Raw genomic sequence first — 48,414 nt, forward strand, 5'->3', positions numbered from 1 at the left:
CGTCGTGGTGACCGCCGTGGTGGCGGCCCCGGTCGTCGTGCCCCCGGCCGTGGCCCCGGTCGTCGTGGCCCCGGTCGTCGTGGCCCCGGTCGTCTCGGCCTCGGCCTCTGTCGTCGTCGGTCCTGTGCCTGAGCACCGTCCCGGTCCGGACGTCGATGTGGATGTCGTGTTCGACCCCGTTCACGATCACGTCGACGTCCCAGACGGTGCGGCCGTGCTCGGTCTCGAGTTCGACCGACTCGATCCAGCCGCCGGGGACCACCCGCAGGGCGATCCGCGCGGCCTCCCCGGAGTCGATGGCCCCCGGCGCCCTCGGCGTCACCGGCGCCTTCGGCGCGGCCGGCGTCGACGGGCTCGCCGACGGCGCCACCGCAGCCGCGCGGCCGGTCCCGCCCGGCGGTGTGCTCCCGCCCCCGTTGGCCAGGGCGACTCCGCCGCCGAGCACGATCGCGGCGCCCGCGACCCCGGCGATCAGTGTGGTCCTCCGCATCTTGCGACCTCCTTCTCCGGGCCCCCGCTTCAGGAGTCCGTGCCACCGAGAGGTTCGCCCGAACGCGGATAGGGCCGCGCTACCGCGTCCCTAAGGTCGCGCTAAGGATTGCCGAGGTCGAGTTCCACCACCGCGCCGCCCTCCGGGGAGCGGCCGACCGACATCGTCCCGCCCGAGTCCTCGGCGGCGCGGCGGACGATGTCGAGGCCGAGGCCGCTCGACCCGGACCCGCTGGCCCCGCGCTCCAGCGACCGGGGCGAGTCGAAACCGGGTCCCTCGTCGGCGACGGTGAGCCGCGCACCGCCCGCGGGCACGGCGTCCAGGCGGATCGTGAAGGCCGTCCCCTCGGGGGTGTGGGCGAAGACGTTCTCGATCAGCGCGTCGACGGCCGCCGCCAGGTCGTCGCGGCTCAGCGCCACATGCAGGGGCGCCGGCGGAAGCCGGGCGGTGAGGCGCCGGTCCTGGTCGTCGGCCAGGACCGTCCAGAACCGCACCCGCTCGGCGACGACCTCGGTCGCGTCGCAGCCGGCCGCCGCGGCCGCCGCGGGCGCCGGGCGGCGGGCGTCCTCGATGATCTGGGTCACGGCCCGCTCCAGCGCGTCGACCGAGGCGCCGACCCGCGCGGCCTCGCCGGGGTCCCGCAGCGTCTCGACGTCCAGGCGCAGCGCGGTGAGCGGGGTGCGCAGCCGGTGCGACAGGTCGGCGGCCGCCTCCCGCTCCTGCGCGAGCAGCTCCCGGATCCGTCCGGCCAGGTGGTTGAGCGCGGCCGACACCTCGCGCAACTCGGCGGGGCCCGCCGGCCGTGCCCGCGCGTCGAGGTCCCCGGCGGCGAGCCGGTGCGACACGACGGCGAGGTCGTGCGTCGGCTGGACGAGCGATCTCGCCATCCGCCAGGCGACCGCCAGGCTCAGCCCCAGCAGGACGACCCCCAGCGCCGCGAGGATCAGCCAGGCCCGCATCACCCCCCGGGTCAGCGCGGCGTCCGGCACGAACGTGCGGACGACCGCGGTGCCGTCCGGCAGGCCCTGGACGGCCACGAGGATCTCCCGCCCGCCCGGCGCCTGCGCCGTGAGGCTGCCGCCGCGGGCGGCCAGGTCGACGGCGGGCGACCGGGGCGCCGGGCGGCCGAGGACGGTCCCGCCGGGGAGGAACACGGTGACCGGCCACTCCCCGGTGCCCGCGCCGGCCTGGTCGAGGGCGTTCGCGAGCGCGGGCCGGTCGAGCGTGGTCACCAGCGCGGCCACCGACTCGGCCGCGATCGTCGCGGAGCTCGTCGCCCGGTCGGCCGCCACGGTGCGGACGAGCAGCGCGAGCGGCACGAGGAACGCGAGCAGGACCAGCGACGTCGTGGCCGCCACCAGCAGCGTCAGCCTGCGGCTCATGGGGCCGGATCGACGAGCTTGACGCCGACGCCGCGCACCGTGCGCACGTACCGCGGGTCCTGCGCGGTCTCGCCCAGCTTGCGGCGCAGCCAGGACAGATGCACGTCGACGGTCTTGTCCGCGCTGCCGTACACCGTCCGCCACACCTCGGTGAGCAGCTCCCGCTTGCTGATCACCTCGCCGGGCCGCTGCGCGAGATAGTGCAGCAGGTCGAACTCCTTCGGGCTCAGATCGAGCGGGACGCCGTCGAGCGACGCCACGCGGGTGCGCGGCTCCACCCGGAGCCCGCCGACCACGAGAGCGGGGTCGCCGGCCTCCTCCTGCCGGGCGCGCCGGAACACCGCGCGGATGCGGGCGTCCAGCTGCGCCGCGCCGAACGGTTTGACCACGTAGTCGTCGGCGCCCGCGTCGAGCACCCGCACGATCTCCCGCTCGTCGTCGCGCGCGGTCGCCACGATCACCGGCACCCGGCTGACCGCGCGGAGCATGCGCAGCACCTCGCCGCCGTCGAGATCGGGAAGGCCGAGGTCGAGCACCACCACGTCGGGCCGCTCCTCGACGGCCTGCTTGAGCCCGCTCATCGCGGTGTTCGCCGAAGCCACGGCGTGGCCCAGCTCTCCGAGCGCCCGGACGAGCGTGGTCCGGATCTTGGCGTCGTCCTCGACCAGCAGCACCTGTGCCACGTATGCACGGTAACCCGCGGAATGTGCCGTGAACTGCCCCGAACGGACGTTACCGCCGTCTTAACCTGGCCTTAGGAATGGGCGGGCGATGATGGGACCATGAGGCGACGGGTCCTGCTCGGCATCGCCGGCTGGCTGGTGGCGCTGGTGGCGGCGACCACCGTCGGCATCGCCGCGATCGGTGTGCTCGAGGACGGCATCACCGGTTCGCGGGCCCAGACGCTCGACCGGGACAGCGTCAGGCAGGGGCTGAGCAGCCCGGCCGTCCCCGCGACCGCCTCTTCCAAGCCGCCCACCGGAACCGCTGCGCCCGCGTCTCCGGGCGACGAGGTCACGAAGGTCCTCCGCACCGAAGGCGGCAGCGTCACCGCGAGGTGCGCCGCGGGCCGGGCCCGGCTCGTCGCGTGGAGCCCGCGGCAGGGCTTCGAGGCGGAGGACGCCAGGCGGGGCCCGGCGCGGGAGGCGTCCCTGAAGTTCGAGTCCGACGACGCCGAGTACGAGGTCACGGTGACCTGCGGACCCGACGGCCCGACCGCGAGCTCCCGCAAGGACGACGGCCACCGCCGCGGTCACGGCGGCCGCGGCCGCGGCTGACCGGCCGCCCGCGCCTCCGCTGGTGGCGGCACCGGCCCGGCCGCCGGGCCTTCCACGGGTCACCGGCATCACCGCACGGCCGCACTGATCGCCTGGACGTCTCGGGCCGCGATTGTCAAGGGCTACAGGGCCCTCGGGTTCGGGACCTTCGCCCATGTCTTCGCGAATCGCGGTGCTCCACCCTTCGAGGTGCTCCGGCAGGCCATCCGGGACGGGTGCTCCGGGGGCGGGTCCGCCGTCCCGGGAACGCGCGCGTCCCCCATGGAGCAGGGATGGAGCGGGGAGAGCCGGATCAGGCCGGTGCTCCCGACCCCGGAGACGGCGCAGAGACCAGGAAAAGCGGAGATGGCCATTGACTCTGGAGAATGAACACGCCGCGCCCGTCACCGCCGGCCGCGGCGAGGTCGTCCCGACCCGCAGCGCGCGGCAGGGGTCGGCGATCGTCTCGTGGATCACCTCGACCGACCACAAGGTGATCGGCTACATGTACATGGTCACCGCGTTCGGGTTCTTCCTGATCGGCGGGCTGATGGCGCTGGTCATCAGGGGCGAGCTGGCCAAGCCGGGGCTGCAGCTGACGTCCAACGAGCAGTTCAACCAGCTGTTCACCATGCACGGGCTGATCATGCTGCTGCTGTTCGCGACGCCGATGCTGGTCGGGTTCGCGAACGTGCTGGTGCCGCTGCAGATCGGCGCGCCCGATGTGGCGTTCCCCCGGCTGAACATGCTCGGCTACTGGCTGTTCCTCTTCGGCGGGCTCATCGCCGCCGGCTCGTTCCTGACGCCCGGCGGCGCGGCGAGCTTCGGCTGGTACATGTACCCGCCGCTGTCGGACTCGACGTACAGCCCCGGGATCGGCGCCGACATGGGCATCATCGGGCTGACGCTGGGCGGCGTCGGGACGATCCTCGCCGGGGTCAACTTCATCACCACGATCCTGTGCATGCGGGCCCCGGGCATGACGATGTTCCGGATGCCGATCTTCACGTGGAACATCCTGTTCACCAGCTTCATGATCCTCGCGATCTTCCCGCCGCTGGCGGCCGTGCTGATCGCGCTGGAGGCCGACCGGAAGCTGGGCGCGCACATCTTCGACCCCGCGCACGGCGGCGACCTGCTCTTCCAGCACCTGTTCTGGTTCTTCGGCCATCCCGAGGTGTACGTGATCGCGATTCCGTTCTTCGGGATCGTCTCCGAGGTGATCCCGGTGTTCTCGCGCAAGCCGGTGTTCGGGTACATCGGCATGGTCGGGGCCACGATGGTGATCGCGGGACTGTCGATGTCGGTGTGGGCGCACCACATGTTCACCACCGGCCAGGTGCTCCTGCCGTTCTTCTCGTTCCTGACGTTCCTGATCGCCGTCCCGACCGGGATCAAGTTCTTCAACTGGGTCGGAACCATGTGGCGCGGCCAGCTGACCTTCGAGGCGCCGATGCTGTTCTGCGTCGGGTTCCTGGTGACGTTCCTGTTCGGCGGGCTGACCGGAGTCATGCTCGCCTCCCCGCCGATCGACTTCTCGGTGAGCGACACCTACTTCCTCGTCGCCCACTTCCACTACACGCTGTTCGGCACGGTGGTGTTCGCGATGTTCGCGGGCTTCTACTTCTGGTGGCCGAAGATGACCGGGAAGAAGCTGCACGAAGGCTGGGGCAAGGTGCACTTCTGGACCCTTTTCATCGGCTTCCACACCACCTTCCTGGTGCAGCATCTGCTGGGCGTGCAGGGAATGCCGCGGCGGTACTCCGACTACCCGGAGGAGTTCACGTTCCTCAACCAGGTCTCCTCATTCGGCGCGCTCCTGCTCGGGATCTCGACCCTGCCGTTCCTCTGGAACATCTGGCGCACGGCGAAGCAGGCGCCTCTCGTGGGCGTCGACGACCCGTGGGGATGCGGCGGCTCACTGGAATGGGCGACCTCGTGCCCGCCGCCGCGGCACAACTTCCACCGCATCCCGCGCATCCGGTCGACGCGTCCCGCGTTCGACCTGCATCACCCCGAGTACGCCGCGAAGATCGAGGGTTCTTAGCGGCGGGCGCCGTGAGCGGGCACAGGCTGGGGAACCCGGGCATGGGACGCTTCGAGGCGCTGCTGGGACGGCTCAACCGGAGGCGTCGCGTCCTCGGCTTCTGCCGCAGCGGGCTGTGGCGGGCCGAGGACCGCGTCCAGCTGGCCGCCGGGGTCGTGCTCTTCATGCTGTTCGTCATCGCCGGACCCGTGGGGGCCGGTTTCGCCGCGCACGCCGTCTACGACGCGGGCGTGCGCGCCGAACAGCACCAGAAGGCGACCCGCCGGCAGGTGACGGCGACCGTGGTGCGGCCCATGGGCGACCCGGACGGCCCGGGCCCGGCGCCGCCCCGGACCGCCGTGGTCTCCTGGACCGACCCCGGCGGCGGCCGGCGCAGCGCCGGCGCCCTCCTCGGGCTCAGGCACCGGACCGGGGAGACCGTGCGCGTCTGGGTGGACCGGTCCGGCCGGACGACCCATCCGCCGCAGAGCCGCTCGACCACCGGCCTCAGAGCGACGATCGTCCTCGTCACCGTCCCGATCCTCGCGGGGGCGCTCGCGCTGACCCTCCACCGGCTTCTGCGCGCGGGCCTCGACCGCTTCCGCTACCGCCGATGGGACCGCGAGATCAGCCACCTGACCCCGCACCTGTGAAGGACCGCCGCCCGGCCGGCCGCGATCTCACCTGCGCGCGCTCATGCGCGGACGCGAACTATCGTCTTGCCCTTGCGGCGTCCGGTCGAGTCGAGGGTGGCGACGGCGTCGTCGAGGGGCGCGACTTCGCCGATGTTCGTGCGCAGCCGTCCGTCGCGTACTCGCTGGACGATCTCAGCCAGCTGGGCACGGTCGGACTCCACGACGAAGTCGATCGCCAGGCCGTCGGCGGGCCGCGCCTCGGGCGGGCCGACGACGGTCACCAGGGTTCCTCCGGCTCGGATCAGGCGCGCGGATCGCTTCTGGACGTCGCCGCCGATGACGTCGAACACCAGGTCGACGCCGCCGGCGTCTTCCAGCGCATCGGTTCCGAGGTCGACGAACTCTGCCGCGCCGAAGTCGAGCGCCTTCTGGCGGTCGGCGGTGCGTCCGGTGCCGATGACGTAGGCGCCGGACTCGCGCGCGAGCTGCGTCGCCATCGACCCGACCGCGCCGGCGGCGCCGTGCACGAGGACGCTCTGCCCCGCCTGGAGGCGGCCGTGCCGGAACAGTCCCTGCCACGCGGTCAGCCCTGAGATCGGCAGGCTCGCGCCCACCGTGAAGTCGACGTCACCCGGCAGGGGCGCGAGGTTGCGCGCCTCGACGGCCGTGTACTCGGCCAGGGTGCCGTCGCGGTGCCAGTCGGTGAGGCCGAACACCCGCTGTCCCACGGACAGGCCCGTCGTGCCGTAGCCGAGGGCGGTGACCACTCCGGCCAGTTCGTGGCCGGGGATCGACGGCGTCCGGTCGCGGTCGCTGCGATCGGCCCAGGTCGAGGGCCACGCCAGCTCGGTCGGGACGAATCCCGCCGCGTGGACCTGGACGATGACGTCGTTGATCGCCGCCGGCGGCTCGGGCCGCTCCGTCAGCGTCATCCCGGCTGTTCCCGCGGCCTCGTCCGTCACCACGATCGCCTTCATCCGGCACCTCCATGTGCGCTGTGTTCAGGTGGTTGGGCCGGTGGTGCCTGCCGGGTATTCCTGGAGGGGAACCAGGTCCTTGGACCAGGCGGACATTACCGGGGTCAGGACCCGCCATGCCTCTTCCGCCTCGTCGCCTCGGATCGACAGGGCCGCGTTGCCGTGCAGGACGTCCAGGAGCAGCCGGCCGTAGGCGGGCAGGTCGGGGGTCTCCATCTGCGCGGTCATGGTGAGAGGGGTGAGGGTTCGCGCGCCGGAGCCGATGGCGTTGAGCCCGAGCGTCATGTCCTCCGGGTCGAGCCCGAAACGGAGCACGTTGGGAACGGCCTCGCCTGTGTGGCCGAAAGGCAGGTGCGGCACGGGACGGAAGTGCACCGCGACCTCCTTGCGGTCGTCCTTGAGGGCCTTGCCGCTGCGGAGCCGGAAGGTCGTGTCCGACCAGCGCCAGCTTTCCAGGTGCAGTTCCACCTCGGCGAAGGTCTCGGTGCGGTTGTGAGGGTCAACGCCGTCCTCGTCAATGTAGGCGGGGACGTCCCGGCCGTTGATGCTGCCTGCGAGGTAGCGTGCCCGGCGGGTGTGGCGTACGGCGTCCTGGACCGTGCGGGAATCCGAGGTGCAGATCAGCGCGGCGTTCGTCCGCACGATGGCGTCCAATGGACCGGGCTTCGGCACGGGCTTGTCGACCAGGCCGACCTGCCCGATCTCCTTCATCACGAAAGCCTTCATTACGCCCCCTTTTCGACTAGCGCTACAAAAACCGGTCGAGATCAAGACCTCGCAGGGGGCAATGTGTCCACCATGAACAGCATCCTTCCCGGCGGAAGCTGCTCAACCTCAATAAATCTCCACCCCGTCGCCAAGGAATTCCCCGCGACGCATTCCCCGCTTGCGCGGGGCTCCGGTCAGACGATCTCCCGGATGAGCGAGACGGCCCGGGCCAGGTGCGGCTCGGTGCGGTCGGTGCGGTGCGCGATGGCCAGCTCGACGTCCACGGCCGGACTCGCCAGCGGCCGGTAGGCGACGCCTTCGAGGGCCAGGGCCGTCACCGGTTCCGGGACGACGGCGACGCCGAGCCCGCCCGCGACCAGGGTGATCAGCGTGGAGGTCTCGCCGACCTCGTGGCGGATCCGGGGTTCCGCGCCGGCGTCGCGGAAGAGCCCGACCACGACGTCGTACATCACCGACCGCCGGTCGGCGGAGTGCACGATGAGGCCCGCGCCCGCCAGGTCGGTGACCGCCAGCTGCGGGAGGGCGGCCAGGCGGTGGTCGGCGGGGACGGCGACGACGAGCCGGTCCCGGCGCAGCGGCAGCACGGTCAGCGAGGGGTCGGCGCTCGGCGGCCGCAGCAGGGCCAGGTCGATCTCGCCGGTCCGCAGGGCCGTGGCCTGGTCGGGGGCCAGCATCTCGCCGCGGAAGGAGAAGTCGACGCCGGGCAGTTCCATGGACAGGCCGCGGGAGATCGCGGGCAGCAGGCTGTAGGTCGCCGACCCCACGCAGCCGATGGCGAGATGGCCGACGGCGCCGGCGGCCACCCGGCGGGCCTCGTGCGCCGCCTCGTCCACCTCGCCGAGGATCTTCCGGGCGCGGACCAGGTAGGCGCGGCCCGCGTCGGTGAGGTCGACCCGGCGCGTGGACCGGTGCAGCAGGGTCACGCCGAGCTCGGCCTCCAGCCGCCGGATCGCCTGCGACAGCGGCGGCTGCGCCATGTTGAGCCGCTCGGCGGCCCGGCCGAAGTGCAGTTCCTCTGCGACGGCGATGAAGTACCGCAGGCGACGGAGATCCATCGATAGTTCGTCTCAATCAGTGCAAATATTGATACTTCACTGTATCAAGGGAGGCCGCCTAGCCTCGGAGCCATGAGCTCCTATCTGTACTCCGCCGTCCGGACGCCGTTCGGCCGGTTCAACGGCGCGCTGTCCGGCGTCCGCCCGGACGACCTCGCGGCCGGCGTGATCACCGCGCTGCTGGACCGGGCACCGCGGCTGGACCCGGCGGCGATCGGCGACGTCGTCTGGGGCAACGCGAACGGCGCGGGCGAGGAGAACCGCAACGTCGGCCGGATGGCCGCGCTGCTCGCCGGGCTGCCGACGAGCGTGCCGGGCACGACCGTCAACCGGCTGTGCGGCTCCAGCCTCGACGCGGCGATGATCGGCTCCCGGGCGATCGAGACGGGCGACGCCGACGTGGTCCTGGCGGGCGGGGTCGAGTCGATGACGCGGGCGCCGTGGGTGCTGCCGAAGCCCGCCAAGGGCTTCCCGGCCGGCGACCTCGCCGCGGTCTCGACGACGCTCGGCTGGCGCCTGGTGAACCCGCGCATGCCGAAGGAGTGGACGGTCTCGCTCGGCGGGGCCAACGAGATGCTCCAGGAGAAGTACGGCGTCAGCCGCGAACGCCAGGACGCCTTCGCGCTGCGTTCGCACCGGCTCGCGGCGGCCGCGTGGGACGAGGGCTTCTACGACGACCTGACCGTCCCCGCCGGGGAGCTGAAGCGCGACGAGGGGATCCGCGCCGACACCTCGCTGGAGAAGCTGGCGAAGCTCAAGCCCAGCTTCCGCCCGGACGGCACCATCACCGCGGGCAACGCCTCGCCGCTGAGCGACGGCGCGTCCGCGCTGCTGCTCGGCTCGGCGGCCGCCGCCGACCTGATCGGCCTCGACCCGCTCGCCCGCATCGCCGGGCGCGGCGCGTTCGCGCTCGACCCGCAGGAGTTCGGCTACGCCCCCGTCGAGGCGGCGAACCGCGCCCTCGCGCGGGCCGGGATCGGCTGGGACCGGGTCGGCGCGGTGGAGCTGAACGAGGCCTTCGCCGTCCAGTCGCTGGTCTGCGTCGACGCCTGGGGGGTCGACCCGGAGATCGTCAACACCCGGGGCGGTGCGATCGCGATCGGCCATCCGCTCGGGGCCAGCGGCGCGCGCGTGCTGGGCACGCTCGCGAAGGTGCTCCGCGAGCGCGGCGAGCGCTGGGGCGTCGCCGCGATCTGCATCGGGGTCGGGCAGGGCCTGGCCGTCGTCCTGGAGAACACGGACGCGGCGAGCGCGGGAGCCGGGGCGTGAGCCGCACCGAGATCGTGGAGAGCGTCGACGAGGCGGTGCGCGGCATCGAGGACGGGAGCACCGTCCTGGTCGGCGGCTTCGGCTTCGCCGGGATGCCGTTCGACCTCATCGACGGGCTGATCCGGCAGGGCGCGAAGGACCTCACCATCGTGTCCAACAACGCCGGGAACGGGGACGTCGGGCTGGCCGCGCTGCTCAAGGCCGGGCGCGTCCGGAAGGTGGTCTGCTCGTTCCCCCGGCAGAGCGACTCCTACGTCTTCGACGAGCTCTACCGGGCGGGGAAGATCGAGCTGGAGATCGTGCCGCAGGGCAACCTCGCCGAGCGGATGCGCGCCGCCGGCGCGGGCATCGGCGCCTTCTACTGCCCGACCGCGGTGGGCACCCCGCTGGCCGAGGGCAAGGAGACCCGGACCATCGACGGGCGCGAGTACGTCCTGGAGTACCCCATCAAGGGCGACGTGGCGCTGATCAGCGCCCACCGGGCCGACGCGATGGGCAACCTCGTCTACCGCAAGACGGCCCGCAACTTCGGGCCCGTCATGGCGACGGCCGCGACCACCACGATCGTGCAGGTGGGCGGGATCGTCCCCGTCGGCGGCATCGACCCGGAGACGGTCGTCACGCCCGGCATCTACGTCGACCGCGTGGTGCGGGTCGAGGCCCGGCACTACACGGTCCAAGGAGCGCGCTGACATGTCCCTGACCCCGGACGAGCTGGCCGCGATCGTCGCCCGCGACATCCCGGCCGGCTCCTATGTCAACCTCGGCATCGGCCGCCCCACCAAGGTCGCCGACCACCTCCCGGACGGCTCGGGCATCGTGCTGCACACCGAGAACGGCATGCTCAACATGGGGCCCGCCGCGGCCGGCGACCAGATCGACCCCGACCTCACCAACGCCGGGAAGGTCCCGGTGACCGAGCTGCCCGGCGCGTCCTACTTCCACCACGCTGACTCCTTCGCCATGATGCGCGGCGGCCACCTGGACGTGTGCGTGCTGGGCGCGTTCCAGGTCTCCGCCTCCGGGGACCTCGCCAACTGGAGCACCGGCGCGCCCGACGCCATCCCGGCCGTCGGCGGCGCGATGGACCTCGCCATCGGCGCCAAGCAGGTCTTCGTGATGATGACGCTGTTCGACAAGAAGGGGCGGTCGAAGCTGGTGCCCGAATGCACCTATCCGCTGACGGGCGTCGGCTGCGTCAGCCGGGTCTACACCGACGTCGCCGTCATCGACGTCGGCCCGGACGGGGCGTCGGTCAGGGAGACCTTCGGCGTCACGGTCGACGAGCTGCGCGACCGGGTGCCCGTCCCCCTCAAGGCGGCCTGACGGCCGCACCCCCGTCGCATCGGCCCGACGACCGCGCGTCCCGGTTCCGCCGATTCCGCGGAACCGGGCGGCGCGCCGGACGCCGCGCCCCCGCGCGTCAGCGCATGTCAGATCGTGTCCGGCTGTACGGGAGTGGCAGGCGTACAGGCTGACAACAACGATCTTCTTGTGAACGGCTGAGCCATGGGTGACCGTGGTCTCCGCCGCGGGCTCCGCTCCCTTCGCCCGCACTAGGAGATCACGATGAAGCTGCCGTCATACGCGGCCGCCCTCCTGGCGGCCGCGCTGCTCACTCCCCTGGCCGGGGCGTCGGGGGCGCCGGCCAGGGCCGCCGACGCCAAGGCCCTCCCCAGCGTGGACATGGAGGCCACCGTCAAGGCGGCCCAGATCGACCCGCGGCGGGCCGACGACACGCTGACGCCCGGCGCCAAGGCGAGCGTCCTGCTCGTCGAGCGGGCGCTGCGCGACAGGAACCTCCTCGACGACCGGTGGGTGGACGGCTACTTCGGCACCACCACGATCGCGGCCTACGCCGAGTACCAGAGGTCGCTCGGCTACTCCGGGCTCGACGCCAACGGGCTGCCCGGCAGGACGTCCCTCACCAAGCTGGGAGCTGGCCGCTTCACCGTCACCCGCGCCATCGGCCCGGGCGCCCGCGTGACCGCCGGCGACGGCGCCGTCATCAACACCCGGACGCGGGACATGCTCGCCGAGGCGGAGCGGCTGCTCGGCCGCCGCCTCGTGCTGGAGCAGGGGTCGTACAACCCGGGCGGCGACCCCACGTCCGCGGGCACCCATGACGGCGGAGGCGTCGTCGACATCTCGGTCGAGGGGATGAGCTCCGCGACCCGCACCGCGGCCGCCCGCGCGCTGCGCCGGGTCGGCTTCGCCGCCTGGGTGCGCAGCCCCGCCCAGGGCGACTGGCCGTGGCACATCCACGCCGCCGCCATCAGCGACACCGACCTGTCCACCCAGGCCCAGCACCAGACCGGCGACTACTACCTCGGCCTGAACGGGCTCGCCGACCGGAAACCGGACGACGGCCCGAAGGTGGCCATCCGCACCTGGGAGGAATACCAGCGCCGCTGACCTCCCGTCCGTAGACCCGCCAAGATCCGTGAACGAAGGAGATGAAGGATGAGCACGCTCAGCAAGGTCCTCACCGCGACGACGGCCGCCATCGCGCTCGGCGGCGCGGCGGCCGCGCTCGCCTCGCCCGCCTCGGCCGCCGCCCGCAACGGCGTCTGCGAGAGCGGGGAGTTCTGCTACTACTACAACAGCGACAACGCCGGGTCGGTCTCCGACTTCACCGGGTCGGTCGCCGACTACGGCACCCAGCAGCCGTCCTGCTACGACTTCAAGGGCTCGGGCAACGGCAAGGGGCAGTGCATCAAGAACAACGCCGCCTCCGTCTGGAACCGCAGCAGCAAGACGGTCCGGGTCTACTACAACAGCAACTACGGCGGCACCTACCAGGACTTCAAGGCCGGCGCCAAGGGCAACCTCAACTCCAGCCTGAAGAACCAGAACGCCTCCCACCAGTTCCTGAGCTCCGGCCCGACCGGATGCAAGACCGACGGGACGGACAGCAAGCTGCCCACGACGATCCTGGTGTACCGGGTCTCCCTGAACCGGGTGGACAGGGTGGCGTTCAAGACCTACGTCAAGAACGTCCTGCCCAACGAGTGGGTGCCGAGCTGGCCGAAGGAGTCGCTCAAGGCCGGGGCGATGGCCGTGAAGAGCTACGGCTGGTACTGGGCGCTGCACTCGACGCGCAAGACGTCTGACGGCCGGTGCTTCGACGTCTACGACACCACGTCGAGCCAGGTGTACAAGCCGGGTTCGGCGCAGGCGACGACCAGTTCCGCGGTGGACGCGACGTGGGGCACCCGGATGACCCGCGGCGGAAAGATCCTGCAGGCCCACTACTGCTCCACGACGACGGCGTGCGGCGGATGGGTCACCGGGGACTGGATGTCGCAGTACGGCTCCCGTGACAAGGCCAACGCGGGCTGGAGCTACTCCAGAATCCTCAAGGCCTACTACAGCGGGATCACGCTCTCCTGACCGCCCCGCGATGGTTCCCCGCCGCGCCCGCCGCGGCGGGGAACTACCGTCCCTCGACGATGACCTGGAAGTTGACCGGCCGGTTTCCGGGGAACGCGACCTTTCCGGAAGCGTCCACCATCTTGAACCGCACATAGCACAGGCCGGGTTTGCGCGGCGTGGTGATCTGAGTCCTGATGTCGACCATCTTCCCCGGCCGCGTATCGTCGATCGGCACATCGGAAATGGTCTGGCATTGGTCGGCCTGCTGCGGAACGTCGAGCCGGCGCAGCGAATACCCCTCCCACGGCACCTTCCCGACGTTCTTCAGCCGCCACACCTTGGTCACGGTCTTCCCGCCGGCGACGCGCGTGCAGTCGGGCAGCGTGATGTCCGCGATGAACGCGGCCGCGTCGCCCTTGTGCGTGGGCGGCGCGGGCGGCGGATTGGTCTGCTGCACCGGGCAGTCCGCCGGGGAGAGCGCCGCCTTCGCCTTGCTGCCGGCGGGTTTCGCGCCGTCCCCGGAACCGCGGTCGATGGCGACGAGGACGATCACCGTCCCCACGCCGACGACCGCCGCGGCCAGCGCCGCGATGGCCGGCCCCCGCAACCGGGACCGCTCCGCCGGAGCCGCGCTCTCCTCCGGGGGCGGGGGCGCCGGATCACCTCCCGAAGCGGCTTCCGGCGACCCGATGGCCACGTGCACGGCGCCGGATTCGGCGGCGCTCCCGGCGGCGAGATCGCCCCGCGGGGCTCCGGCCCGTCCGGCGCTCACCGACCTGACCGCCCGGTTCGCCGCCTCCCACCGCTCGCGGAACTCCTCCGGGTCGGCACCGCACGCCTTGACGAACTCGGCGGTCGTCCCCCAGCTGGGGAGCCGGTTGCCCTTCGTGGCCTCGTGCAACGTCGTGTGCGAGATCGCTCCCGACCGCCCGGACATCTCCCGGAAGGGCGGATTGCCGACCGATTCCCGCAGTTCCCGCAGAGCCGCCGCGAAGTCCTCGATCGCCTCCGCCTGTGCACGCATGTCGTCCACCGGCCGAAGCTAACAGCGCCCCCACCCTCCCCTCAACCTCACCCCGATACCGCGGGTAACGGCGACCACTCCGGCCCTTCAAGATCATCAACACAAGCGCGCCGCCCCCCGGAGGGCGTCCCCGCACAAAACCCCAGCATGATCGCCCCAAGCCCCTTTCTCACCCACGAGACATCGAGGCGAGCGGCCCCTTTTAAGGTGAAATTCCGATTTTCACATCCCCCCGGACTAGGCCCCCGCGTGGATGTGCGCGGCCCACAGCGTCGGGGTGATCGGGTAGGTGTCGCGCACGGCACGCACGGCCTGATGCAGGGCGTACGCGGCCCGGTTCGCGTCCAAGACGCCGTCAGCATCGTGCAGTGCCGCGTAGAAGTCGTCGGCGATGGTCACGGCGCAGGCGTCGTTGATGGGCCACAGCGTGCCGATGACGTGCGGGAAGCCCGCGAGTTGAAACGCGGAGGCCAGGTGGATGGCCTCGTCCAGGAGGTCGGTCCGGGAGGTGAAGGCGGTGCTGCACGCCGAAAGGTAGGCCAGCCGCGCGTCGTCCAGAGACACCGTTTCCAGTGCGGCGACGGTTAGCGGGTCCTCACGGTGGTCGTGCAGCAGAAGCCGGCTGCGCGAGGGATCGACCGGGTCGTTGTGGCCGTGGCAGGCGAAATGCGCGATCGCGCAGGCGGTCAGATTCCGCAGGACGCCGGGCTTCGTCGGGACCGGACGATCGGGGCGGGGCGCGTCCTCGCCCGGCTCTTCCAGCAGGACGGGACCAGGCAGGCGAGCGCAGAGCATGTCCACCTCGGCCCGCACGTTGGGCAACTCGCCCTGCCCGGGGGTGGTCGGCATCGCCACGATCAGTGAGCGGTCCACCGGACGAGGCGTGGCCATGGCGCGACGGGCGTGGGCCAACGCGCCGACGGTGGGTGTGTAGGAGGAGACGACCCTGTCCATCACCGCGCGGTGGCCGGGATCGGGGGCAAGGGAGTAGTGGCCGGCGGCATGGATCGGCAGCAGGCTCAACAACCCGCCGGGCGCCCACCACACCCTGGGCCACTCCTGGCCGGACGCGGGCGGACGACGATGGCCCAGCGTGTCCAGGACGGGTTCGGCGGCCGTGTCCCACAGCCAGCCCAGGATCTCCCGGATCTCCGCTTGGGCGGCGGTACGGTCGGCACCGGTGTCGGTGGCGGCGGCCAGCGCCCGGTGGAAGGCGATGATCCGGTCGATCACCTCGTCGTGGGCGAGACGCGGCAACTCCAGCGCGGTGACGCCCGTCCCGGTCAGCAGCAGGGCGTCGCTGCGGCGGCGGCCGATGTTGAAGACCGCCACGGGACCGTCCGCGGCCTGGGCCATCAACTGCTCGGGGGCCGGGGGACGGGCGAAGCCGGCGAAGCCGTCCAGCGCCCGGATCCGAGCCAGCAGCCGGGTCAGCTCGGCAGCCGCGTAGCGCCGGTCCCGCAGCCGCCGCGCGCCGCCTCCGGCGTCGGCGTCCTCGCCGCCCGGTTCGCCGTCACCCGGCTGCGCGGTCGCGGGCGGTCCGGTCGGAGGGCTCAGCGGTTCGGTGGGCCGGTCCAGCAGGTCGCGCAGCCGGACGAACTCCTCGGCCAGTTCCGGGTGGCGTCGCCGCAGGTCGGTCAGGTCGCTGCGGGTGCTCAGCGTCTGGCTCAGCAGGACCGCCCGCGCTCCCTCGAGCGCGCGAAGCGCCCGCACCGGCCGCTCGTCGTCCGGGGCGGCGGGATCGGACAGCACCGCCTCAGCCGCCTCGGCGGCCAGCCCGGCGAACGCGCTGATCGCATACTGCCGGTCGTCCCGTTCCAAGTGGCGCGGGGCGACCTCGGGCAGCAGCCGCACGATGCCCTCCAGCAGATCGGCCGCCTCGGCGGCCCGCGATCCCGCCATGGCCAGCGAAGCGGCCGCACGTCCGGTGTGGACGCGCGTCGTCGGCGCGGCCGTGCGGATCCGGGCCGCCTCCGCGTAGGCCGCCAGGGCGGCTTCCCGGTCGCTCGTGTCACCGGTGCGTCCGAACCTCGTCCTCAGTGCGGTCCCCAGGTTGCTCAACATCGCGGCGCGGTCCGGGTGATCGGTGGGGACGAGCTCCACCGCCTCCTGCGAGACCTGGACGGCGGCGTCCACATCGCTCATGTCCCCGGTGTGCTCGAACCGGGATTCCAGCATGGTGCTCAGGTTGCTCAGCAGCCCGGCACGGTCGGGGTGGTCGGCGGGAGCGGCCTCCACCGCCCGCCGTCCGGCCAGGACGGCGGCGTCGAGATCCCGCCGGTCCCCGGTCCGCTCGCCCCGGGTCTTCAGTGCGTTGCCCAGACTGCTCAAGCGCCAGGTGCGGTCGGGATGATCGGGGGGCGTGGCGTCCGCCGCCTGCCGATAGGCGTCGACGGCGGCATCGAGGTCGTGCGCCTCGCCCGTCCGCTCGAACCGGGCGCTCAGCGCACGCCCCAGGCCGTTCAGGTGCGCGGCCCGATCGGGATGGTCCGCCGGCATGGCGCCCACTGCTTCTCGCGCGACCCGCACGGCGGCTTCCAGGTCATCCCGCGCACCGGCGCGCTCGAATCGGTCCAGCAGCGCGCCGCCCAGGTTGCTCAGGCGCCCGGCGCGGTCGCGATGGCCGCCGGGCGTCGCTTCGGCCGCCCGCCGGCAGACGCGGACGGCGGCATCAAGATCGTCCACATCGCCGGTGCGCGCGAACCGGGCACGCAGCAGACCTCCCAGCTGGGTCAGATACAGAGGGTGGGCGGGATACCCCGCCGGTGTGGCGTCCACCGCCTCCCTGGACACCTCGATGGCGGCGTCCAGATCGGCCTGCATCCCTAGGCGCCTGAATCGAGCCCACCGCGCCGCGCCCAGATTGTGCAGGACCTTGGCCCGGTCAGAATGATCGAGGGGGATGTCTGTCCCCGCCCGCTCCTCAACCCTTATGGCCTCGTCCAGGGCGCGCATGTCTCCGGTGCGCGAGTACAGCACGCGCAGCGTGCTTCCGAGGTTGCTGAGCCGGATGGGGAGGTCGGGGTGACCTGCGGGCGTGGCGTCCACCGCCCGCCGGCCGACCTGGACGGCGGCGTCCAGATCGGTAAGAGCATCCGTCCGCTCGAACCGGGCGCGCAGCGCGTTCCCCAGGTTGCTGAGGATCGCGACGCGGTCGGGGTGGTCGGCGGGGACGGCCTCCGCCGCCCTCCGCCCGGTCTCGATGGCGGCGTCCAGATCGTTCGCGTCCCCGGCGTGCTCGAACCTCGACCGCAGTGTGATCGCGAGATCGTTCAGGTGGGCGGCGTAGTCGCGGTGGTCGGCGGGCGTGCTCTCCACCGCCTGGCGGTATGCGTTGACACCGGCGCTCAAATCCGCCCGGTCCCCCGTCCGGTCGAAGCGAGCGCGCAGGAAGTCGCCCAGAATGCTCAGCCGGCCGCCCCGGTCGGGATGGTCGGTTGGCATGGCCTCCACCACCGCTTGGAACGTCTCGATGGCGGCGTCCAGGTCGGCTGGGTCTCCGGCCCGCTTGAAGCGCGTCCACAAGGAGATCCCGAGGAGTCCCAGGGCCACGGCCCGCTCCGGGTGGTCCGCAGAGTGGGCCTCCACGGACTGCCGGCCGGCCAGAACGGCGGCATCCAGGTCGGCCGGATCCCCGTACCGCTCAAACCGAGCGCGCAGCGCGTTCCCCAGGTTGGCCAGGCGCCCGGGGCGGTAAGGGTCGTCGGTGGGAGTCGCGTCCACGATGAGTTGCCAGAGCCGCGCGGCGTCCACCAGGAAGTTCTGCCCGCCGGATCCGGCCAGGTCATTCTGCAGCCAGGCCGTTGCGGTGGAGACCGCCTCGGCCGCCAGAATGGGGAGGAGCGGTTCCGGCACCTTCGTGTTGCCGGTGATGAAACAGGGGAGGAACATCGCGATCGACGCGTCCAGATCCTCCCGGTCCTCTCCTTCGGGCAGAGCGCTGAAGCGGTACCAGTGCAACCAGCCGAGCAGGAACCTGGCATTCAGATCACCCCACAGTGGGTTTTCCTCCTGCTGAAGGGCCTCGGTGAGTTCCCGGACGTCGGCGAGTGCCGGGCCCTCCTCCAGTACCAGCGAGAAATCCCGCGCATCCGAGGCGCGTTTTAAGATCACCCGGATGGCCGCGAGGAGTTCTTCCCGTTCCGCCAATGTCTTTCCCTCCCCCGAATCCTGCTGAACAATGACGAGATCAGCCCAACCCCCGAGGAGAAACGACTTGCCCGAGAATCCTCACAGGTCCGCCGAGGAGATCTCCGACGCCCTGGCATGGGTCTGCGCAAGGATAGAGGACATCCGCAGGGATCTGCGCTGTGGAGCCGATTCCGGCCAGACCGGCGATCCGGAGCCGCTGAAGCGGGTACTCGATTCGTTCCGCGCGGGATCGGACCTGGCCGACCCGCTGCAAGGGCTGCACCATGCCCTTCTGCGGGTTGGCGACCCTTTGGGGGTGTGGGGGCACGTCCGGCCTCATTCTCGTAGCGTGACCCTAGCGGGGGCCGACAATGGGACGCCCTATGAACCGGTCTACCGATGCCCCACTGGCCGATGTGCCGGCCGCACCCCGGACAACACCACCGAATTCCCTCTCGTCTGCGCCATGACAGGCCGCGAATTGCTTCAGGAGACCCTGTAGACATGGGCGGGTTCCTGGGCGAACTCAGCAAGAAACTCGCCGAACGATGGCTGACGCTACTGGTGCTTCCCGGCGCGCTCTACCTGGCCGTCGCGGCGATCGCCCGGACGCTGGGCAGGGCGGGCCCGGCCCACGCGCTCGATGTCGGACGGGTCACGGCGCAGGTGACCGCCTGGGCGAAGGACCCCGCCGCCACAACGGCCGGCGGGCAGGTGGTCCTGGTGGCCGGGATTCTGGCCGGCGCCGCCGCAGCCGGGCTGGCCGCCCAGGCGCTGGGATCAGGGGTCGAGCGCCTGGCGCTGGCGTCGGGCTGGCATGGCTGGCCCCGCCCCCTGCGTTCCCTCGCGCAACGGCGTGTCGAGAACCGCCGGAAACGCTGGAAGGACGCCCATGACGACTACCACCGCCTTTACGGTGAGGCCCGCACGGTGCTGAGCGGGGCGCAACCGGATCAGCAGGAGGTGGAGAAGAAGAGGAAGAAACGCCATGCGGCCTTCCGGACCCGCACCCGTATCGCGCTGGAAGAACCGGACAGGCCCACCTGGATGGGCGACCGAGTCCACGCCGTCACCCTCCGGCTGCGCCGCGACCTGAACCTGGACCTGCCGACCGTCTGGCCGGTCCTCTGGCTCCACCTCCCCGACACCGCCCGGTCCGAGATCACCGCCGCCCGCCAAGCCCTGGCCCGCGCCGCAACGCTGGGCGGGTGGGCCGTCCTCTATCTCCTGTTGCTGTGGTGGTGGTGGCCCGCGCTGCCCATCTCCGCAGTGGTGGTGGCCATCGCGTGGCGGCGCACCCGGACGGCCGTCAACGCCTACGCGACCCTGGTCGAGGCGGCCGTCCGCCTCCACGTCCGGGACCTGGCCGAGCAGATCGGGGTGGACCCTGCCGGGAAGCACCTGCCTGCGCTGGGAGACACGCTCACCCACCGGCTGCGCTCCGAGCCGCCCGGCCCGGTCTAGGCGAGGTCAGGCGGGGTCTGGGGTGGGGGCGTGAGCATGGGGACGAGGAAGCGGCGGGCCAGGGCGGCGAGTTGGGCGTCGTCGTCCAGGTCGATGAGGTGGCTCGGGATCGCCAGGAAGGACGCGGAGATCCGGACCATCAGTTCGGCCACGTGGTCGATGTCGAGGTCGTCCGGTACGTTGCCGGCGCGCTGCTCGCGGCGGAGCTGGCCCGCGACGAACTCGCGGACGGTGGCCAGGGTCCGGCCGCCGTCGCTGATCATGGACGGGACGACCAGGTCGGGTTCGGTGGCGATCAGGCCGCCGATCAGGGGGTTGCGCCGGATGGCGCGCAGTGAGCTGACGAAGCCCAGCACCACGCGGTCGGCGACGGTCTCGGCCTGCTGGATGTCGATGAGGAACTGGTCGAAGTACCGGCGGAACTCGCGGCGCACCACGTGTTCGACCAGGGCGTCCTTGGTGGCGAAGCGCCGGTAGACGGTGATGCGGGAGACGCCGGCGCGGCGGGCCACGTCCTCCATGGTGGAGCGCTGGATCCCCATCCGGGAGAACTGCTCGTAGGCCGCGTCGAGGACGCGCGTCCTGGTCTCGTCCCGGTCGTCGATCTGCTCGACGGCGTCGGTGTAGGCGCGTGCGAGCACCGACTCCCGGCCCGGCTCCGCCAGGAAGGACAGCACAGAAACCACGGCTCCTCCTGAGACGACCGATTGTGCACCAATCGTTCACCGCCGTCACGTCAGGTCTTGTGATGACGGACACGTTGTGCTGTCATTGGCGCTGTTACAGATGATACCTCGAAACGGCTCATGTTTCACCGTATCAGCGGAGGTTCCCTCGGCCCCGGAGGAGCGAAGGCATGGAGAGACCCAGCAGGCGGAACGTGCTGGTGGCGGGCGGGACGCTCGGCGCCTTCGGCGCGCTGAGCACCGCGACGCCCGCCTACGCGTGGACGTGGTCCCCGAAGGGATCGGTCGTCGGCTACGGCGAGGGCGCGAACCCGAGGTGGGTGTGGGATCCGGAGTGCGACGAGCTGGTCGCCTCGCTGATCGACGGCGGCGCCGTGCCCGAGGTCAACAAGCTGCTGAAGAAGTGGACCAAGAACGGCCAGGCCCTGCCGAGCGGCCTGCCGTCCGACCTGCGCGCCTTCATGGAACGCGCCCGGGAGCTCCCGTCCTGGGCGGACGAGTCCCAGCTCGCCAAGGCATTCGAGTTCAACGAGAAGCGCGGGCTCTACCTCGGCGTCACCTACGGCTTCGCCAGCGGGATGATGAGCACGGCCATCCCGAAGGAGGCGCGCGCGGTCTACTACTCCAAGGGCGGCGCGGACATGCGGGACCGCATCACCAAGACCGCCAAGCTCGGCTACGACATCGGCACCGAGAAGGCGTTCGACGACGACGGCGAGATGATCGCGACGTGCGTGAAGACGCGTCTGGCCCACTCGGGCGTGCGGCACCTGCTCCCCAAGTCCCCGTACTGGACGAAGGTCGCCGACGAGGAGATCCCGATCAGCCAGGCGGACATGATGGTCACCTGGCACAGCCTGCCGACGACGGTCATGAAGCAGCTGGCCAAGTGGAAGGTGCCGATCCCCGCCGACGAGTCCGCGGCCTTCCTGCACTCCTGGCAGCTGACCGCGCACATGCTCGGCATCAAGGACGAGTACATCCCGAAGTCGTGGGACGAGGCCGACTCCCAGGCCGCGCAGGTCCTGGACCCGATCCTGGCGCCCACCCCCGAGGGCATCAAGCTCGCCGACATGCTCCTCAACCTGGCGTCCTTCATCGACCTCGGCATCCTGAGCAAGCCGATCCTCGGCGCGCTCACCCGCTACGTGCTCGGCGACGAGATCGCCGGCTGGCTGAAGATCCCGCGGGAGCCGGTATGGGACCCGATCTTCGAGAACCTCTGGCCGCCGTTCGTCGCCGTACGTGAGGGCATCCTCGACATCACCGACGCGCCGAAGCAGTTGCGGCAGGTCTACTGGCTGTTCGACGAGATCATCCGTCAGGTGGTCCTGTTCGTCCTGTCCGGGGCGAACTACCCGATCAGCATCTCGATCCCCACCACGAACAACCCGAACTACCCGTCGTGAGGACGTCCTGGTCTCCCCCGATGGCCAGGACGCCGTGAGCCGACGCCGGGCCCGGAATCCGCTGGATTCCGGGCCCGAGGCGTTTCGGTCGAGCGTGTCGACACAACACCCCGGACTATCGCGACATGTGAGACACTTGGGGCAATCGAGGCACCTCCCTGATCATGGCGCTCGGCCGTGAACGGGGACGGTCGCGCCGTACCGGCAAGTGGAAGCTGACGACCACCAAGTACTACCTGGACGGACGCGGCCTCTACAGCAGCTCGAAGGGCGCGAGCGCCAGCTGGACGTTCACCTGCTGCACCGCGGGGCTGATCTTCAAGCGGGCGTCCAACCTCGGCGCCGTGTACGTCTACGTGGACGGCAAGAAGATCGGCACTCTGGACACGAAGTCGTCGTCCACCGCCTACCGGCAGCTGCAGTGGACGCGCACCTGGAGCACCAGCGGCAAGCACACCATCAAGATCGTCGTCGCCGGCACCGAGGGCCGTCCCACGGTCGGCATCGACGGCTTGGTCTACCTGCGCTGACAGGCCGGCGGTGCGTCGTCGGCCGCGTGGAGCACCTCTAGCTGGGCGAAGGTGAACCCCGCTCCTCTTCCACCAGGGCACCTTCACCCCGGCCCAGGCCGATCGGCGCGGCTAGGCGATCCAGCCGTCGGCGCGCGCCTGGTCGAGGGCCTGGTCGGCCTCCCGGCTGTCGAGCATCTCCAGCCCGCGCACCGCCCAGAACCGCAGCGACTCGTCCGGGCTCTCCAACTGGCCGCGGAACACGTCCAGCGCCTTCGCGGAGCGGGCCTCGGCCAGCAGCTCCAGAAGCCAGCACCGCAGCTCCTGGTCCCGCTCTGCCTCGAACTCGGCGATCAGCTCATCGACATAGGCGTCGGCGTGCTCGCGCAGGAAGTCGAACGCACCCTCCCGCCCCCGCGGATCCGCCCCCCGCATGCCCTGCATCGCCTGATCGAACCGCCGCCGCGACATACCCCGACCCTACGACCCCCCACCGACGCTCAGGCCCCCCAGACCCGCTCGACGGTGCGCTCGATCAGCCTCACCGACTCCGCCGGGCCGAGGCTCCGCCGGGACAGCCAGTCGAAGACCCGCCGGTGCTCGTACGTGACCGTCTCGTCCTGGACGAGGCTCATCGGGTGAATTTCGCTGTGCACAACGGTGGGAAAGACGATCTCGAAGGCGGGCGCGAACTCCAGGAGCGTGAACGCGTGGAGGACCGCGCTGTGGTCGGCCCGCAAAGGCAGTATCCGCAATTCCATATTGGGCAGATCCGCAAGCTCCATCAGCCGCTCGAGTTGCCGCCGCATGATCGTCGCGTCACCGACCAGGTGCAGGAGCACGGCCTCATCTAAGATCACTGACAACCGCAGCGAACGCGGCTCCTGCAGGAGTTCCTGGCGTTTCATGCGAACTTGAAGATCCCGTTCGATGATCGCCGGAGGTGCGGGGACGATCTCCGCCCAGCCTCGGATCACACAGCGCGCGTAATCCTCCGTCTGCAGCAGGCCCGGCACCACCTGCGCCTCATAGGCGAGCGCGAGGTCGGCTTCGTCCTCCAGCGCACAGTACGCGGCCTGGTCCTGCGGCAGGCCGGGGAAGCGCGTCCACCAGCCGGGCCTGGCGGCCTCGCGCGCCAGCGCGAGCAACTCGGTCAGCGCGTGGTCTTCAGCTTGGTAGAGCCGGAGCATGCGCTTGATGTCGGCTTCGCGAACCCCGATTCGCGCCGTCTCGATACGGGAGACCTTGGATGCGGACCAGCGCAGCCTCCGGCCGACCGTCTCGGTGCTGAGACCGCTGTCCTCACGCATGCGGCGCAGCGCGACGCCGAGGCGCCGCCGGCGCACGGACGGAGCTTGAGATGTCGGCACGGCCCACTCTTCTCAAGGACCGCCAGGAATGGCGAAGACCACACCTGGCGACCGGATCTTGAATTGCTCGTCAACCGGTCAACTGTCCCGACGCGAAACCAACGGTGCATGTTGCACTGCAGATATTACCTCAAAACTCGGTGTAGTTGGATGAGAATTTCAGAACGGTGTATCACTCAGAGGATAGATTCCCATGAACGGCCGGGTGCATCAAGCCGTGCATGATGCACGGGTCGTACATGTCGGGCATATTGGGTGCAAGGGGAGTAGGTCGTCGCGGGCTCGCCGGCCCGGGGCGAAGCATCGCGTCGGTGCCCGCGATCGCAATGGCGCGGTATCGGGACATGCCACCTCACCGGTGGCCACGTCTGCGTCGTGGACGACATGTCCGCCGACTGGGGATGGGAGGACCAACCTTGCCCCTCTGCGGCCCCCTTCACCGGAGCATCCTGGCGTTGGACCTGGAGAGCTCGTCGACCCGCACCGATCTGATCAAGGTAGAGCTCAGGAACCAGCTCTACCTGCTGCTGCACCGGGCCATGCGGTCGGCCGGCATCGACGAGCGGCTCTGCGAGCCCATCGAAGATCGCGGCGACGGCGTCCTCGTCCTCGTCCAGCCGACGGACGAGGTGCCGAGGTCGCGTCTGCTGGACCCGTTCATCCCGGTGCTCGCGCGGCAACTGGAGGACTACAACGCCGCGCTGCGGCCCGCCGATCGTCCCGCGCACCGGCTGCGCATGCGCGCGGTCATCCACGCCGGGGACGTACTCCGGGACGACCACGGGCCGTTCGGCGCGGAGATAGACGCCGCCATCCGGCTCCTGGACGCCGAAGCGGTGCGGTCGGCCCTGCGGGGCACCGACGCCCCGCTGGTCCTGGTCGTGTCCCAGCAGATCTATGAGGCCATCGTCATCCATGGATATTCCGGCCTGTGTGCGCAGTCGTATCACCGCGCGGTCGAGGTCAACGTCTGCGGTCTCGCGCGCTACGGCTGGATCCACGTGCCGGACGTCAGCGAAACCGACCCGCTCGCCCACCTCCACGACTTGACGGACGTAACGATTCCGCAAACGGTCTCTCATCAGGTTTGAAACCGGGAGCACTTAGCGCGTCCGTGCGCATTCCTTACGCGGATCCGACATTATTGAGTCCTGCCTGCGGCCGCGCTCTCACCCGACAGCAAGGGGCGAGAGCGCGGTTGTGTTTGACCACGTCAGAACAAGGTAGGGAACTCTCATGATCATGGCGGACGCCGAATGGCCCGAAGCGCGCACTCGTCCGGCAGGCCCGGACCCGGAGCGGAACTGGCGAAAGAGCCGGTTCTGCGGGGCGAACACCGGTTGCCTTGAGGTGAGTCCTCTCGGTGCCGGGGTGATCGGCGTCCGCGACAGCGTACTCGACGAGTCGAGTCCCGTGATCGCTCTCGACCGGGACGCCATGGCCGGCTTCTTCGGGCGGATCAAGGCGGGGCAGCTCGACCTGAAATAGAACCGATCATCCGTCTGGATGAGAATTGCAGAGGCCCGGAAGTGCCGCGCTGAGCGGTCTTCCGGGCCTCTTGTTGGAAAGGGCGGTCAGCGGAAGTTGACGTCGCTGCAGATGTAGTAGGCCTGGTCCATGTGGGATGCCTGCCAGATCGTGAAGACGACGTGGCGGCCGGTGCGGCCGGGGGCGGTCACGTTGCTGATCACGTAGTTGTTGCTCGGGGCGTAGCGGCCGGTCTGGACGCGGACTGGAAGCGCTTCCAGAGGAAGGCTGACCTGGCGCGCGACAGCGAGTCATGCCGGCTGTGAAAGCTTTCACGGGAAGATCAGCGGAGGTTCGTCCAGAGGCGGGAGAGCAGGGCGGACAGGTCCTCGACGACTTCCGGGCCGTGCGTCGCGGCGAGGGTGCGCTCGTGGGCCTCGGCCAGGGCGTCGAGGCGTTTCAGCTTGTCGCGGCCCAGGTCGGAGACGTGCACCGAGACGCGGCGGCGGTCGCGGGTGGAGTGGGAGCGGTAGAGGCAGGCGGAGTCGACCAGGCCGTCCACCAGGCGGGTGAGAGTGGGGTGCGGGATCTCGACGACGGCCGCCAGCTCGCCCATCGACATGTCGTCGGCGTCGGCGAGGGCGCGCAGCACCCGCCACTGCTCGACGGTCGCGTCCTCCTCCTCGAGGGCGGCGCCCAGGTCGCGGGACAGGGCTCGCTGGGCGCGGGTCAGGAGGTCGACGAGTCCGGCGCGCGTGTCCTGCTGCTCTACCACGTGCGCCTCCCCTGTTCGGCCGTCGGTCCAAAGAGCATACTTGCCACGTCATGAGCGATTCGGTGGTGCGGGACGGCACGGAGCTGCTGGTCACCGGGCCGGACGCCGGGGTGCTCCGGCTGGGGCTGCTGCTGCCGCTGTCGGGGCCGCTCGGCCTGACCGGGCCGTCCGGGCTGAGCGCCGCCCGGCTCGCCGCGATCGAGGTCAACGCGGCGGGCGGGGCCGCGGGCCGGGCCGTCGAGCTGGTGCCGGTGGACGCCGGGCGCCGGCCGGACGCGGTGGCCGCCGAGGCACGTTTCCTCGCCGACGCCGGACTCGTCCAGGCGTTCGTCGGGTTCCACACGAGCGACGTCCACCGGGCTCTGGAGGCGGCGCTCGGGGGCCGGGTGCCGTACGTTTTCACGCCGCCGCACGAGGGCGGGCCGAGACGGGCCGGTGTGGTGCTGCTCGGCGACTCGCCGGGGCGGCAGCTCGGGCCCGCGATGCACTGGCTGTGCGAACGGCTCGGGCTGCGGCGGTGGGCGCTGGTCGGCAACGACTACATCTGGCCGCGGTCGGTGCACCGGGTGGCGTCGCGGCTGGTCCCGTCGCTCGGCGGCGAGGTGGTGCTGGACCGGCTCGTCCCGTTCCCGCTGGCCGCCGGGGACGATCCGGAGGCGGGCTTCGAGGAGCTGGTCAGCACGCTGGTGCGGGCGGGCACGGAGGCGATCCTGCTCAGCCTGGTCGGACGGGACCTGGCCGTGTTCAACCGGGTGTTCTCCGCGTCGCGGCCGGCGTCCCGGGTGGTGCGGCTGTCTGGGGCGCTGGAGGAGAACGTCCTGCTGGCCGCCGGCGGCGACGAGACCGGGGAGCTGTACTCGGCGATGCGGTCGTTCGCCGGGCAGGGCGACGAGCGGCGGATCGCCCTGGCGGAGCGCTACCGGGCCGCGTTCGGCGAGGGCGCGCCCGTGCTCGACACCTACGCGGAGGGCTGCTACGACGGCGTGCACCTGGTGGCGGCGCTCTCCGCCGCTGACCAGTTGAGCGTCCGCGAAGGGCGGGCCGCGGCGGCGCGGCTGCTGGCCGGCGAGGGCGACCGGCTGACCCGGCTGGCCTGGTCGGCGGCGCCGCTCGGCCCGCCGCGCGCGGATTCCTACCTGGCGCGGGCGGACGGCCTGGACCTCACCGTGATCGCCCGGCTGTAAGTCTTTCCGGCTGAAATCTTTTCATTTGAAAGGAAACGCTCTAGGGTCGCTGACGGCGCGGAGGCCCGGGCCCCGCGCGGAGGAGGGACCATGAGCGTCGAGGCGGCGAAACCGCAGGGCATCGAGCAGTACGGCTACAAGCAGGAGCTGAAGCGCTCGCTCGGCTTCCGGGACCTGGTGGTCTACGGGCTGATCTTCATGGTGCCGATCGCGCCGTTCGGCATCTTCGGCAGCGTGTTCCAGGGCGCGGGCGGCATGGTCGCGCTCGCCTACGCCATCGGCATGCTGGTCATGCTGTTCACCGCCGCGTCGTACGCGCAGATGTCGCGGGCGTTCCCGATGGCCGGCTCCGTCTACACCTACGCGGGACGCGGTATCGCGGCGCCGGTCGGCTTCCTGTCCGGCTGGATGATCCTGCTCGACTACGTCCTGGTGCCGGGCCTGCTGTACCTGATCGCGAGCGTGGCGATGAACTCGCTGGTGCCCGCCGTCCCGGTGTGGCTGTGGCTCGTCGGGTTCGTGGTGCTCAACACGGTGGTCAACTTCTTCGGCATCGAGATGACCGCGCGGATCAACCGCATCATGCTGCTCGCCGAACTCGCCGTCCTGGGGGTCTTCCTGGTGGTGGGCGTGGTGGCGCTGGCGCAGGGCAAGGGCGACGGCGGCGGCTTCACCCCGATCTACAACGGCGACACGTTCTCGTGGGGGCTGGTGTTCGGCGCGGTGTCGATCGCCGTGCTGAGCTTCCTCGGCTTCGACGGGATCTCGACGCTGGCGGAGGAGAACCGCGAGTCCGCCCGCGCCATCGGACGGTCGATGGTCGCCGCGCTCGTCCTGGTCGGCCTGCTGTTCATCGTCCAGACGTGGGTGGCGTCGCTGCTGGTGCCGGACGCCGACGGGCTGATCAAGGACGGCGACCCCGACGGCACCGCCTTCTACGATGCCGCCCGGGTGGCGGGCGGCGCCTGGCTCGCCAAGCTGACCGCGCTGGCCACCGCGATCGCGTGGGGATTCGCCAACTCCCTCGTCGCGCAGGCGGCCACGTCCCGGCTGCTGTACGCCATGGCGCGCGACCGGCAGCTGCCCCGGTTCCTCGCCAAGGTGCACCCGAAGCGGCGCGTCCCCGTCAACGCGACGCTGCTGGTCGCGGCCGTCTCCCTCGCCCTCGGCCTCTACATGGCCGAGCGCGACGACGGCATCACCCTGCTCAGCTCCCTGATCAACTTCGGCGCGATGACGGCCTTCCTGACGCTGCACGTGTCGGTCGTCGTGCACTACGTGGTGCGCTCGGGCAGCCGGGACTGGTGGCGGCACCTGATCGCCCCGGCCATCGGCTTCCTCATCCTCGGGTACGTGGTGATCAACGCGAAGGTCGCCGCGCAGAAGCTGGCGTTCGTGTGGCTGGCCATCGGGGTGGCCGTCCTGATCGCGCTGCTCGCGACGCACCGGCGCCCGGCCCTGGCCGGCATCGAAGAGGAGGACGAATGACGCTCAACGTGGTCTCGCTGGAATCCGAGCCCGGCTACGCCTTCGGCGGGCGGGAGGCGGCCCTCACCGTCGCCCCCGGCACCGTGGTCGAGCTGGCCACCGAGGACTGCTTCGGCGGCGCGGTGAAAGGGGTGGGCGACCTGCCGAGCCAGGTGTGCACATTCCCCTACCTCAACCCCGTGACCGGCCCCATCGCCGTCGAGGGCGCCGAGCCCGGCGACGCGGTCGCGGTGCACTTCGCGGACATCCGTCCCGCCCGCGACTGGGCGGTGTCCACCACGTTCCCGCACTTCGGGGCGCTGACCGCGACGCACGCGACGGCGATGCTGCATCCGGCGCTGGAGGAGCGGGTCTGGCTGTACGACGTCGACGCCGAACGCGGCGTCTGCCGCTTCAACGCCCGCAACAGCGACCTCTCCATCGAGCTGCCGCTGGACCCGATGCACGGCACCGTAGGCGTCGCCCCCGCCGCCAACGAGGTGATCATGAGCATCACCCCCGGCGCGCACGGCGGCAACATGGACACCCCGGAGATGCGGGCGGGCACGACGGCCTACTTCCCGGTCAACGTGCCGGGCGGGCTGATCTCGCTGGGGGACGGCCACTGCCGCCAGGGCGAGGGCGAGGTCTGCGGGACGGCGGTCGAGGCGGCGATGAACACCGTCGTGGTCGTGGACCTCGTCAAGGGCGCCGCTCCCCCGTGGCCCCGCCTTGAGGACGACGCGTACCTGATGTCGACGGGCTCGGCCCGCCCCCTGGAGGACGCCTTCCGGATCAGCCAGCACGACCTGATCACTTGGACGTCCTCCCTCCTCGGCCTGGACGAGCTGGACGCCTACCAGCTCGTCAGCCAGGCGGGCCTGGCCCCGGCGGGCAACGTCGTCGACACGAACTACACGATCCTCGCCAAGCTCCCCAAGACCGCCCTGCCGGGGGTGTCGGCCTACGACGGCGTCCACGCCCGCCTCCGCGAGACCGCCGCCGCCTACCTCGCGCAGCGCTGAAACCAAGCCGGCGAGGTCAGGGGAGGATGTGGCGCTCGCAGGCGGCGGCCACCGCCGGGCCGGCGTGCGCGGACGCCGCCCGAGCCGCTGGTCCCGGCATCAGCCGGCCGGTTGATGCCGGGGCAGACCCAGCGTCCGCACCAGGTGGACGAGCATCGCGGCGAAGGTGACCGCCCAGACGGCCAGGGCGACCCAGGTCTCGTACCTGCCGATGCCCTCGACGATCGGGAGGCGGTCGGCGACGCCGAGGTACTGGCCGGCGACGCCGTACATGCCGAGCGGGAAGACGACGCTCCACAGGGTCGCCTCGTAGCGGAGCGGGACGCGGTGGGTGACGTGCCGCCACCAGCCGGCCGCGACCAGCGGGAGGATCAGCCAGCTGCCGAACGCCCAGAACACGACGGACGTCCCGGCGATGAGGCCGCGGGTGGCGTTCACCATCGGCGCGTCGGCCATCTCCACGATGCGGGCGCCGGCCACCACGGTGATCGCGGTGGCGCCCATGGCGACCCAGTACGGCGGGGTCAGGTCCACCGGGCGCAGCGGGTAGATGAGCAGCCGCGCGGCGACGAAGACGCCGGCGGCGGCGTACAGGATCGCGCCGACCGACCAGGAGCAGACGGCGAGCAGCGCGAGCTCGCGGCGGCCGGGGTCCACCACCGGCTCCAGGATGGCGGCGAGCACCGCGACCGACTGGCTGGCCACGACCCAGATGAACCAGGTGCCGTTGGCCCCCGCCACGACGGGGCGGTCCTCGCGGCCGAGCACCGCGGTCCAGGGCACGACGTAGCCGAGGACGAGCCAGGCGAGGCAGCCGACGATCAGCAGCCCGAGCGCGACGCCGTGCTGCCCGGTCACCGCGATCCGGGTGCCGAGGACGTCGGTGCCGGCGACGAAGGTGAAGAACCCGAACCCGCGGCGCGGGTCGGTGAAGTCGGCGCGCAGCTCGGCGGGGAAGGCGATCGCCCGCCACACCGTCGCCGCGACGAGGACGGCGTAGCAGACGATCGCCGTCCACAGCATGAGGTCGGACAGCAGGGTCAGCCCGTTGGTGTGCACGCCGATGGAGACGATGCAGGTCCCCATGACGAGCGCGAAGTATCCGGGATTGAGCGTCGCTACGGCCTGTTTTACGGCGTCCAAGCGATGTGGCTGGGTGGTCACATCAGTACGGTACGCCGATCTTGCGCCACTTCCGGCCGCCGGTCCCCGGTTCGGGGGGCGACGCGGCGCGGCGGTCGCGGTAGACGACGTAGGGCCGCCACAGGTACCACAGCGGGTAGCTCCACGCGTGGACGAGCCGGCTGAACGGCCACACCGCGAAGATCATCCAGGCGGCGGTGGCGTGCACCTGGTACATCACCGGCGCGGCGGCGATCGCCCGGTAGTCGGGGGTGCCGGCGAACAGGCTGCGGAACCACGGGGACACGGTGGTGCGGTAGTCGTAGCCGTGCCCGAACTGCTGGACGCCGAGCGTCAGGTAGATGCCGAGGACGCTGATGATGCCGAGCAGGATCAGCGCGAGGTAGTCGACCCCGCTGGTGGTGGCGCGCACCCGCGGCACGCCCATCCGGCGGAAGATCAGGATGGCGGCGCCGATGAGCACGCCGATCGCCGCGACCGATCCGGCGATGCCGGAGAACAGCGTGTAGGCGCGCTCGGGGATGCCGAGCCACTCGGTGAACGACTTCGGGATGAGGATGCCGATGACGTGCCCGGCGATGGCGGCGAACGTGGCGTAGTGGAACAGCGGCGCGCCCCATTTGAGGAGCCGGCGCTCCTGCAGCTGGGTGGAGCGGCTCGTCCAGCCGAACTGGTCGTAGCGCCAGCGCCAGATGTGCCCGACCACGAAGACGATCAGCGACGCGTAGGGCAGGATGATCCACCACCACAGGTCCCAGTTGGTCATCGGCGTCCTCCCGCCCCGGTTCCGTCCAGGTACCCCGGCGGGGCGAACGGTTCGAGCCCCACCTCCTCGTCCGGCGGGCCCTTCTCCCACGCGTGCCGCACCACGGCGAGGTCGCGGCGGGTGAGCCGCGGCAGTCCCGCGCAAACCGCGTCGACGACGCCGGCGTAGGGGGTGCCCGCCTCATGCAGGGCCTTGCGCAGCAGTTCCAGGTCGGCGCGGTGCCGCCGCAGCAGCTTCTCGCCGGCCGGGGTGAGCGCCGCGAAGTCGAGGACGAGGGGCAGGTAATCCGGCAGTTCCTCGTCGGACGGCTGGAACCCCGCGACGCGGTACGCGGTCTTGAACGCCAGCATCGCCATGCCGCGCTTGCGGGTGTCGCCGTACCGGTAGTAGGTGAGGTAGAGCGCGCAGCGGCGCCGCAGGTCGAACGTCTCGACGTAGTGCTGCGCGACCTCGCCGGACGGGGTGGCGCCCAGCCAGCCGAGGAACCGCGCGAACGCCTCCCGGGACGCCTTCGGCCCGGTGCCGGACGCGGCGGCGCCGAGCTGGTCGAGCCCCTCGAACAGCGCCTCCGTCGGGTACTGCAGCAGCACCGACGCCAGCTTGTAGGGGCCGCTCACGTCGCGCCCCCTTCGGGGAAGAGGTGGGGCGCGTCGCCGCGGCCGTCCCAGCCGAGCAGGTTGAAGTGCGTCCTGCCGTCGTCGCCGCGGAACGTGCCGGCGCCGCCGCGTACCTCGCCCGGATGGAAGCTCTCAACGCTCGGCGGGCCGTTCCCGCCCATGCCGGGGCCGCCCTCGGTGTCGAGGCTGCAGAACAGCTGCTCGTGCTGGGCCATGAGCCGCCCGGCGTCCTCGGCGTGCGCCTTCGGGACGACGTAGCGCTCCTCGTACTTGGCGATGGCGAGCAGCCGGTACAGGTCGTCGAGCTCCTCCGGGGTGGAGCCGACCGACGCGGGCAGGTCCTCGCCGAGGTCGCGGCCGAGCTGCGCCGCGCGCTGGACGGCGCGGACGGCGGCGAGCTTGCGCAGCACGTCCCGGACTGTCTCGGCCTTCCCCGCGGTGAACAGGTTGGCGAGGTACTCGATGGGGATGCGCAGCTCGTCGATGGTGGCGAACACCCGGTCGGGGTCGTCGGCGTCGTAGCCGGCGGAGTGCGCGACGTCCGCGACCGGGGACAGCGGCGGGATGTACCAGACCATCGGCAGCGTCCGGTACTCCGGGTGCAGCGGCAGGGCCACCCGGTGCCGGACGGCGAGCGAGTAGACCGGGGAGCGCTTGGCCGCCTCGATCCAGTCGGCGGGGATGCCCGCCTCGGCCGCCTCCCGCTGCACCTCCGGGTCGAAGGGGTCGAGGAACACCGACAGCTGCGCCTCGTAGAGGTCCTGCTCGTCGGGCGTGGCGGCGGCCTCGGTGACCTTGTCGGCGTCGTAGAGGAAGAGGCCCAGGTAGCGGAGCCGGCCGACGCACGTCTCGGAGCAGATGGTCGGCTGCCCGGCCTCGATGCGCGGGAAGCAGAGCGTGCACTTCTCCGCCTTGCCGGTGCGGTGGTTGAAGTACACCTTCTTGTACGGGCAGCCGGACACGCAGAACCGCCAGCCGCGGCAGCGGTCCTGGTCGACGAGCACGATGCCGTCCTCCGCCCGCTTGTACATCGCGCCGGACGGGCAGGACGCGACGCACGACGGGTTGAGGCAGTGCTCGCAGATGCGCGGCAGGTAGAACATGAACACCTGCTCGAACTCCATCTTGACCCGGTCCTCGATCCCGGCGAGGTCGGGGTCGTCGACCGCGTGCTCGGGCGCGCCCGCGAGGTCGTCGTCCCAGTTGCTGCCCCACTTCAGGTTCATGTCGCGGCCGGTGAGCGCCGAGATGGAGTGCGCGCTCGGGTTCGGCGTGCCGAGCGGGGCGTGGATGACCGTCTGGTAGTCGTAGGTCCACGGGTCGCCGTAGTCGTCGATGGACGGCAGGTTCGGGTTGTAGAAGATGGCGAGCAGCTTGCTGAGCCGCCCGCCGGCCTTGAGCTGGAGGCGGCCCTTGCGGTCGAGCGTCCAGCCGCCCTTCCACTGCTCCTGGTCCTCGTACCGGCGCGGGTAGCCGAGGCCGGGTTTGGTCTCGACGTTGTTGAAGTACACGTACTCGGTGCCCGGGCGGTTGGTCCAGGTCTGCTTGCAGGTGACCGAGCAGGTATGGCAGCCGATGCACTTGTCGAGGTTCATCACCATCGCCATCTGCGCCATCGGCCGCATCAGAACTGCACCTCCTGGGAGCGCTTGCGGATCACGGCGACCTCGTCCCGCTGGTTGCCGGTCGGGCCGTAGTAGTTGAACGCGTAGCTGAACTGGCCGTAGCCGCCGATCAGATGGGTCGGCTTGATCACCAGGCGGGTCAGCGAGTTGTCGGAGCCGCCGTGCCAGCCGGACAGCTCCGACTTCGGCGTCATCAGGTGCCGGTCCATCGCGTGGTACATGAAGACCGTGCCGCGCGGCATCCGGTGCGTGACGACCGCCCGGCAGGCCACCACGCCGTTGCGGTTGTACGCCTCGATCCAGTCGTTGTCCCGGACGTCGATCTTCGCGGCGTCGGCCGGGCTCATCCAGATGACCGGGCCGCCGCGGAACAGCCGCAGCATGTGCAGGTTGTCCTGGTACTCCGAGTGGATCGACCACTTCGAGTGCGGGGTGAGGTACCGGACGGTGACCTCCGGCCGGCCCTCCTCCCGGACGCCCAGCTCACCGGAGAAGTGCCGGACGTAGCTCAGCGGCGGCCGGTAGGTCGGCAGCGCCTCGCCGTACTCGTGCATCCAGTCGTGGTCGAGGAAGAAGTGCATCCGCCCGGTGAGCGTGTGCCAGGGCTTTTTCCGCTCGACGTTGACGGTGAACGGCGAGTATCTCCGTCCGCCCGACTCGCTGCCCGACCACTCCGGGCTGGTGATGACCGCGCGCGGCTGCACCTGGGTGTCGGTGAACGAGATGTGCTCGCCGGAGCGCTCCTCGGCGAGGTCGGCGAGGTCCATCCCGGTCCGCTCTTCGAGCGCCTCCCAGCCCTGCAGCGCGACACGTCCGTTCGTGGTGCCCGACAGCGCCAGGATCGCCTCGGCGAGATGCACGTCCCTGGCCAGGGACGGACGGCCGTCCCCGACCCCGCCGCGCACGACGCCGTTGGCCTCGCGCAGGTACTCGACCGCGCCCGCCGGCTTCCACGTGACGCCCTTGTTGGACGTCCCGAGCGTGTCGACCAGCGGGCCGAGCGCGGCCATCTTCGCCGCGACCGCCGTGTAGTCGCGCTCGATCGTCACGAGCTTGGGCATGGTCACGCCGGGGACCGGTTCGCACTCGCCCGCCCTCCAGTCCAGGACCCGGCCGCCCGGCTGCGCCGTCTCGTCCGGGGTGTCGTGCATCAGCGGCACCGGGAGCACGTCGGTGCGGGTGCCGAGGTGGACGGCGGCGAGCCTGGAGAACTCCTCGGCGATGAGCCGGAACGCGTCGAAGTCGGTGCGCGACTCCCACGGCGGCGCGATCGCCGGGTTGAACGAGTGCACGAACGGATGCATGTCCGTGCTGGACAGGTCGTGCTTCTCGTACCAGGTGGCCGCCGGCAGGACGATGTCGGCGTACGTGCACGAACTCGTCATCCGGAAGTCGATGGTGGTGAGCAGGTCGAGCTTGCCGCGCGGCGCCTCGTCCCGCCAGGCCACCTCGGCGGGGCGCAGGCCGGGCGGCGACTCCTCGGCCCGGACGGCGTCGTCGGTGCCGAGCAGGTGCCGCATGAAGTACTCCATGCCCTTGCCCGAGGAGCCGAGGACGTTGGCCCGCCAGATCGTCATCACCCGCGGCCAGTTCCGCGGCGCGTCCGGGTCCTCGCAGGCGAACCCGAGCCGGCCGGACTTCAGCTCGTCCACGACGTGGTCGGCGACGGGCCGCCCCGCCCGCTCGGCCTCGTCGGCGAGGTCGAGCGGGTTCCGGTCGAACCCCGGATGCGACGGCGTCCAGCCGAGCCGGGACGCCTGCGCCACGCAGTCGGCGAACGTCCGCCCCCGGAACAGGCCGCGGCCGAGCGGGCCGGCCATCTCGCCGGGCCCGAACGTCTCGTACCGCCACTGGTCGGTGTGCAGGTAGAAGAACGAGGTGCCGGTCATGTGCCGGGTGGGGCGCTGCCAGTCCAGCGCGAACGCCGCCTGCTGCCAGCCGGTCAGCGGGCGCACCTTCTCCTGCCCCACGTAGTGCGCCCAGCCGCCGCCGTTCACGCCCTGGCAGCCGCACAGCATCGTCAGCGTGAAGAACGCCCGGTAGATCTGGTCGGAGTGGTACCAGTGGTTCGTCCCGCCGCCCATGCAGATCATCGACCGGCCGCGCGACAGCTCGGCGTTGCGGGCGAACTCCCGCGCCACCCGGATCGCGGCCGCCGCCGGGACGGAGGTGATCTCCTCCTGCCAGGCGGGCGTGTTCGGCTGCGCGGCGTCGCCGTACCCGTCCGGCCAGTCGCCGGGCAGCCCGTCGCGCGGCACCGCGTACTGCGCCATCAGCAGGTCGAACACCGTCGTCACGAGCCGTCCGCCGACCCGCGTCGCCGGCACGCCGCGGCGGACGACCGCCCCGCCCTCGGTCTCCCCGATGTCGAAGCGCGGCAGGTCGACCGGCACCGCGTCCTCGTGCCGCCCGTACAGGGTCAGCAGCGGGTCGACCTCGCCCAGCTCCAGGTTCCACTTCCCCGCCCCCGACTCGGTGTAGCGGAACCCCAGCGACCCGTTGGGCGCGACCGGCTCGCCGGTGCGGGCGTCGAGCAGCACGGGCTTGTGCGCGGCGCCCTCGCCGGCGTCCCCGAGCTCGGCGGCGGTGAGGAACCGGCCCGGGCGGACGGCTTCGCCGTGCTCCTCCAGCGTCACGAGGAACGGCAGGTCGGTGTAGGTCTTGACGTACTCGGTGAAGTACGGCACCTGCCGGTCGCGGAAGAACTCGGTCAGCACCACGTGGCCCATCGCCATCGCCAGCGCGCCGTCCGTGCCGGGCGCCGCCGCGAGCCAGTCGTCGGCGAACTTGGTGTGGTCGGAGTAGTCGGGCGAGACGACCACGACCTTCTGCCCCCGGTAGCGGGCCTCCGTCATGAAGTGCGCGTCCGGGGTCCGCGTGATGGGCAGGTTGGTGCCCCAGATGACCAGGTACGACGAGTTCCACCAGTCGCCGGACTCCGGCACGTCGGTCTGGTCCCCGAACACCTGCGGCGACGCGATCGGCAGGTCGGCGTACCAGTCGTAGAACGACAGGATCGTCCCGCCGATCATCGACAGGAAGCGCGTCCCGGCCGCATACGACACCATCGACATGGCCGGAATGGGGGTGAACCCGACCACCCGGTCGGGCCCGTACTCCTTGACCGTGTGCACGTGCGCGGCCGCGATCATCTCGGTGACCTCCGGCCACGACGACCGGACGAACCCGCCCTTGCCGCGCGCGGTCTTGTACGCGGCGGTCTTCTCGGGGTCGCCGGTGATCTCCGCCCAGGCGGCCACCGGGTCGGCGTGCCGCTGCCGCGCCTCCCGCCACAGCGTCAGCAGCGGACTCCGCACATACGGGTACCGCACCCGCGACGGCGAGTAGGTGTACCAGGAGAACGACGCCCCGCGCGGGCAGCCGCGCGGCTCGTACTCCGGCGAGTCGGGGCCGACCGACGGGTAGTCGGTCTGCTGGGTCTCCCAGGTGATGATGCCGTCCTTGACGTACACCTTCCACGAGCACGACCCGGTGCAGTTCACCCCGTGGGTGGACCGCACCTCCTTGTCGTGCCGCCAGCGCTCCCGGTAGAACTCCTCGGCCCCGCGCCCGCCCCGCCGGTTCAGCATGCGGTAGTCGTCCGACGGCTTGCCGGGGACGAAGAACTGCGCCTGCCGCAGGAGGCTCTCGACGGGCTCCCCTTTCGGCAGCAGCGGTGCCAGCAATCTCCGGGGCCGCTCCCCGTCCTGCGTCACCGATGACATGCCACCACCTCGCCTCACGGATCCCGGAGCGCGTGCGCGATCACAACTACCCGGGCCCGAACACCCCCAACCACCGAGCCGCCTTTCATACGAAAGCTCGATGTAAAAATGCCCGCCCCAGCACCATCCCCAGCACCCGCGCGGGCTGCTCGGTCACCGTCAAGTCCGGGGCCGCCCGGCGGCCCGCACCTCGCGGGCCCTCCGTCAGCTCGGGCTCGACTCTGGTGTGCATAGTCACAGTGGCCTCGGTGCGGCCCGGATCATGGCGTTGGTGCGCTTTTGTCGCTAGCTTCGACACGCGATGGGTGATTCGGAAACGGGCGTCCGTGCGATGCTTCCGCAGGACGCAGAGCGAGTGCTGGCGATCTATCAGGCCGGTCTGGACACTGGAGATGCCAGTTTCGAGACCGTCGCGCCCGCCTGGGAGGTCTTTGACGCGGGCAGGCTCCCCGAGCACCGGTTCGTTGCCGTCGGCGGTGACGGCGGAGTGCTCGGCTGGATCGCCGCGGCGGCGGTTTCGGAGCGGTGCTGTTACGCCGGGGTCGTCGAGCACAGCATCTATGTGGCCGCGGAGGCTCGGGGGCGTGGTGTCGGCAAAGCGCTGCTCGAGGCGTTCATCGCCTCCACCGAGGCCGGCGGGATCTGGACGATCCAGACCGGCGTCTTCCCGGAGAACACCGCGAGCCTGCGGCTCCACCACGCGGCCGGGTTCCGCACGGTCGGGACGCGTGAGCGGCTCGGTCGCCACCACGGGCGCTGGCGCGATGTCGTGATGCTGGAGCGGCGGAGCGGCAGCGCGGGCGTCGACTGAGTTTCAGCGGCGGGACAGGACACCGGGCCACCAGGTGGGGGGTCCCGCGTCCCGCACGATGGCGGGGACCAGCAGCGAGCGGACGAGCAGGGTGTCCATCAGGACGCCGAACGCCACGATGAACGCGATCTGGACAAGGAACGCCAGCGGGATGACGGAGAGGGCCGCGAACGTCGCGGCGAGCACCACGCCCGCCGAGGTGATGACGCCGCCGGTCGTGGTGAGCCCCCGCAGGACTCCGTCGCGCGGGCCGTACCGCAGGGACTCCTCGCGCGCCCTGGTCATCAGGAAGATGTTGTAGTCGACGCCCAGGGCGACCAGGAACACGAACCCGTACAGCGGAACCGACGGGTCGGTGGCGGTGAAGCCGAGCAGGTGCTGGAAGACGAGCGCGGCGACGCCGAGGGTCGCCAGGTAGTTGAGCGCGACGGTCGCGACGAGCAGCAGCGGCATCACCAGGGAGCGGAGCAGGACGATCAGGATCACCACGATGATGCCGAGGACGACCGGGATGATGACGGTCCGGTCGTGCTCTGCGGCGGCCAGGGTGTCGGCCTGCTGGGCGGTGTAGCCGCCGACGAGCGCGCCGGCCCCGGGAACGGCGTGCAGCCTGTCCCGCAGGCGGTCGACGGTGTCCCGGGCGGCTTCGGTGTCGGCGGCGGACTGCAGCGTGACGTCCACCAGGACGCGGCCGTCGACCACGAGGGGCGCCCCGCCCCGCGTCCGGGGCCTGACCTCCGAGACGCCTTCGACCTGGCCCGCGGCGTCGACGACCTGCGGCAGCGCGGGCGCGTTGGTGAGCACCACCGCCGGGTTGCCCGACCCGCCGGGATAGTGCGCGTTGAGGACGTCCTGCGCCGTCACCGAGGGGGCCTCGCCCACGAACGTCTCGCTCAGCGGCACCCCGTGCGTGCGGAGGGTGGGCATGAACGCGGCGCAGGCGACCAGCACGATCAGGGAACCCGCCCAGACGCGGCGCGGACGGCGGTCCAGCAGGCGCGCGACCCGCTCCCAGACGCGGTGCCTGGACGCCCCGTCGCGGTCGGGGTGCGGCCGGGCGGGCCAGTACACCGAGCGTCCCAGCAGGAGCAGGGCGGCGGGCAGGAAGGTGAGCGCGCTCAGCAGCGCGCAGGCGATGCCGATGGCGCCGACCGGCCCGAGCGCCCGGTTGTTGGACAGGTCGCTGAGCAGCAGGGCGATCAGGCCCATGGCCACGGTGCCGGCGCTCGCGGCGATGGCGCCCGCCGACCGGCGCCACGCGTGCAGCAGCGCCGCCGCCCGCGGGGCACCGCCGGCGAGCTCCTCGCGGAACCGGGCGGACAGCAGCAGCGCGTAGTCGGTGCAGGCGCCGATGACCAGGATCGACAGGATGCCCTGCACCTGGCCGTCCACCGTCACCGTGTCCTGCCTCGCCAGGTAGTAGGCGATCGCGCTGGCGAGGCCGAGGGCGAACACCGACCCGAGGATGATCACGAAAGGGAGCAGGAGGCTCCGGTACACCAGCAGCAGGATCAGCAGGACGACGAGGACCGCCACGCCGATGAGCATCGTGTCGACGCCGGAGAACGCGTCGGACAGGTCGGCCTGGGTGGCCGCGGGTCCGGCCACGTACGCGCGGGTCCCGGGGACCTTCGCTGCGGCCGCGCGGATGTCGTCCACCGTGTCCTTGCTGTGCTCGCCCACATCGGACCGGACCTGCACGACACCGGTCAGCGCCGCCCCGTCCTTCGACGGCACGACCGGGGACGGCGCACCGGTGACGTAGGGGATGCCCCGCATCGAGGCGAGCGTGCGCTGCGCCGCCGCCCGCTGCTCGGCCGAGACGCCGCCCTGCCTGGCCGTCCACACCACGATGGCGGGGATCGTCTGGTCCTTCTCGAACGCGGCCTCCTGTTCGAGGACCTGCGTCGATTCGGCGCTCTGCGGCAGGAACGACGACTGCTCGTTGGTGGCGACCTCACCCAGCTTGCCCGCGTACGGGCCGAGCGTCCCGCCGATGACCAGCCAGGCCGGCAGCAGCGCCAGGGGCAGGATCCAGCGGACGGCTCGCGATGTGACCATGACCTTCCCGGCGGCGTCGAGGCGGACCCCCGCCTACCTTCCCGGACGGAGGCGGGCAAACATGATCGCCGCCGGTGCGGGTCAGGCCCCCGCCGGGGCGGGGAGGGTCGGCCACACGAACGCGTGCGTGTACCAGGCGGCCGCGCCGCCGACCGCGCGGCGCCGGCCGTAGGTGACGGCGATCGCCGCGAGGTGCGAGCCCGGACGGCGGTCGGCGGCCGAGTCGTGGATCTCGCCGAGCAGCAGCCGCGCGGGCTGGTGGAGTTCCAGCCGCAGCACGAGCGGGCCGCGGCAGCGGGTGGCGGTCCGCGTCGCGAGGTCCTGGATCAGCGGCGCCACGCGGTCGGCGAGGCCGGCCGCGGCCGGGCCGAGACCCCACGACTGCAGGGCGCCGCGGATGATGCCCCGGACGTTGCCCACGGCCGCCCGGCCGCTCGGCAGTTGCCAGCGTCCGGCGAGCAGGTGCGGTTCCGGGGTGGCGGGCGCGGGGACGGTGTTCATGTACCTCTCCGATCACGAACATGCTCGGGCCGACGGGCCCTCCCGGCCGGCGAGCACGGGGCCGGAGCACAGTCGTAGCCTCTTGTGCCCGGTCTCCCCGTGCTCATGCACCGTATGCGAGGTCTACCCACGCAGGGGCCCGTCAGACCATTGTCGGCGGATCCGCGCTCCAGCGGGAGTCGTCGAGCGGTTCGGCGCACCCTTCGTTCATCACGCCTGCCTGGCGGGCTTGTCGCGGAGCCGCTCGACGGGGTGCGGGCCGTCGGTCTCCAGCCGGTACTCGTCGCCGAACTTGTCGCGGTGCTCGTCGATGACGCGCTCCTGCGCGCCCCGCTCGGCGTTGATCCTGTCCTGGTACGCCTCGAACCGCTGGTGGGCCTCCTGGACGTACCCGGTGCCGAGCGTCGTCCAGTCGATCTGGGTGGCGAGCAGCTCGCGGACCAGCTCCTTGTTGGGCTCGAAGGTGACCGGCTCGGGCAGCTCGGGGGCCAGCACGCTCTCCGGGTCGCGGCCGTCGTGGCGGCGCATCAGGTCGCAGGCGATGCGCAGATGCTCCAGTTCCATGTTCAGGTGCAGCTCCCAGATGCCCTTGACGCGCGGGTCGGTCTCGGTCTGCATGAACGAGTAGTACATGTAGCACTCGTTGTACTCGTGGTTGACCAGCCGCTCCCACCAGGTCTCGCCCGGGTCGACCAGCGACTCGTAGTGCGTGACGTGCTCCTCCTCCACCAGGCCGATCTCCTGGTAGAGCTGCCGGGCGATCGGCTCCATGTAGAGCGGGCCCATGTTCATGTAGAAGTTCATCGTCTGCTGCTCGGCCGACATGATGGTCAGCGCGTGCAGCTTGGAGATGGGCGCGGCGGCGTTGCGGTCGTAGGGCTGGCGGACGTTGTCGATCGGGTCGCGGTGCTGCAGGTATCCGGGCCGTCCCGGCATGACCTCGGTGAGCTGGTCGACGATCTTCTCGGCCTTGCGGTGCTCGATGATCTCGTACAGGTTGGCGTACCGGTACAGGTGGTCGAAGTCCTCCAGCAGCCCGAAGTTGTAGGACTGCTTGAGGTAGGGGTCGGGCTCCATGCGGGCCACCCACCCGGTCAGGTCGACCGCGACCTGCTCGTAGGCCAGCGTGGTCTCCAGGACCGACGCCTGGCCGGGCAGCAGCCAGTTGACGACCTTCTGCTGCTGCGCCTCTATGTAGCGGACGCTCGCGAGCTGCTGCTTGACCTCGGGGTCGGGGCTGATCCGGGCGAAGTGGTGGCTGAACATGATGGCCTCCACCTCGATCCCGTTCATCGCGATGATGCGGCACCGGGTGTAGGGATCGGAGTGGTCGGGGTCGACCGGCGCGACGTCCAGCTGCGCCCAGTTGCGCAGCTGGTCCTCCAATGGGATGCCGCGGTGCTCGAGCGGGTTGAATGCCACCAGGCTCACCCTTTCCTTCGGCTGTCGGACTGCTGTGGACTGCGCCCCTACCCGGGGAGCCCGGTTCCGCACGGGCTTCGCGCCGTGATTCCGGATTGCCGACGGGGTTTTTGCTCATGCCCCGTCCACGGCCCGCTTACCGGGGGCGGCCCGGGGTACCCCACCCGTCCGGCCGTCGTCGGGACGGCACGCCACCGAGGGACCGAGGAACACACCGATGCAGACCACACCCCGGAACGCCGAGACGACCGGAGACGTCATCGACCTGCTGAGGGCCCAGCACGGGCGGATCAGGGACCTGTTCGACGAGGTGATGGGCTCCGACGGCGACGAGCGGAGGAAGTCCTTCCAGGAGCTGGTCAAGCTGCTCGCCATCCACGAGACGGCCGAGGAGGAGATCATCCACCCGGTCGCCCGGCGGCTGCCCGGCGGCGACGGCATCGTGGACGAGCGGCTCGCCGAGGAGCGCCAGGCCAAGGAGCTGCTGTCGGAGCTGGACGGCATGGACGTCGACGACCCGCGCTTCATGAAGTCCCTCGACAAGCTGCGCATGGACGTGCTGACCCATGCCCGCGCCGAGGAGCGCTACGAGTTCGACCGGCTCAAGGACGAGTTCAGCCCCGCCCAGCTGAGGGGCTTCGCCGCCGCCGTCCGCGCCGCCGAGGCCACCGCCCCCACCCACCCGCATCCGGGCACCGAGACGGCGACCAGGAACATGCTGGCCGGGCCGTTGGTCGCGATGGTCGACCGGGTCCGCGACATGATCCGCGACGCGCGGGACAGGTGACCGCCGGTCAGCAGTGCTTGATCCAGGAGCACTCCACCTGCGGGCCCGCCTGCGTGGTCCTGGTCCGCAGTACGGACGAGGACGTGCCGCCGGCGAGGCGGACCGCGATCCTGTCCTCGATGTCCTTGGGCGCGCCGCCCGCGTAGCCGTTGAGGATCACCGAGAAGACCAGCCGGCGCCCGGCCTTGTCGGTCACGTAGCCCGACAGGGCCGTGGCGCCGGTCAGCGTGCCCGTCTTCGCGTGGACGTTCCCGGCGGCGGGCGTGCCGCGCATCCGCGACGTCAGCGTGCCGCCCACCATGCGGTCGGGGTCGCCGGCGACCGGCAACGCCCGGTACCAGACCGGGAACCAGCGCGCCTTCCGCACCCGGCCGAGCGCGGTGCTCACGTCCCCGGCGGTCGTGCGGTCGAGCCGCGACAGCCCGGACCCGTCGGCCATCTCCAGCCGCGCGGACGGGACGCCGAGGGAGCGGGCGTACCGCTCGATGACCGGGAGCCCGGCGTCCCAGCTGCCCTCGCCCTTCGCCTTGCGGCCGATCGCCTTGACCAGGATCTCGGCGATCATGTTGTTGCTCAGCTTGAGGAACGGCACCATCAGGCGGGACAGCGGCATGGACTCGCGGGAGGCGATCCGCGCCGCCCGTGCGGGCGTCCGGCCGCGCCCGGTCGTGCCCTTCACCTGGACGCCGTGGGCGCGCAGCGCCTTGCGGAACACGTCCGCCGCGTACATCGTCGGCTTCCGCACCGTGCGCAGGGTGGTGAAGGTCGTGGCGCCCGCCGGATAGGAACCTGTCACCACGAGGGTGTCGCTGCCGTTGGCCCGGTCGATCGACAGCGTGGACGACGAGCCCGGCCGTCCCGTGACCGCCCTGTTGTCGATCTTGAGGACGTCCGTGGCCGGGGCGAGCCCGACCCGGACGGGCTCCCCCTCCTCGCCGGGCGTGACCGACACGCTGACCGAGCCGGTGTCGAAGTCGTCGTTCGGCGCGACGTTGAGCGCGGAGATGGGCGCCGCGTAGTAGTACTGCAAGTCGGTGGGGTCCCAGTGGGACGGCGTCCGGACGTCGTCGAACCAGGTGTCGTCCGCGACCAGGTCGCCCTCCACCCGGCGGATGCCCTTCGCGGCGACCTGGGCGGCGAGCCGGTCGTAGTCGGCGGCGCGCATCGTCGGGTCGCCGGTGCCCTTCAGGTACAGGTCCCCCTTCACCGACGGACCGGACACCTTTCCGGCGTGCACGCTCGTGCGGAACCGGTACCCCGTCCCGAGCAGCGACAGCGCCGCGCTGGAGGTGTAGATCTTCAGGTTCGAGGCCGGCAGCACCGGCGCGGCGGCCCCGCGCGAGTACCGCACCGCGCCGGTCCGCGCGTCGCGCACCACCGCGCCGACTGCGGCGCCGTCGAGCCGCGGGTCGGCGAGGATCGCGTCGAGGTCGCTCCGCAGGTCGCTTCGCAGGTCGCCCGGCGCGGCCGCCCGTGCGGGGACGGCCGGCGCGGTGAACGCGACGGCGCCGGCGAGCAGCACGGCCGAAACGCGCACGACATGATCATGCATGGGGAGAGCGTAAACGAAGACCGCACACGAGTCAGCCGTTCCAGTAAACCGTGGCTTTGCTAGCGGGGTGCGGGCTCGGCCAGGCGGCGGAGCAGGGCGACCAGCCGGTCGCGTTCGTCCGGCCGGAGCCGGCCGAAGAGCCGCTCGCCCACCTCGGCGCCGGCGCGCCGCCCGCTCTCCAGCGTCCGGCGGCCCTCGGCGGTCAGCGTGATGGAGTGCGCGCGCCTGTCCTCCGGCACCCGCTCGCGCCGGACCAGCCCGCCGCGTTCCAGCTCGTCGACGATGCGCACCATCGTGGACTTGTCGATGCCGGTCAGGTCGATGAGGCGCCGCTGGCTGGACGGCCCGTACATGTCCAGGGCGACCAGCATCGTGAACTCGCGCACGTCGATGCCCAGCGGGCGCAGCTCGTCGTTCATCGCGGCGCGGCTCCGGCCGTGCGCGGCGGCCAGCAGCATGCCGAGCCCCACGTGCCGCGCGGCGGCGTCGCCCTCCTCGGCCAGGATCCGTTCGAGCAGGTCGTCCAGCATGGCCTCATGGTAGGGCGTCCTGATATAGTCTCATCTGAGACTTTCTCTAGTGAGAGTAGCGTGGGCGGCGCAACGAGCAGAGGGAGAACACCCATGCCCGACATGACCCGCCGGCGCGCCCTTCAGCTGTCCGGCCTGGCCGCCGCCGCAGCGACGGTCGCCGTGCCACGGAGCGCCGCGGCCGCCCCGGCCGCCCCCAAGACGTCGCGCGGCAGGATCGACACCCACCACCACGCCGTCCCGCCCGCCATGCGGCGCTGGGCGGTCGAGCAGGGACTGATCCCCGAGACGGGCGGGCCGTCCTGGGCCCAGTGGACCCTGTCGAGCACGCTGCGGACCATGGACGCCAACGGCATCGCCGCGGGCGTGGCGTCCGCCCCGGTGCCCGCCGAGGTCTTCCTCGACCGGGCGGCGGCCGCCTCGGGCGTCCAGGTGTGCAACGAGTCGCTCGCCGAGCTCGCGCGCGACCACCCGACCCGGTTCGGCTTCTTCGCCAACGTGGCGATGCTCCACCCGGACCTGGCCGTCGCGCAGGCCGCCCACGCGCTGGACGACCTCGGCGCGGACGGCGTCCTCCTCAACACCTCCGCCGACGGCCGCTACCTCGGCGACCCGATGTTCGAGCCGCTGTTCGCCGAACTCGACCGGCGCCGCTCGGTCGTGTTCGTCCACCCGGTCGCCCCCAAGGGGATCGTGGAGGCGCCGCAGGTCGGGGACTGGCTCGCCGACTACCTGCTCGACACCGTCCGCACCGCGCTCAGCCTCATCGCCGCCGGCACCCTCGACCGCCACCGCCGCGTGTCGGTCGTCCTGTCCCACGGCGGCGGCTTCCTGCCGTACATGGCGGGCCGCGCCGAGCGCTCGCACCGGGAGGACGACGGCCCGTACCCGGGGAACATGCGGTCGGCACTCCGCCGCTTCCACTACGACACGGCCCTGCCGACCTCCCCTTACGCCAGCCCGACCCTGCTCAGCGCCGTCGGCGCGGACCGCGTCCTGTTCGGCACCGACTGGCCCGCCAACACGGCCCCCGAGGTCGCCCTCAACACCCGTGACCTCGACCGCGACCCGGCGATCGACCACCGCGCGCACCGCGCCATCACCCGGACCAACGCCCTCCGCATCCTGCCGCGGCTGGCCGCCCGCCTCCCCCGCTAGGCCGCCCGGCGGAGCCACGGCCGCGGGACGACCACGGACCCCGCGGCCCCGGCTCCGCCGTTCTAGTGCCGGACGCGGACGACGAGCTTGCCGGTCGCGCGGTTGTGCTCCATGTCGTCGTGGGCCTGCCTCACCTGCTCCAGGCCGTCGTAGACGCGGTCGACGGGAAAGGCGAGGCGGCCCGCCGCGACCGCGTCGAGGATCTCCTGGAAGACGTCCCGGGGCAGGTCGTCGACGTCGCCGAAGTAGCCCGCCAGGCGCACGCCCCTCGGGATGTACTCGTTCGGTGAGAAGTCCCGCACCGTCCACTGATTGGAGAGGCTGCCGGCGAAGCAGGCCGTGCCGTGCACGCGCACCGCGCGCAGGGTGTCGGGCAGGGTGGGCGTCCCGACGAGATCGAGTGCGGCGTCGACACCGTCCGGGAAGAGTTCGCGTACGGCGGGCGCGACCTCGCCGGTGTCGAGCAGGGGGTGGTCGATGCCGCGGTCCGCCAGGAAGGCGAGGCGGCCGGCCCGGCGCGTGGTGGCCAGCACCGTGGCGCCGCGCCAGGCGGCCAGCGCGGCGGCGGCCAGGCCCACCGAGGAGGTGCCGCCGCGGATCAGGACGGTCTGACCTGGCTGCAGGTCCAGGCCCGTGGTCAGGGAGCCGTAGGCGGTCTGCACCATCTCCGGCAGCGCGCCCAGCACCTCCCAGGGCAACTCGGTGTCGACCGGGATGACCTGCGACAGCGGCACCGACGTGTACTCGGCGTAGCCGCCGTCGTAGGTGCGGCCCATGTCCCCCATCATCGCGACGACCTTCTGACCGGCGGCGAGCCCGCTGCCGGCGGGCGCCGCGTCGACGGTTCCGGCGGCCTCGATGCCCGGCACCCGGGGGAAGGTGACGCCCTCGCTCACCCCCAGCCGCAGCTTCAGCTCCGAGCGGTTGACGCCGAACGCCTCGACGCGGACGCGCACCCAGCCGTCCCGGACGGGCGGGAGCGGGAGCGTGGCCGGCCGCAGGTCGTCCACCGGGCCCGGGCCGGAGAGGCGGACCGCCCGCATGGTGGTCGATGAGGACGTCATCGGCGTCACCTTCCCTTCCGCGCCAGATCAACCGGAAGGCTCTGCCGCCGCATTCCCGCCGCGGGGACGATCTAGAGGGCGGTGGCGGTCCGGATCAGGGCGGCCAGGGCCCGGGAGCGGCTGTGCGGCGGCCAGGCGATCACCGTCGTCACCTTCGGCGCGTCCAGGACCGGGACGGCGGCGAGGCCGTCGCGCAGGTACGCCCGGCACGACTCGGGGAGGACCGCCGCGGCGCGGCCGAGCGCGATGAGCTGCAGCAGCTGCGCGTGGTCGCGCACCTGCGGGCCGGGACCGTCCGGGTAGGCGCCGTCGGCGTCCGGCCAGCGCGGCAGCGGCAGGTCGGGGAGATCGGTGACGTCGGCCATCCGCAGGCGGGTCCGGGCGGCGAGGGGGTGCCCCGAGGGCAGCAGCGCCACCTGGTCCTCCGTGCGCAGCTCCTCGGTGTCGAGCCCGGCGGTCGAGTCGAACGGCAGGTGCAGCAGCGCCACGTCGGCCCGCCCGTCGCGCAGCAGCCGCTCCTGCTCGCCGGGCCCGCACAGCAGCACGTCGACGGCGATCGCGCCGGGTTCGGCGGCGTACGCGTCGAGCAGCTTCGAAAGCAGCTCGCTGGACGCGACGGCCTTCGTGACCAGGACGAGGCGGGGCTCGGCACGGGCGGCGCGGCGGGTGCGCCGCTCGGCGGCCGCGACCGCGTTCAGAGCCGCCCGCCCCTCGCGCAGGAGCACCTCCCCGGCCTCCGTCAGCGCGACGGCCCGGTTGGTGCGTTCGAGCAGGGTCACCCCGAGGCGCCGCTCCAGCTGCTTGATCGCCCGCGAGAGGGGCGGCTGCGCGATGCCGAGCCGCTCGGCGGCCCGCCCGAAGTGCAGCTCCTCGGCGACGGCGACGAAGTACCGCACCGTCGGCTCCATCACGCGGCAGAGCGAGCCCGGCGCCGAGACGGGCCCGAT

Annotated in this window: 44 protein-coding genes; 19 read left to right on the plus strand and 25 right to left on the minus strand. The window is 71.6% G+C overall.

Translation table 11 applies throughout. From position 1 onward, the window contains the following. The 3 genes from ACIWVC_RS10385 to ACIWVC_RS10395 form a co-directional block, all read right to left on the minus strand. Positions 1-490 (minus strand): PepSY domain-containing protein (locus tag ACIWVC_RS10385; protein ID WP_396454060.1); only part of this gene is annotated, 490 nt, incomplete at its 3' end. A 101-nt stretch (positions 491-591) separates the two neighbouring features. Beyond that, positions 592-1,872, minus strand: coding sequence for a sensor histidine kinase (locus ACIWVC_RS10390; RefSeq protein ID WP_396454062.1), 1,281 nt, complete (start codon positions 1,870-1,872; stop codon positions 592-594). Then, positions 1,869-2,555 (minus strand): response regulator transcription factor, encoded by a 687-nt coding sequence (locus tag ACIWVC_RS10395; protein WP_396448811.1) that lies wholly within the window; start codon positions 2,553-2,555, stop codon positions 1,869-1,871. Before ACIWVC_RS10395 ends, ACIWVC_RS10390 begins: the two co-directional genes overlap by 4 nt. A gap of 99 nt (positions 2,556-2,654) precedes the next feature. Between ACIWVC_RS10395 and ACIWVC_RS10400 the strand changes: the two genes are divergently transcribed. The 3 genes from ACIWVC_RS10400 to ACIWVC_RS10410 all read left to right on the plus strand — a co-directional run bounded on the left by ACIWVC_RS10400 (position 2,655) and on the right by ACIWVC_RS10410 (position 5,807). Continuing rightward, entirely contained in the window at positions 2,655-3,149 is a 495-nt protein-coding gene (locus ACIWVC_RS10400; protein WP_396448810.1) for a hypothetical protein, read from the plus strand. 352 nt (positions 3,150-3,501) lie between these two features. Further along, positions 3,502-5,175 carry a cytochrome c oxidase subunit I gene (ctaD, locus tag ACIWVC_RS10405; protein ID WP_396448809.1) on the plus strand — a complete coding sequence of 558 codons (1,674 nt, stop codon included), beginning with the start codon at positions 3,502-3,504 and terminating at the stop codon, positions 5,173-5,175. Between the two features lie 41 nt (positions 5,176-5,216). Continuing rightward, positions 5,217-5,807, plus strand: a complete 591-nt coding sequence (locus ACIWVC_RS10410; RefSeq protein WP_396448808.1) for a hypothetical protein — start codon at positions 5,217-5,219, stop codon at positions 5,805-5,807. Between the two features lie 41 nt (positions 5,808-5,848). On the opposite strand, the gene ACIWVC_RS10415 is transcribed toward ACIWVC_RS10410, so the two are convergent. The 3 genes from ACIWVC_RS10415 to ACIWVC_RS10425 form a co-directional block, all read right to left on the minus strand. Next, entirely contained in the window at positions 5,849-6,766 is a 918-nt protein-coding gene (locus tag ACIWVC_RS10415; RefSeq protein ID WP_396448807.1) for an NADP-dependent oxidoreductase, read from the minus strand. A 24-nt stretch (positions 6,767-6,790) separates the two neighbouring features. Further along, a complete protein-coding gene (locus ACIWVC_RS10420; protein WP_396454064.1) occupies positions 6,791-7,492 on the minus strand; it encodes a hypothetical protein in 702 nt (233 codons plus the stop codon). Positions 7,493-7,668: 176 nt separating this feature from the next. After that, the gene (locus ACIWVC_RS10425; RefSeq protein ID WP_396454066.1) at positions 7,669-8,550 is read right to left on the minus strand and encodes a LysR family transcriptional regulator; all 882 of its coding nucleotides are present in this window, start codon (positions 8,548-8,550) and stop codon (positions 7,669-7,671) included. Between the two features lie 72 nt (positions 8,551-8,622). Between ACIWVC_RS10425 and ACIWVC_RS10430 the strand changes: the two genes are divergently transcribed. From ACIWVC_RS10430 to ACIWVC_RS10450, 5 genes are all read left to right on the plus strand, one after another. After that, positions 8,623-9,819, plus strand: a complete 1,197-nt coding sequence (locus ACIWVC_RS10430) for a thiolase family protein (RefSeq protein ID WP_396453036.1) — start codon at positions 8,623-8,625, stop codon at positions 9,817-9,819. Next, a complete protein-coding gene (locus ACIWVC_RS10435) occupies positions 9,816-10,511 on the plus strand; it encodes a 3-oxoacid CoA-transferase subunit A (protein ID WP_396453038.1) in 696 nt (231 codons plus the stop codon). The genes ACIWVC_RS10430 and ACIWVC_RS10435 overlap by 4 nt, the downstream gene beginning before the upstream one ends. A gap of 1 nt (position 10,512) precedes the next feature. After that, positions 10,513-11,145, plus strand: a complete 633-nt coding sequence (locus ACIWVC_RS10440) for a 3-oxoacid CoA-transferase subunit B (protein WP_396454068.1) — start codon at positions 10,513-10,515, stop codon at positions 11,143-11,145. 243 nt (positions 11,146-11,388) lie between these two features. After that, positions 11,389-12,234, plus strand: a complete 846-nt coding sequence (locus tag ACIWVC_RS10445) for a peptidoglycan-binding protein (RefSeq protein WP_396453041.1) — start codon at positions 11,389-11,391, stop codon at positions 12,232-12,234. Between the two features lie 48 nt (positions 12,235-12,282). After that, the gene (locus ACIWVC_RS10450; RefSeq protein ID WP_396454069.1) at positions 12,283-13,212 is read left to right on the plus strand and encodes a peptidase inhibitor family I36 protein; all 930 of its coding nucleotides are present in this window, start codon (positions 12,283-12,285) and stop codon (positions 13,210-13,212) included. Positions 13,213-13,255: 43 nt separating this feature from the next. Here the strand turns inward: ACIWVC_RS10450 and ACIWVC_RS10455 are convergent, their stop codons facing one another. Both ACIWVC_RS10455 and ACIWVC_RS10460 read right to left on the minus strand, forming a co-directional pair. After that, entirely contained in the window at positions 13,256-14,218 is a 963-nt protein-coding gene (locus tag ACIWVC_RS10455) for an NBR1-Ig-like domain-containing protein (protein WP_396454080.1), read from the minus strand. A 237-nt stretch (positions 14,219-14,455) separates the two neighbouring features. Then, the gene (locus ACIWVC_RS10460) at positions 14,456-18,367 is read right to left on the minus strand and encodes a CHAT domain-containing protein (RefSeq protein WP_396454070.1); all 3,912 of its coding nucleotides are present in this window, start codon (positions 18,365-18,367) and stop codon (positions 14,456-14,458) included. A gap of 486 nt (positions 18,368-18,853) precedes the next feature. On the opposite strand from ACIWVC_RS10460, the gene ACIWVC_RS10465 reads away from it, so the two are divergent. Beyond that, positions 18,854-19,813, plus strand: coding sequence for a hypothetical protein (locus tag ACIWVC_RS10465; RefSeq protein WP_396454071.1), 960 nt, complete (start codon positions 18,854-18,856; stop codon positions 19,811-19,813). On the opposite strand, the gene ACIWVC_RS10470 is transcribed toward ACIWVC_RS10465, so the two are convergent. Next, entirely contained in the window at positions 19,810-20,499 is a 690-nt protein-coding gene (locus tag ACIWVC_RS10470) for a TetR/AcrR family transcriptional regulator (protein ID WP_396454072.1), read from the minus strand. The two genes, ACIWVC_RS10465 and ACIWVC_RS10470, sit on opposite strands and share 4 nt — an antisense overlap. Before the next feature lie 170 nt (positions 20,500-20,669). On the opposite strand from ACIWVC_RS10470, the gene ACIWVC_RS10475 reads away from it, so the two are divergent. Next, positions 20,670-21,908, plus strand: coding sequence for an oxygenase MpaB family protein (locus ACIWVC_RS10475; RefSeq protein WP_396454073.1), 1,239 nt, complete (start codon positions 20,670-20,672; stop codon positions 21,906-21,908). 164 nt (positions 21,909-22,072) lie between these two features. Beyond that, entirely contained in the window at positions 22,073-22,438 is a 366-nt protein-coding gene (locus ACIWVC_RS10480) for a hypothetical protein (RefSeq protein ID WP_396449006.1), read from the plus strand. A 111-nt stretch (positions 22,439-22,549) separates the two neighbouring features. Here the strand turns inward: ACIWVC_RS10480 and ACIWVC_RS10485 are convergent, their stop codons facing one another. Further along, positions 22,550-22,888: a HEAT repeat domain-containing protein gene (locus ACIWVC_RS10485; protein ID WP_396449007.1), complete on the minus strand. Its 339-nt coding sequence runs from the start codon at positions 22,886-22,888 to the stop codon at positions 22,550-22,552. A 29-nt stretch (positions 22,889-22,917) separates the two neighbouring features. After that, positions 22,918-23,763, minus strand: coding sequence for a helix-turn-helix domain-containing protein (locus ACIWVC_RS10490; protein ID WP_396449008.1), 846 nt, complete (start codon positions 23,761-23,763; stop codon positions 22,918-22,920). A 479-nt stretch (positions 23,764-24,242) separates the two neighbouring features. Here ACIWVC_RS10490 and ACIWVC_RS10495 point away from each other — a divergent pair, with 479 nt between their 5' ends. After that, on the plus strand, positions 24,243-24,878 hold the full coding sequence (locus ACIWVC_RS10495) for a hypothetical protein (protein WP_396449009.1): 636 nt from the start codon (positions 24,243-24,245) through the stop codon (positions 24,876-24,878). A gap of 145 nt (positions 24,879-25,023) precedes the next feature. Next, positions 25,024-25,275: a DUF397 domain-containing protein gene (locus ACIWVC_RS10500; RefSeq protein ID WP_396449010.1), complete on the plus strand. Its 252-nt coding sequence runs from the start codon at positions 25,024-25,026 to the stop codon at positions 25,273-25,275. Positions 25,276-25,361: 86 nt separating this feature from the next. On the opposite strand, the gene ACIWVC_RS10505 is transcribed toward ACIWVC_RS10500, so the two are convergent. Together ACIWVC_RS10505 and ACIWVC_RS10510 are read right to left on the minus strand one after the other, a co-directional pair. Then, positions 25,362-25,535, minus strand: a complete 174-nt coding sequence (locus ACIWVC_RS10505; protein WP_396449038.1) for a lytic polysaccharide monooxygenase — start codon at positions 25,533-25,535, stop codon at positions 25,362-25,364. Positions 25,536-25,597: 62 nt separating this feature from the next. After that, positions 25,598-26,029, minus strand: coding sequence for a MarR family winged helix-turn-helix transcriptional regulator (locus ACIWVC_RS10510; protein WP_396449011.1), 432 nt, complete (start codon positions 26,027-26,029; stop codon positions 25,598-25,600). A gap of 50 nt (positions 26,030-26,079) precedes the next feature. Between ACIWVC_RS10510 and ACIWVC_RS10515 the strand changes: the two genes are divergently transcribed. From ACIWVC_RS10515 to ACIWVC_RS10525, 3 genes are all read left to right on the plus strand, one after another. Next, positions 26,080-27,213: a substrate-binding domain-containing protein gene (locus ACIWVC_RS10515; RefSeq protein ID WP_396449012.1), complete on the plus strand. Its 1,134-nt coding sequence runs from the start codon at positions 26,080-26,082 to the stop codon at positions 27,211-27,213. Positions 27,214-27,303: 90 nt separating this feature from the next. Next, the gene (locus ACIWVC_RS10520) at positions 27,304-28,701 is read left to right on the plus strand and encodes an APC family permease (RefSeq protein WP_396449013.1); all 1,398 of its coding nucleotides are present in this window, start codon (positions 27,304-27,306) and stop codon (positions 28,699-28,701) included. Next, positions 28,698-29,705, plus strand: coding sequence for an acetamidase/formamidase family protein (locus ACIWVC_RS10525; RefSeq protein ID WP_396449014.1), 1,008 nt, complete (start codon positions 28,698-28,700; stop codon positions 29,703-29,705). The genes ACIWVC_RS10520 and ACIWVC_RS10525 overlap by 4 nt, the downstream gene beginning before the upstream one ends. 99 nt (positions 29,706-29,804) lie before the next feature. Here ACIWVC_RS10525 and ACIWVC_RS10530 read toward each other — a convergent pair whose 3' ends face one another. From ACIWVC_RS10530 to ACIWVC_RS10550, 5 genes are read right to left on the minus strand one after another with little or no spacing between them, the layout of a single operon-like run. Beyond that, complete coding sequence (locus ACIWVC_RS10530) at positions 29,805-30,869, minus strand: tellurite resistance/C4-dicarboxylate transporter family protein (protein ID WP_396449015.1); 1,065 nt, start codon at positions 30,867-30,869, stop codon at positions 29,805-29,807. Between the two features lies 1 nt (position 30,870). Next, a complete protein-coding gene (gene narI / locus ACIWVC_RS10535) occupies positions 30,871-31,614 on the minus strand; it encodes a respiratory nitrate reductase subunit gamma (RefSeq protein ID WP_396449016.1) in 744 nt (247 codons plus the stop codon). Continuing rightward, positions 31,611-32,231: a nitrate reductase molybdenum cofactor assembly chaperone gene (gene narJ, locus ACIWVC_RS10540; protein WP_396449017.1), complete on the minus strand. Its 621-nt coding sequence runs from the start codon at positions 32,229-32,231 to the stop codon at positions 31,611-31,613. The genes narI and narJ overlap by 4 nt, the downstream gene beginning before the upstream one ends. Next, positions 32,228-33,856 carry a nitrate reductase subunit beta gene (gene narH, locus ACIWVC_RS10545; RefSeq protein ID WP_396449018.1) on the minus strand — a complete coding sequence of 543 codons (1,629 nt, stop codon included), beginning with the start codon at positions 33,854-33,856 and terminating at the stop codon, positions 32,228-32,230. The genes narJ and narH overlap by 4 nt, the downstream gene beginning before the upstream one ends. Further along, positions 33,856-37,581: a nitrate reductase subunit alpha gene (locus tag ACIWVC_RS10550; protein WP_396454074.1), complete on the minus strand. Its 3,726-nt coding sequence runs from the start codon at positions 37,579-37,581 to the stop codon at positions 33,856-33,858. The genes narH and ACIWVC_RS10550 overlap by 1 nt, the downstream gene beginning before the upstream one ends. Before the next feature lie 301 nt (positions 37,582-37,882). On the opposite strand from ACIWVC_RS10550, the gene ACIWVC_RS10555 reads away from it, so the two are divergent. Then, entirely contained in the window at positions 37,883-38,392 is a 510-nt protein-coding gene (locus tag ACIWVC_RS10555; RefSeq protein ID WP_396449020.1) for a GNAT family N-acetyltransferase, read from the plus strand. A 3-nt stretch (positions 38,393-38,395) separates the two neighbouring features. On the opposite strand, the gene ACIWVC_RS10560 is transcribed toward ACIWVC_RS10555, so the two are convergent. From ACIWVC_RS10560 to ACIWVC_RS10570, 3 genes are all read right to left on the minus strand, one after another. Next, a complete protein-coding gene (locus tag ACIWVC_RS10560; RefSeq protein ID WP_396449021.1) occupies positions 38,396-40,453 on the minus strand; it encodes an MMPL family transporter in 2,058 nt (685 codons plus the stop codon). A gap of 81 nt (positions 40,454-40,534) precedes the next feature. After that, positions 40,535-40,954 carry a hypothetical protein gene (locus tag ACIWVC_RS10565; protein WP_396449022.1) on the minus strand — a complete coding sequence of 140 codons (420 nt, stop codon included), beginning with the start codon at positions 40,952-40,954 and terminating at the stop codon, positions 40,535-40,537. A gap of 210 nt (positions 40,955-41,164) precedes the next feature. After that, positions 41,165-42,385: a hypothetical protein gene (locus ACIWVC_RS10570; RefSeq protein ID WP_396449023.1), complete on the minus strand. Its 1,221-nt coding sequence runs from the start codon at positions 42,383-42,385 to the stop codon at positions 41,165-41,167. Positions 42,386-42,593: 208 nt separating this feature from the next. Here ACIWVC_RS10570 and ACIWVC_RS10575 point away from each other — a divergent pair, with 208 nt between their 5' ends. Next, positions 42,594-43,163 (plus strand): hemerythrin domain-containing protein, encoded by a 570-nt coding sequence (locus tag ACIWVC_RS10575; protein WP_396449024.1) that lies wholly within the window; start codon positions 42,594-42,596, stop codon positions 43,161-43,163. 7 nt (positions 43,164-43,170) lie between these two features. Here the strand turns inward: ACIWVC_RS10575 and dacB are convergent, their stop codons facing one another. Beyond that, entirely contained in the window at positions 43,171-44,715 is a 1,545-nt protein-coding gene (gene dacB / locus ACIWVC_RS10580; protein ID WP_396454075.1) for a D-alanyl-D-alanine carboxypeptidase/D-alanyl-D-alanine-endopeptidase, read from the minus strand. A gap of 59 nt (positions 44,716-44,774) precedes the next feature. Continuing rightward, positions 44,775-45,245, minus strand: coding sequence for a MarR family winged helix-turn-helix transcriptional regulator (locus ACIWVC_RS10585; protein ID WP_396449026.1), 471 nt, complete (start codon positions 45,243-45,245; stop codon positions 44,775-44,777). Between the two features lie 93 nt (positions 45,246-45,338). On the opposite strand from ACIWVC_RS10585, the gene ACIWVC_RS10590 reads away from it, so the two are divergent. Next, positions 45,339-46,403, plus strand: coding sequence for an amidohydrolase family protein (locus ACIWVC_RS10590; protein ID WP_396449027.1), 1,065 nt, complete (start codon positions 45,339-45,341; stop codon positions 46,401-46,403). 62 nt (positions 46,404-46,465) lie between these two features. Here the strand turns inward: ACIWVC_RS10590 and ACIWVC_RS10595 are convergent, their stop codons facing one another. Beyond that, a complete protein-coding gene (locus ACIWVC_RS10595) occupies positions 46,466-47,467 on the minus strand; it encodes a zinc-binding dehydrogenase (RefSeq protein WP_396449028.1) in 1,002 nt (333 codons plus the stop codon). Between the two features lie 71 nt (positions 47,468-47,538). Further along, positions 47,539-48,375, minus strand: a complete 837-nt coding sequence (locus ACIWVC_RS10600; protein WP_396454081.1) for a LysR family transcriptional regulator — start codon at positions 48,373-48,375, stop codon at positions 47,539-47,541. Positions 48,376-48,414: the final 39 nt, after the last annotated feature.

Origin of the sequence: Actinomadura sp. (assembly GCF_044508335.1) — a bacterium.
GTDB lineage: Bacteria > Actinomycetota > Actinomycetes > Streptosporangiales > Streptosporangiaceae > Spirillospora.

Excerpts from the sequence above, each read along its gene's own strand:
- ACIWVC_RS10390 (WP_396454062.1), bottom strand. The coding sequence starts at position 1,872 with ATGAGCCGCAGGCTGACGCTGCTGGTGGCGGCCACGACGTCGCTGGTC.
- ACIWVC_RS10400 (WP_396448810.1), top strand. The coding sequence starts at position 2,655 with ATGAGGCGACGGGTCCTGCTCGGCATCGCCGGCTGGCTGGTGGCGCTG.
- ACIWVC_RS10410 (WP_396448808.1), top strand. The coding sequence starts at position 5,217 with ATGGGACGCTTCGAGGCGCTGCTGGGACGGCTCAACCGGAGGCGTCGC.
- ACIWVC_RS10415 (WP_396448807.1), bottom strand. The coding sequence starts at position 6,766 with ATGAAGGCGATCGTGGTGACGGACGAGGCCGCGGGAACAGCCGGGATG.
- ACIWVC_RS10420 (WP_396454064.1), bottom strand. The coding sequence starts at position 7,492 with ATGAAGGCTTTCGTGATGAAGGAGATCGGGCAGGTCGGCCTGGTCGAC.
- ACIWVC_RS10425 (WP_396454066.1), bottom strand. The coding sequence starts at position 8,550 with ATGGATCTCCGTCGCCTGCGGTACTTCATCGCCGTCGCAGAGGAACTG.
- ACIWVC_RS10430 (WP_396453036.1), top strand. The coding sequence starts at position 8,623 with ATGAGCTCCTATCTGTACTCCGCCGTCCGGACGCCGTTCGGCCGGTTC.
- ACIWVC_RS10440 (WP_396454068.1), top strand. The coding sequence starts at position 10,513 with ATGTCCCTGACCCCGGACGAGCTGGCCGCGATCGTCGCCCGCGACATC.
- ACIWVC_RS10445 (WP_396453041.1), top strand. The coding sequence starts at position 11,389 with ATGAAGCTGCCGTCATACGCGGCCGCCCTCCTGGCGGCCGCGCTGCTC.
- ACIWVC_RS10450 (WP_396454069.1), top strand. The coding sequence starts at position 12,283 with ATGAGCACGCTCAGCAAGGTCCTCACCGCGACGACGGCCGCCATCGCG.
- ACIWVC_RS10455 (WP_396454080.1), bottom strand. The coding sequence starts at position 14,218 with ATGCGTGCACAGGCGGAGGCGATCGAGGACTTCGCGGCGGCTCTGCGG.
- ACIWVC_RS10465 (WP_396454071.1), top strand. The coding sequence starts at position 18,854 with ATGGGCGGGTTCCTGGGCGAACTCAGCAAGAAACTCGCCGAACGATGG.
- ACIWVC_RS10475 (WP_396454073.1), top strand. The coding sequence starts at position 20,670 with ATGGAGAGACCCAGCAGGCGGAACGTGCTGGTGGCGGGCGGGACGCTC.
- ACIWVC_RS10480 (WP_396449006.1), top strand. The coding sequence starts at position 22,073 with ATGGCGCTCGGCCGTGAACGGGGACGGTCGCGCCGTACCGGCAAGTGG.
- ACIWVC_RS10485 (WP_396449007.1), bottom strand. The coding sequence starts at position 22,888 with ATGTCGCGGCGGCGGTTCGATCAGGCGATGCAGGGCATGCGGGGGGCG.
- ACIWVC_RS10500 (WP_396449010.1), top strand. The coding sequence starts at position 25,024 with ATGATCATGGCGGACGCCGAATGGCCCGAAGCGCGCACTCGTCCGGCA.
- ACIWVC_RS10515 (WP_396449012.1), top strand. The coding sequence starts at position 26,080 with ATGAGCGATTCGGTGGTGCGGGACGGCACGGAGCTGCTGGTCACCGGG.
- ACIWVC_RS10520 (WP_396449013.1), top strand. The coding sequence starts at position 27,304 with ATGAGCGTCGAGGCGGCGAAACCGCAGGGCATCGAGCAGTACGGCTAC.
- ACIWVC_RS10525 (WP_396449014.1), top strand. The coding sequence starts at position 28,698 with ATGACGCTCAACGTGGTCTCGCTGGAATCCGAGCCCGGCTACGCCTTC.
- narI (WP_396449016.1), bottom strand. The coding sequence starts at position 31,614 with ATGACCAACTGGGACCTGTGGTGGTGGATCATCCTGCCCTACGCGTCG.
- narH (WP_396449018.1), bottom strand. The coding sequence starts at position 33,856 with ATGCGGCCGATGGCGCAGATGGCGATGGTGATGAACCTCGACAAGTGC.
- ACIWVC_RS10550 (WP_396454074.1), bottom strand. The coding sequence starts at position 37,581 with ATGTCATCGGTGACGCAGGACGGGGAGCGGCCCCGGAGATTGCTGGCA.
- ACIWVC_RS10555 (WP_396449020.1), top strand. The coding sequence starts at position 37,883 with ATGGGTGATTCGGAAACGGGCGTCCGTGCGATGCTTCCGCAGGACGCA.
- ACIWVC_RS10560 (WP_396449021.1), bottom strand. The coding sequence starts at position 40,453 with ATGGTCACATCGCGAGCCGTCCGCTGGATCCTGCCCCTGGCGCTGCTG.
- ACIWVC_RS10565 (WP_396449022.1), bottom strand. The coding sequence starts at position 40,954 with ATGAACACCGTCCCCGCGCCCGCCACCCCGGAACCGCACCTGCTCGCC.
- ACIWVC_RS10575 (WP_396449024.1), top strand. The coding sequence starts at position 42,594 with ATGCAGACCACACCCCGGAACGCCGAGACGACCGGAGACGTCATCGAC.
- dacB (WP_396454075.1), bottom strand. The coding sequence starts at position 44,715 with ATGCATGATCATGTCGTGCGCGTTTCGGCCGTGCTGCTCGCCGGCGCC.
- ACIWVC_RS10585 (WP_396449026.1), bottom strand. The coding sequence starts at position 45,245 with ATGCTGGACGACCTGCTCGAACGGATCCTGGCCGAGGAGGGCGACGCC.
- ACIWVC_RS10590 (WP_396449027.1), top strand. The coding sequence starts at position 45,339 with ATGCCCGACATGACCCGCCGGCGCGCCCTTCAGCTGTCCGGCCTGGCC.
- ACIWVC_RS10595 (WP_396449028.1), bottom strand. The coding sequence starts at position 47,467 with ATGACGTCCTCATCGACCACCATGCGGGCGGTCCGCCTCTCCGGCCCG.
- ACIWVC_RS10600 (WP_396454081.1), bottom strand. The coding sequence starts at position 48,375 with ATGGAGCCGACGGTGCGGTACTTCGTCGCCGTCGCCGAGGAGCTGCAC.